Below are 55,087 nucleotides of genomic sequence, written 5' to 3' on the forward strand. Positions count from 1 at the left end.
GGTGTGTAGTTGGCCTGGATGAAGTCGCGTACGTCGATCCTCCCCCAGCCTTCGGCCGGGGGCACCCCCACGCGCCAGCGCCGGCCGGCGAATCCACGCCAGGCCTCGACGGGTGCGTCCACGTCCGGACGGGTTGCCACGGTCATCACTGCCTCCGCATCGTTCGCGACACCGCACACGGATGGTTCCGTGAGCGGCTCCGCCGACGATGCTCCTCGCGTGCCCCGGCCCGGGGCAGGGCCGGCGGGAACCCGTCGCCGCACCGTCCGGCCCCGCACCGTTGGGCCCTTCGGGCCAGGTCACGGCGCAGATCCCAGTGGTCAGGCGGAGAGGTGCAGGCCGTACATCGTGCGGCCTCCGACGAGTTCACGGCCGGTGACCAGTTCCGGCTCGATGCGCACGAAGACCTCCTCGGGCGAGGGAGCCCAGGAGCGCGGGCCGATCCGCTCCAGGCGTGCCACCTCGGCCGGATCCGTCACGATCTCGGCCCGGCCGGTGACGACGACGCTCCAGCCGGAGTGCGTCTCCACATCGGCCGCGTCCGCCTCGAACGCGACGACCGCGCCGTCGACGGCGCGGGCCAGCTCGGACGCCGCCGAGGTGCGCACCAGCACCGCTCCGTCGGCGTCCAGGCCGAAGTTGACCGGCACGACCGCGGGCAGCGCCTGGCGCGTGTAGACGATGCGGCCGATGGGAGCCGTCGCCAGGAGGCGCAGGCACTCGTGACGACCGAGTTCGCGGAAGCCATCGTTCGGGTACATGAGTCAGCCCGTCCTTCGCCCGGTGGGGGATCACACTCCATGCTGAGCCCGCCGGCAGGGGCTGGGGTGAGGGCCACGGGTCCCGCCTTGGCCGGAGAGCGGCCCGAGGAAACGTGGCGGCGAAGGGGGGCCGGACGGCCCTTCCGGCACGCCCATCGGCCCGGATTTCCTCTGACCATGGCCGAAACCCTCATCACGTTCGCACCCCGCCACACCGAGCGTGCCGTCCACGGGACGACCGTCCTGGAGCTGCGCGGTGAGATCGACATCCTCACGGCACCGCCCCTTGGAGCACGCCTGGACGATCTGACGGCCGTCGTTCTCCCCGACCTCGTCGTGGACCTCCGTGCCGTGTCCTTCATCAACTGTGCCGGGCTGCGGGTGCTGTGCCGGGCGCGGAACAGGGTCAGGGAACGGCACGGTCGGCTGCGTCTTGTCACTGGCAGCAACCAGTTCCTTCGAATTCTTCGTGGTGCGGGGCTGGATGGCGTGTTCGAAATGTACGACCACCTGCCCGAAGCCTTGGCTGCTGTGCCCGGCGGGGTCCTCACCGCCACAGCGGACTGATACTTCTGAGGGCAACCCGCAACCACAGGGGGCCTTCGCAGTGGCCACGGCTCCAGGATCACGGCTACTCAGGCGGCCCGGTCGTTGAACGTCACCACACCTGATCCGGTGCACGCCGCGGAGTGGCCGGGCCCTCCGGGCCGTACCCGAGGCGAATCAGCATCTGCGCGTGCCCGGTGAGGTCCGGTACGGCGCTCAGGTCGCGGCGCAGGTCTGGCCACTCCATCGGCTGGTGCAGCAGGGAGGCACGCACACCGTGCGCCGTGGCCACCAACAGGAGGTGCTGCAGCGCCTGTCCGGCGCGCAGCCAGTCGCTGCGCCGGTCGTGCTCGGTGGAAAGCAGGGCTACCACAGGATGGGACTCGAAGGGCTGGGCGGGGAGCCGCTCAGGGTGCCGTTGTGCGGTGAAGTCACGCAGGGGCAGCTGCTCGTGTGCGTCCTGCGGCCCCAGCGTCGTCTGCGGTATGCCGACTTCGCTGGAGTGGTCCGGGTCTCGGTGCACCCATCGGCGGCTCTCCGCTGCCCGGTCCGGGTCGGCGTGGTTGCGGTGTTCGGCCTCCGTGGCCACGCGCAGCAGCCGTGCCGTCTCGGCAGACCCGGAAAAGGTCAGTGAGGCCCCTTCCGTTTGGGCGGCTTCGGCGAGTTCGGCACGAACGTTCGGCGGAAGCGGCCTGCCGGAGAAGGGGAACCTGCTGCTGTGCCTGCGCCAGATCATCGGGTAGAGGTCGGGGCGGTGTCCCGCAGTGTGCCGCTGGCCCGTCCCGGACAGCCGAAGGGTGGCCAGCACACTCGGGTCTTCAGGATCCGGCAGCAGGCGTACGACGGCTCCCCAGCCGAAGTGCGCCATTGCGACCCGGAGGTTGAAGACGGCGGCCCCCACCGACAGATGCAGAGCCCGCCCGACAGGTTCGGCGTGGCGCAAGCCACGTTCTGGTACGGCGCGCACCTCCAGCGCGACGTTGTCCGGGTCGAGCCGGAAGCGCCACGGCTGGGTGTTGTAGATCGAGGGCGCGGCCCCGGCGGCCGAGATGCAGGCTTCCAGGGACGCGACGTCGACGGGCGCAGTTCGCATGAGGGGGCCTCCTCCCGTACGAAGTCGGACAGATACGGCTGCCCTACGAGGGTGAGAGCACCACAGCCGTACGGTGAGGGGCCGATGGTCCCCTTGGCAGGCCCGTTCAGGGCACACCGACCACTGCGCACGGGCACAGCACCACGGCGGGTCAACGAGCCGTACGGGTGCTGGGCCGAACGGCCCGCCGCCGGCCTGGGTTTGGCCCGATCGGCCCTCCGCTTCCACCTGACCGGCCCATGCCACCTCAAGGCCGCCGCTGTCACCTTCGTGTGTGTGACGACGAGGAGGTGCGGAGAGATGCGCGAGGACAGGCCCGCGAACAGGAAGCGCAAGCGAACGAGGATACCGCTGTGGCGATGGCGGAGTAACCCGATCCGGCGTCGCGACGACGTCCTCGAGGCATGGCTCATGCTGGCCATATGGGTGCTCATCGCGGTGGGTGGCACGGCGGTCGGTGTGGTGACGGCCCATGCAGCCGACCAGGTCTTCGCCCAGCAACGGGCCGATCGGACCCCCGTCAGCGCCCTTCTCCTCGATGACGTCCCGCGCACCGCGACCTCGGGGATGGGCAGAGACCTGGCATCGGCAAGGGTCCGCTGGACGAACTCGGACGGCTCCGCACACAGCGGCATGACGCTGGTGACCACCGGGAAGAAGGCCGGCTCCACGGTCAGGATCTGGATCGACGCCCATGGGAAGCTGAGTACACAGCCGCCCACGCCCGGCAAGGCGGCCGTCGAGGCGGGGCTGTTCGGAGCCTCCGCCGCCCTCGCCCTGAGCGGCGTGATGTTCGGGATCGGGAGCGTCGGCCGTGGGTACCTCGACCGTCGGCGCATCAAGGAGTGGGACAGGGAGTGGACCCTGGTCGGGCCGCAGTGGGGCCACAAGACCAGTTGACCGTCGGACCCCATGCACGAGCGACCTCGGTCATGCCGTCGGAGAGGGAAACCACCGCCGAGGTGGCGTCCCTCCGGGCCTTCATCACCTGCAGACTGTTGATGGTTTGCGACATCATGCTCGTGCCGAGCGGCCTCGGTGGGTAGCGGGCTTGATCCCGCCGGACAGCGACTGCGACTGCGCCGGAACCGCGGACATCCTTGCCCCCGGGAATGTCGTGGACCCAGCGGACGTCGGGCAGCCCGACATCTGCGACCGCTGTTACCGCGGGGCACTCGGAAAGTCTGCCGCCAGCGCCGGCGCGGTCGCCACGTCGAGGCCCGGGGAAGCGCCTTCCACTGCGCCTCCTGCACTCCACGGCCCTCCCGCCGATGCGAAGACTGCGGAGGCGAAGGACGTGAAGACGGCCCGGCCCCTCGACACCCTCTGCCGCACCTGCTACCAGCGCCGCCACCGCATCCCGACCATGTCTGCGCTGCGGCACCGACCAGGTCCGGTCGGTCGCACCGGGGACACGCCTCCCCTGGTCGCCGGCAGGCCGACGCGGAAGCACGCTTCCTCCTGCCAGGGGCGGCTGCCGAGCCGGCCCAGAAGCGCCGCAATTGGCGGAAGGACCCTTTGGGATGCGGAGAAGCGGCCGGCAGCCGTGCACCGCGCGATCCGGACCCGCGAGAAGCGGTGGCCCTTCCCGTCCAGCCTTGCCATGACCAGCGCGGGAGCAGCTGATCCAGCGCATGGGCCGAAGTACCCGAGCCGGGTCCGGGCGGCCCGTGGCGCGCGTACGCAAGGGCGCGCAGGCTGGGATCAGCAGCCCATGAAGGGAACCGATGCGATGACCTCCGCGACCACCATGACCACGGCTCTGGAGCCGGTGCACCGCGAACGGCTGATGGGCCTCGCCCATGAGGTCTCCTTCCCGGCCGGGACCCGCCTGTTCGAGGAGGGGCACCGGGCCGACCGCTTCTGGATCGTGCGCACCGGCACCGTCGCCCTCGACCTGCACGTGCCCGGTCGGCGCCCCGCCGTCATCGAGACGCTCGGACACGGCGAACTGGTGGGCTGGTCCTGGCACCTACCGCCGCACATCTGGCACCTCGGGGCCGAGGCGATGAGCCCGGTACGGGCCTGGGAGTTCGACGCGGAGACGGTGCGCTCGATGTGCGCCGCCGACGCCGAGTTCGGGCGGGCCGTAGCGGTGTGGGTGGGACGCGTGGTCGCTCAGCGGCTGCACGCCTCGCGTGTCCGACTGCTCGACCTCTACGCCCCGTACGGCAGCGGAGGCCTGACCTGACCGCCCGGGCGCGCGGCCCTGCCGTGGAATTCGAGGAGGAGAGCATGGACAGCAGCCCGCACCGGGTGGGCGACGTGATGACGCGCGCCGCCGTCGCGGTGGGCCGCAAGGCTGTGTTCAAGGACGTCGTCGAGCGCATGGAACAGTGGCAGGTCAGCGCCCTTCCGGTGCTGGAGGGCGACGGCCGGGTGATCGGGGTGGTCTCCGAGGCCGATCTGCTGCCCAAGGAGGAGTTCCGGGACAGCGACCTGGACCGGTCGACCCAGCTGCGCCGGCTGCCCGACCTCGCCAAGGCCGGGGCGGTCTGCGCGGAGGAGCTGATGAGCACGCCGGCCGTCACGGTCCACGCGGACGCGACACTCGCCGAGGCGCCCCGCATCATGGCGCTGCGGCACGTCAACGGCTGCCCGTGGTGAGCTCCGAGGGCGTAACCAGTCCCCCCGCGAACCGGCGCATCGACCTGGACCCTGCTGAGGCGCTGCGGTTGCTGGGCAGCGTATCGCTGGGGAGAATCGTCTTCACCCCGGCAGGCCTTGCCCACGGTCCGCCCCGTCAACCACGCCCTGGACAGTGGGGACATCGTCATCCGCACCCAGGAAGGCGCGGCCCTGACGTCCCGCGCCGAGGAGGCCGACGATCTGCTGCGGAACCAGTGTTCCGGCGCGAACGACGAGGGACGTGGGCTGGGCTCCGGCACGGTGCCGGAGTTTGAGGCGGCTCAGATCCTCGCTCTGAAATGATCGCCCGGCCACCTCCCGGTCACCGGCCCCGGCTGCGATCAGGCCAACTGCTGCGAGCCGGACTTGCTCGCGCCGAGCCCGTTCCGTGCCTGCGGATGCCGACAGCAGCCTGTACGGGGGCTCAGACGGGCTCGGGTACGACTACCACCGGGCAGGCCGCATGGTGCAGCACTCCGTGGGCGACTCGGCCGAGTTGGAGCCCGAAGTGGCCCTGGCGTCGTGGGGCACCGACGACGAGCAGGTCGGCCTCGCGGGACACCGCGATCAGGGCGTCCCTTGCGTAGCCCTCGACCGTGCGCCGCTGTACCCGCAAGTCGGCCGGGGCTTCCCGCAGCGCCTGCTGAACTGGTACTTCACCCCGCCGGTCCACACCTGGACGATCGCCGATCCGGAGAACATCGTCGCCATCGCGGTGTTCTTCGGCGTCGCCGTGTCCGTCGCCTCAGTGGTGGACCTGGCTGCCCGCCGTACCCACCAGGCGGCCCGGCTCCGGGCCGAGTCGGAGATCCTCTCCTTCCTCGCCGGCAACGTCCTGCGCGGCGAGACCACCCTGGAAGCACTCCTGGACCGGGTCCGTGAGACCTTCGGGATGGAGTCGGCGGCGCTGCTGGAACGCGAGAACGACGTCGCGCCGTGGACGTGCGCCGGCAGCGTCGGCCCCCGCCCTTGCACCACCCCCGACGCAGCCGACGTGGACGTCCCGGTTGGTGACCACCTGACTCTGGCCCTCTCCGGCCGTGTCCTGCCCGCCGAAGACCGCCGCGTCCTGGCAGCCTTCGCCGCCCAGGCGGCCGTCGTCCTGGACCGCCAGCGCCTGCAGCAGAAGGCCGACGAGGCGAAGGCCCTGGCCGAGGGCAACCGCATCCGCACCGCCCTGCTCGCCGCCGTCAGTCACGACCTGCGCACTCCGCTGGCCGGCATCAAGGCCGCCGTCACCTCCCTGCGCTCGGACGACGTGGAATGGTCCGAGGCCGATCAGGCGGAGTTCCTGGCGGCCATCGAGGAGGGCGCCGACCGCTTGGACCACCTCGTCGGCAACCTGCTCGACATGTCCCGCCTCCAGACCGGCACGGTCACCCCGATCATCCGAGAGACGGACCTGGACGAGGTGATCCCCATGGCGCTCGGCGGCGTACCCGAGGACAGCGTCGACCTCGACATCCCGGAAACCCTCCCCATGGTCGACGTCGACATGGGCCTTCTGGAACGCTCGGTCGCCAACGTCGTGGAGAACGCGGTCAAGTACAGCCCACCGGGTGAACCGGTCCTGGTCTCGGCCAGTGCCATCGCCGACCGCGTGGAGGTTCGTGTCGTGGACCGCGGCCCCGGTGTCCCGGACGAGGCCAAGTCCCGCATCTTCGAACCGTTCCAGCGATACGGCGACTCCCCCCGCGGGGCCGGCGTCGGCCTCGGTCTCGCGGTGGCCCGAGGCTTCGCGGAGGCCACGGGCGGCACCCTGAACGCCGAGGACACCCCAGGCGGCGGCCTCACTATGGTTCTCACTCTGCCGACAACACCGCAACCCCGCCCGGAGGAACCCGACCGGGCATCCGTGGTTGGGACCTGAACGGCTGAGCCCTCCGGGAACCTCAGGCGCCGGGCGGAACCGTGTCGAACTCCCTCCGCATCCGCCGTACGTCCAGCCGTAGCCCCAGGGCGTTACGGCGGTGTGCGGCCCTGAGTCCGGCCTCCAGCGGCGAGGGCGGCACCGCCAGGACCGGACAGGTGGCGTGGGCGAGGCAGTACCGGATCGCGCCGAACACCGTCTCCAGCGGGGCGGCGCCCCTGCGCCTCGGCTTGCCCGTTCCGGCGTCGAACCAGCCCTCGGCCGGCTCGCCCAAGTGCCGCTCGAACGCCGCGAGGATCACACCGAGCCCCGTCGCGGTGTTGCCGATCTTGTAGGCAGCCCGCGACGTCTCCAGCGCGTGACTTCCCCGTCTGGGCCACAGCCCAGATCCTCCTGGGCGCCGGAACCGCCCTGGTCCATCCCCCCCTGCTGGCCGCCATCGGCGACGTCGCCCACCCCGTCTGGCGCGCCCGCTCCGTCGGCGTCTACAGGCTGTGGCGCGACGGCGGCTTCGCCGTCGGCGCTCTGCTCGCCGGAGCCCTCGCCGACGCCCGCGGCCTGACCACCGCCATCTGGACCGTCGCCGCCCTCACGGCTGCTTCCGGCCTTGTGGCGGCCCGCATGTACAAGACCCACTCTCGTGCTCGAGTACCCCCGCTGACGCTAGCGGTGTTCGGGGTTCTCGTAGTCGCGCCGACAGCCGGCGTCCCAGGCGGTGCGCTGGTTGCCGTAGGCGGGGATGCCGCCGAGGTCCTTCAGGGCCCGGGCCAGGTGCAGCAGGTTCCAGGTCATGAAAGTGGTGTTGCGGTTGGTGAAGTCGTTCTCCGGGCCGCCCGAACCGGGGTCGAGATAGGAAGGCCCGGGGCCCGCCTCACCGATCCATCCGGCGTCCGCCTGGGGCGGGATGGTGTAGCCCAGGTGCTGGAGGCTGTAGAGGACGTTCATGGCGCAGTGCTTGACGCCGTCCTCGTTGCCGGTGATCAGGCAGCCTCCCACACGGCCGTAATAGGCGTACTGGCCGTACTCGTTGAGCAGGCTGGAGCAGGCGTACAGACGCTCGATCACCTGCTTCATCACCGAACTGTTGTCACCGAGCCAGATGGGCCCGGCCAGCACGAGGATGTCAGCGGCCATGACCTGCCGGTACAGGTCCGGCCACGCGTCCGTCTCCCAGCCGTGCTCCCGCATGTCCGGCCACACACCGGTCGCGATGTCATGGTCCACCGCCCGTACGACATCGACATGCACACCCTGTGCATCCATGATGTCGGTACTCCGGTCGATCAGTCCCTGGGTGTTGCTCGTCTCCGGGGAGCGTTTGAGGGTGCAGTTGATCACCAGGGCCCGCAGGTCGTCGTACCGGGCCGGCGGTGCGTCGGTGGCGGGTGACGAAGCGGTCACACGGTCCTCCCAAAGCCTTGCCGCTCCACGGTGTGCGACGACGCGTCAAGTTCCCGATCCAGCGTGCGGGCCGACCGCGACGGACGCCACTTGCCCGGACCCGTCCCATGGATCGTTTATCGCCGCAATGTCTGCACGGGGGCTGTCGTGCAGTCCCCTGTTCGGAGGCGTCCTGCCGTGGGCGCGCGTCCGGCGTCGATCGCGTTCATCCTGGATCCAGCAGGTGATGGGTGGGCGAGGAGCCGGCCCGGAATGACGACAAGACGGCGGCACGATGACGATCGAAGTGACAGTGCGGCGCGTGATCCCACTGCCGCCCGAACGGGTGGCGGCTTACGCCATGGACTGGCGGCACGACGCCGAGTGGACACAGGGCATCCGCGCGGCGGAACTGACCCGGCAGGCGGACGGCGGCGGTTTCGGGACTGGTGCCGAGGTCACCCGCACGGCGCACTTTCTGGGCCGCCGCATCCACTACGTCCTGCGCATGGCCGCTTATGAGCCCCCGCGACTACTGGACATGGTCGCCGTGGTCGCCCCGATGCCGATGCACGTCACCTACTCGTTCGACAGCCACCCGCGCGGCACCCTCGCGGAGATACGTGTTCGAGGAGGTCCGGGTGGCCTCTTCCGGCTGGCCGCTCCCCTGCTGTCCCGACAGGTCCGCTCCTCTCTGGCCAAGGACCTGCGCGACCTGGAACATCGGCTCACGGCATCCAAGGGGGATGTTTGATGGCGTACGACGAGGGCCTCGCAGAGCGGATCCGCGAGCGGTTCGAAACGGATCCCGACATCACCGAGAAACGCATGTTCGGCGGAATCGCCTTCCTGTGCCACGGCAACATGGCCGTCGGCGTGACCGGCGACGACCTCATGGTCCGCGTCGGCCCGGACGCTACCGACGCGGCCTTGACCCGGCCCGGCACGCGCGTCTTCGACATGACGGGCCGTCCGATGCGCGGCTGGATCGTGGTCGCGGGCGAGGCAGTCGCGGAGGACGCCGATTTGGCCAGGTGGATCGACGAAGGCCGTGCCTTCGCGGCGACTCTGCCGCCCAAGTGACGGCACTCGTCGATCCGGGCACCCAGTCTTTTTGATCGCAGCGACTGACCAAGAACCGCGCCAAGAGCCCCGCCGCAAAACACCCAACCGGCGGGATTCAAAGAACCGATGTGACGCCATCGCGACGATGCGAGACATCCTCGCCACGGCGCTCTACGGCCAGCCGAGCACCGGACTCGGGCTCGCCCTACGGCACACTTCTGCCTACCCTCCTGCGGTGTGCCACCACGGCGTTCGGGCGCCTCCGGTAGTCGAGGCATCGTCCAGTGGGACGAGCGGCCATCTGGTGCCGCCCAGCGGGAATCCGCCGTCGGCACGTCCGATGGCGTTGCCGGAACGCTCAGCCTTCGATGTGATATCTGCTCTGGGACACGACGGCTTGGCGGATCTTGGTGGTGAAGTCCGCGGTACGGGCGATCCGGTCCACTCCCCCAGCCTTGTTGCGGCGCAGAACGCTCTTGAAGTTCTGTTCCAGCGTTCCTGTCATGCGGAACATCAAGTCGTCGCTGAGATGGTCGAGATCGATGTTGAGAAGGTCCCGCGGCGACGGCTGCCGCAGCCGTGTGAGGGTGTAGGCGGACATGGCCGCCAGCGGGTAGAGCCAGTTCTCGAGCGAATCCCCCAGCAAGGGACGGTCTTCGGCGTACCGAGTGAGGAACATGCGCAGCCTGGTGTGCACGTCGAGGCACAGCCGGTAGATGTCCAGATCGTGCCGCGGCGAGAAAATCTGGGTGTAGTGCTGGTCGTCGAGCAGCAGCGCGTCGGACTGCCGCAGCGCGGTGTGCGGTTCGCGCAGCACGAAGGCGGTGAACTCGCGGGCGAGCCGGGCCATGCTGACGACCCGGTCCAGTGGGAACCCGAGGTTGCGGTAGTAGCTGGCCCGGCGCTCGTAGTAGTAGCCGCCCGCGTGCCCAAGGCTCTCCTCGATGTCCTTCTGGATGGACTCGGTAGCGCGCAATGCGCCGGCGGGCAGCTGGGTCTGGCTGTTGGTCGCCCGGATGATGCGGTCGCGAGCCGTGCCATTCTCAGGAGCGACCACGATCTTCAGCAGTAGGGACCGCTCGCGGTGCTGGCCGCCGTTCTGGAAGTAACTGTAGATCTCGTGGCTGGTCTGTAGCCCGTTGACGATCTGAGGCTCCCTGACCACGATCTTCTTGCCGGCGATCTGGGCGGCGTCCGCGACGACGGTGACACCGTTGTTGAACCCCCAGAAGTCCTCGCCGGTACCGGACCTCAGGGTCTCACCGATGGCGTTGTTCACGGCGGTGGATCCCGCGTAGTCGCGCACGTTCGACTCGAACAACTCCAGGCGCAACGCCTCGTTGTCGGACGTGATGAAGCGGTAGTACTCATCCAGTCGCGCCAGACATACGTATCCCTCGCCGAGCGACGTGCTCATCGGTGTTTCGGTGAACACCAGCTGCGCGACGGCTTTTGCTCCACGGGCAGTCCGCTCCCGCAAGTCAGCAGCGTTGAGGTACTCCAAGTCGGCCCGCGTATCGGACGTGATCTTCGAAAGTTCCCGCCTGAGCCGGTCACCCTTGGCTTTTACGTTGGGGTGCGGCGTCTCTGCCGACTTGTTCGCGTAGATCACCTTGATGTGAACCTGCGGGAAGGAAGACGCCAGTTCCTCGAGGATGTGCAGGAAGCGGCGTGTACGCTCCAGCAGTTTGGCGTTGGTGTGCGGAACCAGATCCTCCTCCTCCCGGCCCATATCCAGCAGAGTCGGCAGATGGAAGTGAAGCTTCTCGATCACGGACTCCTGGTAACCCGACGAGTTCTTCGCCTGCAGGACGACCAGCTCGATCTTGCCAGCACGTGACGGAAGGAACTGATGCGCGTCAGCGGTGATATAGCGCTCGTCCACGAACGTCCAGATACCGTCAATTCCGCAGTCGTGCGCACCGTCGACGATGCCGTCCATGATCTCGTCGTTGTCCAGGTCCCAGTCCTGCAGAGCCTTGTCCGCAGCGAAGAACGTGAAGAAGTCGTCCCGGCTCTTGTCCGGCGCGAGCTTACGAATGACGTGGGCCTTTAGTCAGCACCAAACCAGCACGGGAGTCAGCACCGCATCGTCAAATCATCCTGAACTACGCATCCCGGACGGTGCTGGTTTCGATCACTTGCGAGCCGCTGAACCGCTCTTCCCTGAGCCGGCATGGTGGTCACGCGCATAGCCGAGCCTCGAACTATGGCGGTCCACCACATGTGCGCCTGACCTGCATCTTCCTACCGTGTGCCGACACGTACCCGCCCCCACCGCACACGAGGAAGTGGCGCACATGGCATCCGAAGTATCATCCGCTCCCCCAACCCCCGCCAGCCTCCCCCGTATCGTCGCCGCCAGCCTCATCGGCACCACCATCGAGTGGTACGACTTCTTCCTCTACGGCTCCGCCGCCGCGCTGGTGTTCAACAAGCTGTTCTTCCCGGACTCCGACCCGCTCGTCGGAACTCTGCTGTCGTTCCTGACGTATGCCGTCGGCTTCGCGGCCCGCCCGCTGGGGGCGCTCGTGTTCGGGCACTACGGTGACCGGCTGGGACGGAAGAAGCTGCTGGTGCTGAGCCTGGTGCTGATGGGCGGAGCGACGTTCGCCATCGGGCTGTTGCCCACGCACGCCACCGTCGGGGCCGCCGCGCCCGTGCTGCTGACCACCCTGCGCCTCGTCCAGGGATTCGCGCTCGGCGGGGAGTGGGGCGGTGCCGTCCTGCTGGTGTCGGAGCACGGGGACGCGCGGCGGCGCGGTTTCTGGGCCTCGTGGCCGCAGACCGGCGCACCGGCGGGGCAGTTGCTCGCCACCGGTGTGCTCTCGCTGCTGACCGCCGTGCTCTCCGACAACGCCTTCGGGACCTGGGGCTGGCGGATTCCGTTCCTGCTCTCCGGGGTGCTCGTGCTCATCGGTCTGTGGATTCGGCTGTCCGTCGACGAATCACCGGTGTTCAAGGAGGCGTTGGCGCGCGCCGAGTCCCGGCGTGCGGAGGAGACCGAGAAGCTGCCGCTCGTCTCCGTGCTGCGGCACCACTGGCGGGAAGTGCTGGTGGCCATGGGCGCCCGCATGGCCGAGAACATCAGCTACTACGTCATCACCGCCTTCATCCTCGTGTACGCCACCACCTCGGCCGGCGTGTCCAAGCAGACCGCGCTCAACGCCGTGCTCATCGGCTCCGCCGTGCACTTCGCCGTCATCCCGGCCTGGGGCGCGCTGTCCGACCGGGTCGGGCGGCGGCCCGTGTACCTGCTCGGCGCGGCCGGTGTCGGCCTGTGGATGTTCCCGTTCTTCTCGCTCGTGGACACCGGGTCGTTCGGCTACCTGGTCCTGGCCGTGACCGTCGGGCTCGTGCTGCACGGCGCGATGTACGCGCCCCAGGCCGCCTTCTTCGCCGAGATGTTCGCAACGAGGATGCGGTACTCGGGTGCGTCCATCGGCGCCCAGTTCGCCTCCGTGGCGGCCGGCGCGGCGGCCCCGCTCATCGCCACCGCGCTGCTCGACGACTACGGCAGCTCCACTCCGATCGCCCTGTATGTGATCGCCGCCGCTGTACTGACCCTGGTCGCCGTGGGCGTGGCCCGGGAGACGCGGCACCGGGATCTCGCCCATGTCGAGGCCGAGGGCGGCGAGTCCGCCACCAGCGGTCAGGCCGCGCAGGCGCACACAGCCTGACCGACACAACTCCGCCCCACCGCACACAACTCCACCCGGCCGGCGCGGCCCCCACCGGCATGGCCCGCCGCCCGCGCATCCGCTGCCCAGCCCCCGTACGGCGCGCCCGTACGGGGGTCAGCGTCTGTCCGGGGCCGCCAACCGGTGTAGTCGCAGGGCCAGTTGGATCTCCAGGGCGCGGGCCGGGGTCTGCCAGTCCTCGCCCAGCAGCCGGCCCACCCGCTCCAGCCGTTGGGCGACCGTGTTCACGTGGACGTGCAGCGCGTCCTTGGTGCGGGCCGGGCTCATCCCGCAGGCGAAGTACGCGTCGAGGGTGCGCAGCAGTTCCGTACCGCGTCGCTCGTCGTAGGACACGACCGGGCCGATGGTGCGGTCGACGAAGCCGGCGACGTCACGTTCGCCCGCGAGGAGCAGGCCGAGGAAACCGAAGTCCTCGGCCGCCGCGCCGTCCCCGGCCCGGCCCAGCAGGTGCAGCGCGTCCAGGCAGCGGCGTCCCTCGGCGTAGGCGCCGACGACGGTCTCTGGGTGGGTGGTGAGCTCGGTGACGGGGGCGGAGGCGCCGACCGTGACCGGCTGGTGGACGGCCGTGCCCAGCTGGCGGGCGGTGCGCCGGGCCAGGTCTGTGGCGCTGTGGCCGACGGTGAGCGGCAGCAGCAGGACGGTGCCGCCGTCGCGTGCGGCGGCCAGGCCGTGCCGGGTCGCGGCGAGGTGGGAGGCGGCCGACCACAGCCGGCGGCGGGCCGCGGCCTCCTCGTCGGCGTCGGCCGTCGGGCCGTCGAGGCGTGCGGCGAGCACTACATGGGTGGCGTCCAGGTCGGCGTGCAGCCGGGCGGCGCGTTCGCGCAGCAGGCGCGGATCGCGGTCGCGTGCGTCCAGCAGGTCGTCCAGCAGCTCGCCCCGCACCCGCTGTTCGGCCTCGGCCGCCGAGCGGCGGGCGAGCAGGAGCAGCGAGGTGACCATCGCCGCGCGCTCCAGGGTGCGCTGGTCGACGGGGTCGAGGCCGGGATGCCCGCGCAGGACCAGCGCGCCGAGGAGTTCACCGCCCGCGGCGACCGCCGCGATCCAGTCGTTGCCGTGCCGTACGGCGTGTCCCTCGGCGCGGGAGGCCTCCAGCGCCTCGGCCGGTGCCGCGTCGGCCTCGCTGAACTCCACGGTGCCGTCGAGGACTTCCGAGACGGCACCGGCCACGTCGTGCACCCCGCCGCCGCGCAGGACGAGTTCGGCGAGCCGGTCGTGTACGTCCGAGGCGCGCTCGATGACCGCGCTGCGGTCCCGGATGATCTCGTTGGCGCGCTCCAGGCCGGCCAGGGCGGCACGGGTCTCGGTCAGCAGGTTCGCTGTGTCGATGGCGGCCGCGGCGAGCGCGGCGAAGGAGCCGAGCAGGGCGATCTGCGCGCGTTCGAAGACGCGTGCCCTGCGGTCGGCGGCGAAGAGGACGCCGATGACATGCGGGCCGAGCATGAGAGGGACGCCGAGGATGGCGACCAGGCCCTCGTCGCGGACGCCGTCGTCGATGGAGAGGGTGTGCTGGAAGCGGGCGTCCTTGAAGTAGTCGTCCGTGACGTACGGCCGTGTCGTCTGGGCGACCAGTCCGCCGAGGCCCTCGCCCATGCCCAGGCGCAGCTGCTGGAAGCGGGCGGAGACCGAGCCCTCCGTGACCCGCATGTAGGTGTCGCCGCGCGCCGGGTCGTTCAGGGTGAGGTAGGCGACGTCCGTGCCGAGCAGGGAGCGGGCGCGCTGCACGATGGCCTGCAGCACAGCGTCCAGATCACGCAGGCCCGCGAGGTCGTGGGCGGTCTCGAAGAGCGCGGACAGCTCCGCCTCGCGGCGCCGGCGGCCCTCCAGCTCGGCACGGACCCGCAGGGCGAGCAGTTTGGCCTGTTCCAGCGCGGCGATCCGGTCGGCCGGTCCGCCCTCGGCCCGGGCGAGCAGCAGCGGCTGCTCGTACGCCTCCGCGGAGGCGTCGCGGGCCAGCAGCTCGAGGTACGGGGCCTCGATGCTGCCGCTGGGTGCCGTCTGAACGTGATCGCGAGACATGGTCACAGGATTCCGCATCGGCCGCTCGGCCCGTCAGGCCTGTGGAAAACTTCCGGGCTGGGCGCTGCCGGGCGCTTCAGTGGGCCGTCCACCCGCCGTCGAGCACCAGCGAGGTGCCCGTGACGAAGGACGCCTGCGGGCTGCACAGGTAGGCCACGGCCTCGGCGACCTCCTCCGGTTCGATGAGCCGCTGGAGTGCGCTGTCCTTCAGCAGGACCTCGGACAGCACGCGTTCTTCGGGGATGCCGTGCGCCTGCGCCTGGTCGGCGATCTGCTTCTCCACCAGAGGCGTGCGCACATAGGCCGGGTTCACACAGTTCGAGGTCACCCCATGGGCCGCGCCTTCCAGAGCGGCCGTTTTCGACAGGCCCTCCAGACCATGTTTGGCGGCCACATAGGCGACCTTGTAGGCGGAGGCGCGCAGACCGTGGACGGAGGACACATTGACGATCCGGCCCCAGCCCCGCGCGTACATGTGCGGCAGGGCGCCGCGGATGAGACGGAACGGCGCCTCCAGCATCACGGTCAGCACGGTGTGGAAGACCTCGGGCGGGAACTCCTCGATGGGGCGCACCAGTTGCAGGCCCGCGTTGTTGACCAGCACATCGGCGCCGGCGGCGGCGCGTTCGGCGGCGTCGAGGTCGGTGAGGTCCACGGCGTGCGGTTCGACGGCTCCCGGCAGGTCACCGGCTCGTTCCACCTGCTGGGCCAGCTCGGCCAGGCCGGCCGTGTCCCGGTCGACGGCCCGCACCCGCGCACCGGCGGCCGCCAGCCGCAGCGCGCAGGCGCGGCCGATGCCGCTTGCGGCGCCGGTGACGAGGGCGGTGCGGCCGCCGAGATCCAGGGCGAGGGGCTGAGGGCGAAGGCAGGGCGAGAGGCTGGACGAGGTCATGTGCCGACCCTAGGTGGCACTCACCCGTCACCACATATGGCGACCACCCATACTTCAGCCGATAGTCGTAGGGGCAAACCATGTGGGTGCGCCAGATATGGCCTGCTTGATCCGGAAGTGGCCGAACTCGTTGAGCTCGGGCAGCGCGTCCACCGGGAACCAGCCCACTTCCAGGGACTCGTCGTCGTTGACCCGCGCCTCGCCGCCCACGGCCCGGCAGCGGATGGTGATGTCCATGTACTGGCACTGGTCACCATTGGGATAGGTGACCGGATCCAGGGCCTGGACGAGGACGACCCGCTCGGCCACGCAGTGCACCGCCGTCTCCTCGAAGACCTCCCGCACGGCGCAGGCCGCCGGCTGCTCACCGGGTTCCGGGATGCCCCCGATCACCGACCACTTGCGGGTGTCGGTCCGCCGGCCCAGGAGCACTCTGCCCTCGTCGTCGAAGACGATCGCGGTGACCCCGGGGAGCCAGAGCAGTTGCCGGCCGGCGGAGGCCCGGAGCGTGCGGATGAAGTCAGGAGTGGCCATGGGCCCGACCCTAACGGGCCGGACCCATGTCCTCCTGGCGGTTCAGTGGCCGCACGCACCATTTCAGGGGGCGTATGCCGGTCGTACGGCTATGCGCCACCGGCGCGCCGATGGCGCAGTCCGGACCCGATCGTCCAGCCGACACCGCCCGCGGCGACCAGCACCAGAGCGATCTCCGGGAGGATACCCAGCTCGGTGGCGGGCGTCTTGGACGTGCGCAGCGGCACCTTCTGGACGAGGTAGGCGGGCACGAACATGCCGGTCCGCTGGGTGATCTTCCCGTCCGGCATGATGACCGCACTGACGCCGCTGGTCACCGGCACGGTGACGGTGCGGCTGTGCTCGACGGCGCGGATCCGGGACATGGCGAGCTGCTGATAGGTCATCTCGCTGCGGTCGAAGGTCGCGTTGTTGCTCGGTACGGAGATCATCTCCGCGCCATGGGTGACCGTGTCCCGCACGTCCCAGTCGAAGGCGGCCTCGTAGCAGGTGGCCAGGCCCACCTTGGCGCCGTCGATGTCGAACACGCCCGGACTGCTGCCGCGGCTGAAGTCCTGGCGGACCATGCCGGTCCAGTTCTTGTTGATCGCGCCGACGAGCCCGCGCAGCGGAAGGTACTCGCCGAACGGCTGGATCTGCCGCTTGTCGTAGGTCTGCGTGGGTCCCTTGGCCGGGTCCCAGAGTATCTGCTCGTTGAGCAGTTCGCCGTCGCGCTCCACGACACCGCCGACCGATATGGGCGCACCGACGGCCTTGGCGGCGCCCTCGATGACGGCGGCCGCATCGGGGTTGGCGAAGGGGTCGATGTCGGAGGAGTTCTCCGGCCACAGCACGTAGTCGGGTTTCGGGGTCTTGCCCGCCTTGATGTCGGCGGCAAGCTTCAACGTCTCGCGGACGTGGTAGTCGAGCACGGCCCGCCGCTGGGCGCTGAACTCCAGCCCGGAGCGCGGCACATTGCCCTGGATGACCGCGACGGTCCGGGTGCCGGCGTCGGCCTTGTCGCTCACCATCGGCCGTGCGGCGACCGCGCCCGCCACCGGGACCGCCACGCTCAGGAGCGCGGCGGCGGCCGCGCCCCGCCGTACGACCTGGGTCCGGCGCCGCTCGGCGATCAGCCGGCCGGCCTCGTACAGACCGAATCCGCACAGGACGACCGCGAAGCCCAGCACCGGCGTGCCGCCCACAGCGGCCAGCGGCAGGAAGACGCCGTCCGCCTGCCCGAACGCGAGCTTGCCCCAGGGGAAGCCCCGGAAGGGCACGCGCGCGCGTACCGCCTCGCCCGCGATCCAGAGGGCGGCCGCCCACACCGGCCAGGCCGGCAGTCGGGAGACGGCGGAGACACCGACGCCGACGAGGGCGATGAAGATCGCCTCGATGGCGACGAGGGCCAGCCAGGGACCAGGACCGACCTCCACACCGGTCCACACCAGCAACGGCAGCAAAAAGCCGAGCCCGAAGAGGTAGCCCAGGCCGAGGGCCGACTTCCAGCCACGACCGCGGAGCACCCAGCCGAACCCGGCGAAGGCGGGCAGCGCCAGCCACCACAGGGTGCGCGGCGGGAAACTGACGTAGAGCAGCACTCCACAGAGCGCGGAGGCGACGGCCGGGACCAGGCGGAGCAGGCGGCCGCGGAACGCGCTGGGCGCGGGGGACGGCTGGAGCTGGTCCGGCTGGTCCACGGAAGTTGCGGTGACGGTCACCCGGGTGAGTGTACGGCGGCTGCCCTCGCCGCCGACAGCACGGTTCGCGGGCCGGGACCGACGCCACCGGCCATGGTTGTGCCTGGTCGCCGCCCTCGCCGGTCGGCCGACGCGCCTGTGTGGTGCTCGGCAAACGGTCCGGCGCCGAGTCCCGGCACCGACTCCCGGCGGCCGCACGAAGGGCACCGTCCCCCTGGCGCGCGACCGCACCGGCGGCACGGAAGGCCCCACCGCTTCGCCCCCTTCACGCCGTTCCGCCCGCCCCACCGCCACTTTCCGTCGCATCTCGTGCCCAAACCGGTCATCAGCCGCTACGGTGAGCCCAGCCTCGGCAGTGCGGCCGGATCCGGCGCGTGCCCGGCCGTGGCCTGGGGCAACGGGGACGAGGGGCAGCGGTGGGGTCGACGGGGACAAGATCCGCGGCCGGTGTGGACGCGGGCGCGGTCGACGTCAGACGAAACGTTTCTGACGGGGCAGGCATGATCCTGCTGGGCGCCTGCGCCGGCTGGTCGCTGATCACCGCCGCGGCGCATGACGGACGACCCGAGGGCATGCTGCTCGCGGTCCTCGCCGTGGCCGCCGGTCATGCCGTCGGCCGGGTGTCCGGGGCACTGCTGCCGGTGGCCGCGCCATGCGCCGGCGCGGCGGCCGGACTCGCGCTGGCCGTGGCCCTGCCCGCGCTCTCCGCGGGTCCCCGGTACACCGCCCCGCTCGGCCACGCCGGTGGCACGGCCGCCCTGCTGGCACTGGCCACGGGTGCCGCGGGCTGTGCCGCCTGGGCGACGGCCGTAGCGGAGCTGAGGCTGGTGCTGCGGCTGCTGGCCGTCGGGATCGTGCTGACCGGGGGTGTGCTGGGCTCTGCTGCCGGGTGCGTGGCGAGTACGGCCGTACTGCTGTGTTCGCTCGCAGCGGGCTCGGTGTCCCGCCGGGGCGGCTGTCTGCTGGGCCTGGCGGTGGCGGCAGCACTGGTGGCCGGAACGGCCTGGGCTCTCGCCGCCGATGTGCTGCCGGGTGGACTCGCCCGGGTGCTCGAAGGCCGGCTGACCGAGCACCGGGTCGCGCTGTGGCGGGACGCCCTGCACCTGGCGGCCCGGAACCGGGGGCTCGGCATCGGTCCGGGACGGTTCGGCGAGCTGGGCGGCACGGCCCCGCGGACGCTGTCCGCCGACGGCAAGCCGCACTCGGCCCTCCTCCAGCTGGCGGCAGAGCAGGGCGTCGTCGGGGCGCTGCTGTTCGTGGCCGCGTTCTGCTGGGTGCTGCACGCGCTGTGGCGCTCTCCGCGCTCCACCCCGGTCGCCCTGACCGCCGGTGCGGCCCTGACGGCGCTCGCGGTGTTCGCCACGGTGAGCGACGCGCTCAGCTTCACCACGGTGACCGTGGGCGCCGGGCTGCTGGCCGGATGGGCGTCGGCGCGGCCGTGGGCGCGCGAGCCCCGCCTCTGAGCGGTGTCATGCCCTGCGCGGCATGCGCGGCGCGTGGCCTCAGCGGGCCGAACCCGGAGTGATCGTCCGCAGCCGGGCCCTGATGACCCGTACCGCCGACTCCGCGTTGTCCACGGTGATCGTGAAGGTGTGGCCGTCCCACAGGCGCAGCACGATGCCCTCGCCGCGGCGTACGACCACGGCCGTGCCCTTCTCAGGGCGCCACCGGTAACCCCAGCCGCCCCAGTTCCGGGGTGTGACAAGGGCGGTGAAGTCGGCGCCGGCCACATGGGAGAGCGGGATGCGGCGGCGCGGCAGCCCCATGTGGCCGCAGCGGATCTCGAGGCACTCCTTGTCGAGCCTGAGGTCGACGTGCACGAAGGCGAGGGTGCCGAAGAGGACCAGGAGACCGGCGGCGATGCAGCCCACGACGGACATCGCCAGCGGGGCGATGCCCGAGGTCCATGCCGAGTCCACGGCCAGCTTGATACCGAGGGCCATGCAGGCGGCGCCCACCAGCGCCAGCAGCCACTGGACCCGGTTCGTGGCGCGCCCGGTCCAGACCTCGGGGTTCGGGCCGTCGTCGGCGTGGCGGTCGTCCCTCATATTCATGAGGTTACTCAGGTTTCCCTGCGCGGGTAGGGCGTGGCAGACGGTGACTGACCCAGGTGGGCCAGGGCGGCCCGCCTGTGGTGCGAGGTCAGCGGACGGGGCTGACCGCCTCCAGGAAACGGCCTTCCGCATAGGACAGCGCCGTCTCCGGGAGCGTGGCCTCGCGACCGCTGAGGAGCACCGTGAGGGTGGTGTCGGCGACGGCGGCCGGGGCCGCATCCGCGCCGATCCGGCGCAGGGCCTGCGCGGCCACCGCCCCGGCGGAGCCGTGCAGGGCGAGCGGCGGTCGGCCGGGCCGCTGGACGGCTGCCCGGATGCGCTCGCCGACCAGCTCGTAGTTGGTGCAGCCCAGGACGACGGTGGTCACGTCCTCGGGGGTGCGGCCGGCGGCCGAGGCGATCGCGGCGTCGATCCCGCTCTCGTCCGCGTGATGCACCGCGTCCGCGAGACCGGGGCAGGCCACCTCGGTGACGGTCACACCGGCGGCGAACTGGTCGATCAGATTCCGCTGGTACGCGCTTCCGGTGGTGGCGGGTGTCGCCCAGATCGCGACGTGCCCGCCGCCCGCGGCGGCCGGCTTGATCGCGGGGACGGTGCCGATGATCGGCAGGTCCGGTTCGAAGCGGCCCCGCAGCACCGGCAGGGAGTGCACGGACGCGGTGTTGCAGGCGACGATCAGAACGTCGGGCTCATGGGCGGCGGCGGCCTCGGCCACGGCGAGGGCCCGTTCGGTGATGTCCTCGGGAGTGCGCGGCCCCCAGGGCATCCCGTCGGGGTCCCAGGAGAGCACGAGATCCGCGTCGGGCCGCAGCCGCCGTACCGCGGCGGCGGCGGGGAGCAGGCCGATTCCGGAGTCCATGAGCGCGATCTTCACCCGGCCACGATAGACGATCGGGCCTTGCGGCCCCCTCCGGTGGGGCAGACTGCGGGCGTGAGCGCCCTGCTGTGGATCACCGTCGTATCGCTGGCCGCATGGTGCTGGCTGCTGCTCGGCCAGGGCTTCTTCTGGCGCACGGACGTCCGGCTGCCGCCGCGCCGGGAGCCGGACGCGTGGCCGTCCGTCTGTCTGGTCGTACCGGCTCGTGACGAGGCCGCCGTGCTGCCCGCGAGCCTGCCGTCGCTGCTGGCGCAGGACTATCCGGGGCGGGCCGAGGTGGTCCTGGTGGACGACGGGAGCACCGACGGCACCGGGGAGCTGGCCCGCGAGCTGTCCCGGCGGCACGGCGGACTGCCGCTGACCGTGGGGTCTCCGGGCGAGCCGCCGGCGGGCTGGACGGGCAAGCTGTGGGCGGTGCGGCACGGCATCGGCCTGGCACGCGCGCGTGACCCCGAGTACCTGCTGCTGACGGACGCGGACATCGCGCACGCGCCGGACAGCCTGCGCGCGCTGGTGGCGGCGGCCCGGGCCGGGGGCTTCGACGTGGTGTCGCAGATGGCGCGGCTGCGGGTGGCGAGCGCGTGGGAGCGGCTGGTGGTTCCCGCGTTCGTCTACTTCTTCGCGCAGCTGTATCCCTTCCGCCGGATCGGGCGGAAGGGCTCACGTACGGCCGCGGCGGCGGGCGGCTGTGTCCTGCTGCGCGCGGACATGGCGGAGCGGGCTCGCATCCCGGACGCGATCCGGCACGCCGTCATCGACGACGTGGCGCTGGCACGCGCGGTGAAGGGCGCCGGTGGGCACGTCTGGCTGGGGCTGGCCGACCGGGTGGACAGCGTGCGGCCGTATCCGCGGCTGCACGACCTGTGGCGGATGGTCGCGCGCAGCGCCTACGCCCAGCTGCGGCACAACCCGCTGCTGCTCCTCGGTACGGTCGCCGGGCTGGCGCTGGTGTACCTGGTGCCGCCCGCCGCGGTGATCGTCGGAGCGGCGAGCGGTAGTACGCCAACGGCGGTCGTCGGCGCTCTGGCGTGGGCGGTGATGGCGGGGACGTACGCGCCGATGCTGCGCTACTACCGGCAGCCGCTGTGGCTCGCTCCCCTGCTGCCGTTCACCGCGTCGCTGTATCTGCTGATGACGGTGGACTCGGCCGTGCAGCACTACCGGGGGCGCGGGGCCGCCTGGAAGGGCCGCACGTACGCGCGTCCGGATGCCGTGGCCGACGAGGGCTGAGCCCGGTCACTTGCGGCCGGGCGTCCAGTTCATCCCCCAGCCGTAGGCGCGGTCTATGGTCCGCTGCGGGCTCACTCCACGCTCCGGAACCAGATACCGCGCCTCGCGCTGCACCAGGAGGTCGCCGCCCGTGTTGGTGATCAGGGCGAGCGCGCACACCGTGGACGGCACGGCGCACTCGTCGAGCGAGAAGTCGATCGGGGCGCCGTGCTGCGGCTGGAGGGTGACGGTGGCGTGCAGGTCGGCGAAGGAGTCGGCGCCTTCGTAGATGGTGACGAAGACGAGGATGCGCCGGAAGTCCTGCCTGTGGTCGAGATTGACGGTGAGGTTCTCACCGCTCGCCACGGCACCGGTGCGGTCGTCGCCGTCGAGGTGGATGTACGGCGGCCGGTGCAGCGAACCGAAGGCGTTGCCCAGGGCCTGTACCACCCCTTTGCGGCCGTCGGCGAGCTCGTACAGGGCGCACAGGTCGAGGTCGATCTCTCCTCGCCCGCCTCCCCACCGGCCGCCCCGGCCGCCCCGGCCGCCCCGGCCGAAAAACTGCTCACGCATCTGCCAGTTGAGGTTCACCCGCATGGCACCGGAGGTTCCGCCCTGCTTGGCGAGCGAGACGGAGGGCGCCGCCTTGGTGAGGGTGACCTTGGACAGACGGACGGGCTGGGGTGCCGGAGGGGGCGCGGGCGCGGCCGGCATGGTCGGGGGCGACGCGGGCGCGGGCGGCAGCGTGGAGGGGAGTGGCGGTAGGGGGGCCGGAGGCAGGGGCGGAGCCACCGGACGCGCCGCGGCGGGCGGTGCGGCGTGCTGGGGTTTGTCCACGGTGATGCCGAAGTCCGTGGCGAGGCCCTCCAGCCCGCTGCTGTAGCCCTGGCCGACAGCGCGGAACTTCCAGCCGCCCTGACGGCGGTAGAACTCCCCGAGCACGAAGGCCGTCTCCACGGTCGCGCCCGGGCTGTCGAAGCGGGCGACCGCCTGGCCGCTCACGGCATCGGTCACCTCGATGTAGAGGCCGGGGACCTGCCCGAAGGTCCCGCCGTCGGCGGAGGCGGCGAGGACGATCCGCTCGATCGCGCCCTCCACGCGCGCGAGGTCCACGGACAGGGTGTCGGTGACGCCCGCGGCGGCCGTCCGCTTGCCCTCGTGGCGCACCGCCCCGGAGGGATGGGCAGGCTGGTTGTAGAAGACGAAGTCGTCGTCGGAGCGGACCCTCCCGGTGGCGAGCAGCAGCGCGGAGGCGTCCGCGTCGGGTACGCCGGGTCCGGAGCGCCAGCCCAGTTCGACGCGCAGCGCCGTGGTCGGCACCGGCGCGTTCGCCCCTTTCAGCATGGACATGCCCGCCCCCATTCCGTGTCGGCTTCCGTACACCCTCGGCCGTCCAGTCATCCCTACCAGCACAACCTATTCGCCGGTGCGGCGAACACCCACGACCGGCACCGAAAGATCGCCGGTCAACTCCCGGTAACCCCGCATGAACTCGCCCTTTACACGATTAAAGCGCGGATTGACGTCCCTTTTTGCCAAGTTCGCTCGGATTGGGGATCCCAGGTCACTGCCGACTCGGAAAACAACCCTCTTATCGGTCTCCCCAACGAGCACATCGTGGGCTTAACTTATGTGCCATGACCTCCCCCCGCTCCACTTATGGTGGCGGCTACTACTCCGCCTCCTTCCCGGACACCCCGATCTACGACTCGCTCGTCGCCGAGCGCGGTACCCCGCAGATCGCCCCGATCCGGGTCCCCGCCGCCTACGACTCGGGCAGCAGCCTGCCCGCTCTGCCGCCGGCCCTGCCCGCCCTCCCGGCGGCACCCTCCCCGCAGGCTCCGGCCTACGGCTACCCGCACACGCCGCAGCCCGCGCCCCTGCAGCAGGCGCCCACTGCGTACATCCCGCAGCAGGCCGCCGCGCCGCGGGGTTACCCCGGCCCGCAGGCCCCCCAGCAGCAGCGCCCGATGGGGATGGGCACGGGTTACGAGGCGATGCGCCCGGCCGCGCCGCGGCCCGCGCCGGCTCCCTACCAGGACCCGTACAACAACCAGCAGTACCGCGGCTACTGACCGGCGCGCCGGCCGCTGTCGGTGCCTGCTGGCACGATGGCGGCATGGAAAACGCCGTAGTGCAGTCGATCCACGTTCATCCGGTCAAGGCGTTCCGGGGGCACGCACCCCGGGAGGCTGTCGTGGAGCCCTGGGGCCTGGCCGGTGACCGGCGCTGGACGCTGATCGACGACGGGGGAAAGGTCGTCACACAGCGCGAGCAGCCGCGCCTCGCGCTGGCCGCCGCCGAGCCCGAGGCCGGCGGCGGCGTTCGTCTGTCCGCACCCGGCCAGGCACCCTTGACGGTGTCCGTGCCCGAGCCGGCCGGGACCGTGCCGGTGAACATCTTCGGGACCAAGGTCGAGGCGGTCCCGGCGGCCGCGGCCGCGCACGCCTGGTGCAGCGCCTTTCTACGGGCGGACGTCCGCCTGGTCCACATGGACGACCCGGCCACCCGCCGCCCCGTCGATCCCGAGTACGCCCTGCCCGGCGAGACGGTGAGCTTCGCGGACGGCTATCCTTTGCTGGTCGCCACGGCGGCCTCCCTCGACGCGCTGAACTCCCTGATCGCCGAGTGTGCGCACGCCGCCGAGGGCCCGCTGCCGATGAACCGCTTCCGGCCGAACGTCGTCGTCGCCGGCACCGAGGCCTGGGCCGAGGACCGCTGGTCCCGGATCTCCATGGGCGAGGTCGTCTTCCGCGTCGCGAAGGCGAGCGGACGCTGCGTCGTCACCACCGTCGACCAGGACACCGCCGTACGCGGCCGGGAGCCCCTGCGCACCCTGGCACGTCACCGCAAGGTCGGATCGAGGCTGCTCTTCGGCCAGAACCTCGTGCCCCTCTCGCGCGGCACGATCAGGGTCGGGGACCCGGTGCGGGTGCTGGGATAGCGCGCGACGGCGGCGCCACGGCCGGGGAACCGAGGGCGGGTCCCGGTCGTTGGGAGACATGAGACCTTCGTGAGAAGCCGCGTGCGTGACCGTCCGCGGTGGACGTGATGTCGCTCTCTCTTGCTCCGGGCCGCGGATGCGCTCCCGCGCCGGGGGTTATGACGGGGCGTAAGGGGGTGGGGAGATGCGGGCGATCAGTGGCCTGTGGCGCTGGCGGCACAATCCGCTGCGCCGTGTGACCGACCTGGCCGAGGCATGGGTGGCCCTCGTGGCGCTGGTGCTGGTCGCCGCGGCCGCGCCCGTGGTCGGTTGTCTGGTCGGCGCCGCCGCCCAGGACTCGCTGCAGCGGTCCGTGCGCGAGCAGCGGCACACGCGCCACCTCGTCATGGCCACGGTGGTGCGCGACCTGCACGAGGCCCCGCTGGAGACCGACCCCGACACCACGGCGGCGCGCGAGTCCCGCAGCCGTGTCCTCGCGAACTGGACCGCGCCGGACGGCACCCGCCGGCACGGCCCCGCCCTGGCCGGGCTCAAGTCCCCGCAGGCGGGCGACCACTTCGGACTCTGGACGGATCCGCACGGCCGAATAACGACCCGCCCGCTGGACTCCCCCACCGCCACGACACACGCGGTGCTCGCCGGGATCGGCGCGGCTCTGCTGGTCGCGGGCCTGGTCGAAGGCGGCAGACGGCTGACGGTGTGGCGCATGGTCCGCGGACGGTACGCACGCTGGGACCAGGCCTGGGACCGGGCGGGCCCGGACTGGGGCAAGGCGGGCACCGGCTGCTGACGGCCTTCCGGCTCTGGTCAACCCACCATGGACGCACGCGCTACGGTGGACCGGCCGAAGCGCTTTCGGCGACAACCCGCGGGTGAGCGAACCGCAGGGGCATGCGCAGGTTTTCGGTAGCGCGAACGCGCATCGGCCCCAGGGGCTGAGCACGGTCGCGGTCCCGGCACCGGCGGCAAGGCCCCTACGGGAGCAGGCCATCAGTACGACTAGGTGGGGGCACAGCAACGCCATGGCACAGGGCACGGTCCAGGTGACGCACACCGGTACGTCGCGGTGGCGGCGCCGCACAGGCGAGTACGCATCACTGGCCGCCGCCCTGGAGGCCGCCGCCGACGGCGACGTCCTCACCATCGCCCCGGGCACCTACCGGGAAAACCTCGTGCTCCAGCGGGCGGTGACGCTCCGTGGCCCGGAGGGCTCCCCCGGTTCGGTGCGGATCGCGCCCGTGGACGGGGTGCCGCTCACCGTGCGTGCCTCCGCCGTGGTGCAGGACCTGCATGTGGAGGGCCAGGACGCGGCGGCGCCCGCGCTGTTGGTCGAGGAGGGCACGCCCGAGCTGATGGACATGCGGATCGTGACCCGGTCCGCCGCGGGCATCGAGGTGCGCGGCGGCGCCCGCCCGACCGTGCGCCGCTGCACCGTCGACAACCCGGCCGGCATCGGCATCGCCGTACTCGACGGTGGGAGCGGGGTGTTCGAGGAGTGCGAGGTCGTCGCGGCCGGGCAGGCGGGCGTGGCCGTCCGCGGCGGTGCGCATCCACGTCTGGAGCGCTGCCGTGTGCACCACGCCTCCGGCACCGGGATGACCGCCACGGGCGAGAACTCCGCGCTGGAGGCGGTGGGTTGTGAGATCTACGAGGTCCGCGGCTCGGGCGTACAGGTCACCCAGCGGGCGACGGCGCATCTGACCGACTGCGATGTGCACCGCACGACGGCCGACGGCGTCACCCTGGACACGGACGCGGTGCTCACGCTCGCCGACTGCCACATCCACGACATCCCGGAGAACGCGGTCGACCTGCGTTCCCGTTCGGTGCTCACACTGACCCGCACGACGGTCCGTCAGTTCGGGCGCAACGGCCTGTCGGTGTGGGACCCGGGGACCCGCGTGGACGCCCACCAGTGCGAGATCTTCGACAGCACCGGCGACTATCCGGCGGTGTGGGTCAGCGACGGCGCCACGGCCGTCCTCGACTCCTGCCGGGTGCACGACGTGCCGGACGCCCTGTTCGTGCTGGACCGCGGTTCGCGCGCGGACGTCGTGGACAGCGATCTGTCGCAGGTGCGCAACACGGCGGTGTCGGTGAGCGACGGGGCGACCGCTCAGCTCGACGACTGCCGCATCAGGGAGGCGGCGACCGGCGCGTGGTTCCGCGACCACGGCAGCGGCGGCACGCTCAACAACTGCACCCTGGACGGCACCCAGACCGGCGTCATCGTCACCAAGGGTGCCGACCCGACCATCGAGCGCTGCACGGTCGCCTCCCCCGCCGAGGCGGGCTTCTACGTCTCCGCGGGCGGCCGCGGCAGCTTCCTGAACTGCCGGGTCAGCGGCAGCGGCGGTTACGGCTTCCATGTGATCGACGGCTGCCGGGCGACGCTGCGCAAGTGCCGTACGGAACGCTGCGCGCGCGGCGGTTACGAGTTCGCCGACGCGGGCCCGGACGCCACGTCCGGGACGGGCCCGGTCGTGGAGGACTGCACCAGCGACGAGAGCGGCGGACTGCGGCCGCCCACGGCCCGGGAGACCGCCGTGGAGACCGTGTCGCACTCCCCCGGGCTGCTCGGTTCGATCCCGGGGCAGCGCAGTACGGAGCAGGAGCCGCTGGTCGCCGCCGCCGAGCCGGCCCAGCCGGTGCGGACGTCGAAGGACGTGCTCGGGGAACTCGACGGGCTGGTGGGCCTGGAGAGCGTCAAGCGCGAGGTGCGGGCGCTGACCGACATGATCGAGGTCGGGCGGCGCCGCCGGCAGGCGGGCCTGAAGGCAGCCTCGGTCAAGCGGCATCTGGTCTTCACCGGCTCGCCCGGCACCGGCAAGACGACGGTCGCCCGCCTCTACGGCGAGATCCTCGCCTCGCTCGGTGTGCTGGAGAAGGGACACCTGGTGGAGGTGTCCCGGGTGGACCTGGTCGGCGAGCACATCGGTTCCACGGCGATCCGCACCCAGGAGGCGTTCGAGAGGGCGCGCGGGGGTGTGCTGTTCATCGACGAGGCGTACGCGCTGTCGCCGGAGGACGCCGGGCGCGACTTCGGCAAGGAGGCCATCGACACGCTGGTGAAGCTGATGGAGGACCACCGGGACGCGGTGGTGGTGATCGTCGCCGGCTACACCGCGGAGATGGAGCGCTTCCTCTCCGTCAACCCCGGTGTCGCCTCCCGCTTCTCGCGCACCATCACCTTCGGCGACTACGGCCCCGAGGAATTGCTGCGGATCGTGGAACAGCAGGCCGACGAGCACGAGTACCGGCTGACGCCGGGCGCGTCCGAGGCGCTGCTGAAGTACTTCACGGCCATCCCGAAGGGCCCGGCGTTCGGCAACGGCCGCACGGCCCGGCAGACCTTCGAGGCAATGGTGGAACGGCACGCGAGCCGCGTCGCACAGCTGGCGGACCCCAGCACCGACGATCTGACCCTGCTGTACGCGGAGGACCTTCCGGAACTGCCCTGAGCACCCCGGGCGGACGGCGGGAGTTCGACGACAGGACCTAGCCGGCGTCGGCCCGGTGTTGCGTGGGTTCCGGCCGTGGCCCCGGCAGCTCGGGGCGCAGCCGGTCCAGCAGATGTGCGCGTTCCCGGGAAAAGACGGGGTCCGCCTGGTAGTCGGAGTGGCCGAGGATGGGCGCGGGCAGAGGGTGCGCGGGCGTGCGGCCGTAGGCGAGCGGGTCCTGCAGGGGGCCGTGGTCGACCTCGGGCGTGTCGTCGTCGGGGACGCGGACGGGCCCGCCGATGGGGTCGGTACCGCGGAAGAGGTTGCCCCAGCAGGCGACGTCGCGGTGCAGGGCGGCGAGCGCCGGCGGTCCGAAGTGGGCCGGGAACCAGCGGCCGTAGAGGCGTTCCAGCGGGGAGCCGTAGGTCAGCAGCGCGATCCGGCCGCGGACCGACGGGGGCAGTTGCCAGGCGGCGGCCGCGGCCAGGACGCTGCCCTGGGAGTGGCCGGAGAGGACCAGGCAGCCCCCGGTGTGCTGGGTCCAGGTGGCCATGCGCCAGGTCAGGTCCGGCACCGCGCGCTCCGCGTAGCACGGTGGCGCGAAGGGATGCGCGGCGCGCGGCCAGAAGGTGCCGACGTCCCAGAGGATGCCGATCGTGCGCCGCGCCGAGGCGCCCCGGTAGGCGCGCCTGCCCCAGGTCACGAAGAGGACGAAGCCGAGGCCGACCAGCCAGGAGCCCAGCGCCTGCGAGGTCTCGGCGACGGACTGCAGGGCGTCGTAGGTGCGGCGGGCGGCTCCGTCGGGGGTCTTCCGGGTGGCCAGCGCGCCGGCCAGCGCCACGGCGCCGAGCAGCAGGGTGGTGGCGGTGAGCACGGCGACGACGAGGGGCGCCCGGTCGGTGAGGGTGGCCATGGCGCGGACGTGGGCGATGGTCCGGGTACGGCCCGGATCCTCGGGTTCGCCGGAATGCTCGTGGCGGACCCGGTCGCGTTCGGCGCGGGCCAGCCGGGTGGTGCCGAGCCCGAGCCGGACGGCCAGGAGCAGCAGGACCACGAGGGCCGGCGGGATGGTGGACGCCTGCCAGGTGAGCAGGACCGGCGGCCCGGGGAGCGCGGCGTGCGTGCCGTCGAGCCAGTCCGCGACGCGCTGTGCGACCCCGCCGGACATCACACCGCCCAGCGCGCAGGCGAGCAGCGCGACGGCCGGTCCGCCGAGGCCCCGCATGCCGGAGCGCGGATCGGGGCCGCGGCGGTGGAGGTTCCCGGCCACGACGGCGAGGGCGACGACCAGCAGGCCCTGGGCCAGCATGAGGGCGCCGAAGGCCGTGTCGCCGGGCAGCCGCCCGGTGGACCGCCAGCCGGGCCGGGCCCAGCCGGCGTAGACCACGGTGAGCAGCAGCAGGGCGAGCGCGCCGAGCGGCAGGAGCCGTACGAGGTGCCGGTCGAGCCGCTGGTCGAGGCGGTTCTCGCTGCGGCCCCGGCGGCAGACGACACCCACGGCCGTCGCCGCCCAGGCCAGCAGGGCCCCGGTGAGCAGCCGGCCGAGGATGTCCAGGGTGGCGGGACCGCCGGGCCGGTGGTCGAAGCGGACCGCGGGGGCCGCGACGGCGGCGGCGACGGTCAGCAGGGCCGCCGCGGTGTGCGCTGCGCGCAGCCGGGCCACGAGACGGCGCCCGTACCAGAAGCCGGGCCTGGTCAGCGCGCTGCCGTCGGTGTCCGGCTCGGGGTCGTGGGTCATCGGCCGGTGGGACTCGTACGCGCGCCAGGTCCGGCGGGAGAGGTACCAGAGCAGGACCGTCAGCGCGGTCGGCACCAGCGCGGCGAGCGCCAGCCGGCGGCCGGGCAGGCTCCACCAGGGGTCGTGCCCGCCGGGGCCCGTGGACGCCGGGGGTGCGAGGAAGGCCAGCCAGGAGTTGCGGTGGGCGCAGGACCGGACGCCGGCGCACTGCCAGGCAGCCAGGTCCAGGGCCACCTCGCAGGCGGCGGCCACCAGCAGCACGGTCAGGGTGAGGGCGGCCAGCCGTACCAGGAGGCCGTACAGGCGGACCGTGCGGTGCCGGCCGGCCGCGGCGGGGCGCATCCAGTGGGTGAGGTTGACCACCATGAACGGCAGCAGCAACAGCCACAGGGCGCGGCTGCTGTCGCCGGAGGTGAGGTTGCACCAGACGTACGCCTCCTGGACGGGCCCGTCGCGTGGTTCTCTCCTGGTCCCGGTGTCCTCGGCGCGCCGGAAGATCGCGGCTGTGTCGTCGCCGGTGACCCGGACCGTGTGCGGGTCACCGAGCATCTTCTCCGGGGTGGTTCCGCCCACTCCGTGCACGAGCAGCTCCAGCTCGGCCTCCGTCCGCCGCTCGCCGTGGCCTTCCTGTGCGCCGTCCACTGTTGTCGCACCCCCGTGACGCGCCCGAAGCACTGTGCCGATGCGCGTTTCAGGATCTCCGGTCCGGGGGTGTCGTACACCGCTCGTCACGGAATCTCCCCGATCCGTGTGACGGTGGTCCGGGGCGTCGGGGCGGAGCTGGCATGTGCGCGTCGTGACAGGTGGTGGCGCAACCGGTGCCGACCCGTGAAAAGATGGGACGCCCGCGCATCTCCGGCCGGCCGGAATCTCCTGGTCGGGGGCGGTGCGCCGGGCGTGTCGGACGGATGGCGGCGAAAGGACCGGAGCGTACGTGAGTGAGAATCAGAACCTCCTCGCGGAGCAGCGCCGCGCCCTGATCCTGGACGAGGTCCGGCGCCGGGGCGGTGTGCGGGTCAACGAACTGACCCGCAAGCTCGGCGTGTCGGACATGACCGTACGCCGTGATCTGGACGCCCTCGCCCGCCAGGGCGTGCTGGAGAAGGTGCACGGCGGTGCGGTTCCGGTGGTCGAGGCCAGCACGCACGAGCCCGGGTTCGAGGCGAAGTCGGGTCTGGAGCTGACGGCCAAGGAGGACATCGCACGCGCCGCCGCCAAGCTGGTCACCCCGGGCACGGCGATCGCCCTGTCCGGTGGTACGACGACGTACGCGCTCGCCCAGCAACTGCTGGAGGTGCCCGATCTGACCGTCGTGACGAACTCGGTGCGGGTCGCCGATGTCTTCCACGCGGCGCAGCGGACCTCGGGCCAGCGGCAGGGCGCGGCCACGGTGGTGCTGACCGGCGGCGTGCGCACCCCGTCGGACTCGCTGGTGGGACCGGTGGCCGACCAGGCGATCGCCGCCCTCCATTTCGATCTGCTGTTCCTCGGTGTGCACGGCATATCGCTCGAGGCCGGACTGTCCACGCCGAACCTCGCCGAGGCGGAGACGAACCGGCGGCTGGTGCACTCCGCGCGCCGGGTCGTGGTGGTCGCCGACCACACCAAGTGGGGCACGGTGGGCCTGAGTTCGTTCGCCGCGCTGGAGCAGGTGGACACGCTGGTGACCGATGCGGGCCTGCCCGCCGAGGCGCGTGCGGAGATCTCCGAGCACCTGCGGGTGGTGGTGGCGGGCGAGCCCGGGGAAGACGACGCAGACATCTGAGGGTCTGTCAGCTATGGTTGGCCGCCCGGTCGACCGCCCTGCGGGAGTGGCACAAGGGGGTTATGTCCATGGCTCGTCGTCTGCGCCCGGTGGACCTCGATTTCGTCGGGACCGCGCCCGTGCGTCTGGTCTTCGCGCGGGAGGTCTCCGCGTCCCCCGAGCAGGTCTTCCGCGCGCTCGCGGAGGACGTGCCCGGCTGGACGCAGTGGTTCTCGGCGGTGACGCTCGCCCGGGCCACCGACGGCGGCGCCGGGCGTGAGATCCGGCTCGGGGGCGGGATCCGGTTCGAGGAGACGGTGCTCGCGGCCAAGGCGCCCGAGGTGTACGCCTACCGTGTCGACGCCACCAACGCGCCGGGCGTCCGTGCCCTGGTCGAGGAGTGGCGCCTGACTCCTCTGGGCACGGGCACCCGGATGCGGTGGACCTTCGCCGCCGACGGGACGGCGCCGTTGCGGCTCGTCCTCGGGCTGGCCCGGCCCGGTCTCGGGCGCGCCTTCCGCGACGCGGTGACGTCCCTGGACCGCCGCCTGGCGCGCCGCTGATCAGCCGGCGCCGCGGGCGAGCTGTGACTCGGTCACGACCGCTGCCATCAGTTCCGCGTCCAGCGCGGAGACATCGGCCAGCCGCGAGGCCGCTGACAGCGAGTTGAGCAGGGTCTTCGTGACGCGCAGGGCCGCCTGGGGGCGGCGGACGATGGGCCTGGCCCAGTCGGCGACGGCCGTGTCCAGCTCGTGAGCGGGGACGACCTTCTGCAGGATGGACAGGGACTGGGCCTCCGCCGCGGAGATGGCCCGGCCGGTGAGGACGATCTCGCGCACGCGGGCGGCGCCGACCTCGTTGATGAGGCGGGGCAGCAGGCCGCCCCACGCGGTGGGCAGCCCGAGCGCGAGTTCGGGCAGCCGGAAGGACGCGTCCTCGGATCCGACCCGCAGATCGCAGGCGAGCGCGAGGGCGAAGCCCGCCCCGATGGCCTTGCCGTGGACGCGCGCGATGGTGACGGCCGGGTTCGCGGTCAGCGCCTCGCAGACGCGCCGCGCCTTGGTCCCCGACATACGGATGCCGCTGCCCGTGGGGTCGTGGGCGACATGCCGGGCGGACTCGCCGCGGTCCCCGCCGAGGCAGAAGTCGTCGCCGCTCGCGGTGAGCACGAGCACCCGGACCGCCGGGTCCTGGTCCTGGAGGACCGCCATCAGGTCGTCCAGCAGGGCGTCGGTGACTGTGTTGCCCTGCTCGGGGTTGTTCAGCTCGACGGTGAGGACGGGACCCTCCCGGTGGGTCCGCAGGGTCCGCCGTACGGCGGCGGCCGGGAGGGTCGTGAGGGGGAGGGCGGTCATGTGGTCACTTTCAGGGAGGTGATGCGCCGGAAGACCATCCGGTTCGCATACGTCGGTCCTGCGGTCGGCCGCAGGGTGGGGAATCGTTCCAGCAGCTGGGCGAGCAGGAGACGGGCCTCCAGGCGGGCCAGGCCCGAGCCGAGGCAGTAGTGGACGCCGCCGCCGAAGGTGAGATGCGCGCCCCTGCGACGGATGTCGAAGAGGTGGGGGTCCGGGTTGCGGCGCGGGTCGTGGTTGGCGGCGCCGTACAGGACGTGGACGGTGGTGTCCTTGGCGATGGGGACACCGGCGAGAATCGTGTCGTCGGCGGCGAAGCGCGAGTTGAGGTGGATCGGCGGGTCGTAGCGCAGCACCTCCTCGATCGCGTCGTCGAGGTCCTCCGGGTGTCCGCGCAGCCAGTCGGCCCGGGCGGGGTCCTGGGTCAGGAACCACACCGCGTTGGTCAGCAGGGTCGCGGTGGTTTCCAGGGAGGCGATGGTGATGAACATCGTCAGGTCGTACAGCATCTGGTCGGCGGCCGCCCGGTCGCCGGGGTACTGCCCGTCCCAGTAGCGGATCCAGTCGCTGAGGACGTCGTCGCCGAGGTGGGCCCTCCGGTCTGCGATGAGACCGGTGAAATAGGCCCGCATCTCCAGGGTGGCCTGGCCCGAGACGGCCAGTTCGCTCTTGGTGGGGATCAGTTCCTGGGCGTGGACCTGCCGATGGGTGAAGTCCAGGATGTGCGGGTAGTGCCCGGCCGGGATGGCGAGCCAGTCGCCGACGGTGCGGACGGGCAGCCGGTCGCCGACCGTGGTGACGAAGTCGGCCTCGCCGTGGGCGCGCAGCTGTAAATCGAGGCGGTCCAGGAGCTCGGTGACATGGGCGGCGATCCGGGGCCGCATGGCGTCGAGGGTGCCGCGGTCGAAGAGGTTGCCCAGGGCGCGGCGCCGCAGGGTGTGCTCGGGCGGGTTGAGGCGGGACAGCGTCCGCGTCATCTCCTGGGTCGCCGGTTCCTGCCAGCGTGCCATGTCGGGCCGGCGTTGCTGCCAGGCGAAGTCCGGGACCAGCCAGTTCCTGCCGCGCAGGATCTGGTTGCAGGCGTCGAATCCGGTCACGAAGTACCCGCCCCAGGGAGCGGGCACCACTTCACCCAGTGCGCGCAGTTCATCCCAGATGGGGAGGGGGTTGGCCTGTCCTTCGTCGGAACGGAGCCGGCGAAGGAGAGGGATGACGGCTCGGCGGTCGGTGGTGGTACCGCGTATGACGCCAACGGCGGTCACGCGAAGCTCCTTTGTGGCTGGGCGCTACCGTTACCGCCGGAACCTACCCTTCCCCTCTCCCCCATCATGCTCCTGACAGTGTTGCTCCTGTCACATGCCTCCCGCCAAACCTCCGCATGCCGCACATCAGACTCGGAAGATGTCCAGGAAGGTGCTCCAGAAGCCCTTCTTCCTGGCCGGCTCCTGACGGGCGGCGGCGACCGGAGCCGTGGGGAGCGGCTGCTCGCCCGCGGCGGGGACGGTCCGGCCCTGCAGCGCGGCGGCGATATGGGTGGCCGGGCTCGGGCTGAAGGCCACGGGCAGCGCGACCAGCGCCCGGTGGAACGGGCCCGGCCGCCACTCCAGTTCCTTCTCGTGGACGGCCAGCGTCAGGTCGGGCAGGGCGTTGAGGATCTTCTCGATCGCGGTGACGGCGATGACCTGCGCCGGGTCCTTGGCCGGGCAGGCGTGCGGACCGGCTCCCCAGGCCAGGTGCGCGCCCCTGCTGTTCCTCCGGCGGGCCTCGGCCAGCGCGGGATCGGTGTTGGCCGCGGCGAAGCTGATGACGACCGGCGTGCCCGCCTCGGCCACCACTCCCCCGAGATCCACGTCCTGGACCGGGTAGTGGGTGGCGTAGTTGGCGATGGGCGCCTGGTTCCACAGCACGTGATCGATCGCCTCCTCGACCAGCAGCCCGGAGTCGCGTCCGCTGGTGTCGGGTGACAGCAGCAGGAGCAGGGCGTTGCCGATCAGGTTGCGCTCGGGTTCCACGCCGGCGCCCATCAGCATGACCAGCTGGTCCTTGAGCTCCTCGTCGGTCAGCCCGGCGGGGTGCTGGATCAGCCAGGAGGTGACGTCGTCGCCGGGCCGGCGGCGCTTGAGGGCGATCAGCTCCATCAGGCAGGCGGTGAGCTCCTCATTGGCGCGCAGCGCGTCCTTGCCGTCGAAGATCGCCGACATGGCGCTGGTGAGGGTGTCACCGATGTCCGCGGGGCAGCCGAACAGCTTGTTGAACAGCAGCAGCGGCAGCAGCTTGGCGTAGTCGTTGAGGAGGTCGGCCCGGCCGCGCTCGCAGAACTGGTCGATCAGGTAGTCGGCGATCGGCTCGACGTCGCGGCGGATCCGGGTGATGTTGAGCCGGGCGAGGCTGTCCGTGACGGCCTTGCGCAGCCGCAGGTGCACGGCGCCGTCGGTGAACAGGCAGTTGGGCCGGTACGCCATCATCGGCAGCACCGGGTGGTCCAGCGGTATGTGCCCTTCGGTCAGCGCCTTCCAGCGGCGGGAGTCCCGGGCGAAGAGTGTGGTGTTCTGCAGCACGCGCAGGGCCGTTTCGTGCCCGACGACCAGGGTGGCGTCGATACCGGGCGCGAGTTCGACCGGTCCGGCCGGACCGTGGGCACGCAACCGGTCGTAGACCTGGTGGGGGGCGGCGGCGAACGTGGCGTCGTGCATGGGGCATCTGGCGCCGGCGGGGGCGGGGACTGACTGGCGGTCCATGGGGTTCCTTCTGCTGGCTCCGGGCCGATGGTCCGGGGGGATGGGCAGGTCAGGCGGCTCGGGTGAGCAGGTGACGGACGAGCGCGATCAGCGCATGGGCGGAGGACTGCCGATCACGGGCGTCGCAGTAGACGACGGGGGTGTCCGGGAGCAGGTCGAGGGCCTCGCGCACCTCCGCCTCCTCGTACACCGCGCCCGGATCGAAGCCGTTGACCGCGATGGCGTACTCGAGGCCGTACCGCTCGACGAGGTCGATGACGGGGAAGGTCTCCTCCAGCCGGGCCGGGTCGACCAGGAGCAGTGCGCCCAGCGCGCCGCGGGCCATGTCCTCCCACAGCTGCATGAACCGCTGCTGTCCCGGGGTGCCGAAGAGGTACAGCACCAGGTCGTCGCTGAGCGTCAGACGCCCGAAGTCCAGGGCGACGGTCGTGGTGGTCTTGCCCGCCACGCCCCTGAGGTCGTCCACGTGGAGGGACGCCTGCGTCATCTTCTCCTCGGTGCGCAGCGGGGTGATCTCCGACAGCGAGCCGATGAAGGTCGTCTTGCCCACGGCGAAATGCCCGACGACCAGGATCTTGGCAGCGTTGGTCACCGCGCTGGAGACGTAGATGGATCCAGGGGCCGTCTCAGCCGATGAGGGATTGGAGTCCATTCAGAACCTTCTCGAGGGTCGCTCTGTCAACGTTCTGAGCCCGGGGCGGCTCGGCGCGGCGCAGGAGGTGGCCCTGCTCGAATAAATCGGTCAGCAGCAGCCGGGCCACCCCCACTGGCAGTCCCACATGGCCCGCGACCTCGGCGACCGAGAGGTAGCCGCCCGCGCACAGCTGCCAGATCGCCATCACCTCGGGGCCGGCTCCCAGCGGAGGGGTCCGCTCGGGAGCCAGGGTGACCAGGGTGTGCAGCGCCAGGTCGTCCGCGGCCGGCAGGGTCCGGCCGCCGGTGATGACGTAGGAGCGGACGAACTCACTGGTGACGGAGGCCTCTTCGCCGGGCGTGGTCATACCCCGGCACCGTTCTCCGACCGCGGTGCCACACTCATCGCCTTGCTGAGGGCGGCCACCGTCTTCTGCATGCGGAAGGACATGGCCTCCATGTCGACGTCCAGCGCGGCCGAGACGGCGAGGTACGAGCCCTGGCCGGCGGCGATCAGGAAGATCCAGCCGCCGTCGTACTCCAGCAGCGTCTGCTTCCAGATTCCGTGTCCCGCTCCCACGAACCCCGCGACGGCTCGGCTCAGCGACTGCATCGAGCTCATCGCGGCGGCGTTCGTCTCGGCGTCGTCGCGTGCGATGTCGTCCGAGCGCTGCAGCAGCAGGCCGTCTCCCGAGACGAGGATCGCGTGCCGGGCTCCGCGTACTTCGAGCACGTCGTTCAGCACCCAGGACAGGTCGATCTTCACTGGTTGTCAGGTCCTTCCGTGGTGTTCGTGGTCCGCCCGAGCTGGGTTCCGCGCGCGAACGCCCCGAGCCGTGAGGCCGTCACCTCGCTGACCGGCTCGGGAGTCTCCTCCTGACCGGCGCTGTCGAGGGAGGGGACGACCGTGACGGGGCTGCTGCGCCGCCGGCGTTTGGGCAGACCTCCCGAGGTCGTTCCCACCACGTGCGAGGGACCCACGACCGGGACCGGGGCCAGGCGCTGCGGGGCGGCCTCGGGGACCGCGGTGTCCTGGGCGTCGGCCGCCGGGGAAGGGGTGTCGGCCGAGAGGAGACTTTCGGGCACACGAATCACTGCACGCACTCCGCCGTAGGGGGACACGGAGCCGACGGAGACGGCGAAGCCGTAGCGAGCGGCGAGCATGCCGCACACGGCGAAGCCGAACCGCGGCGGATCGCCGAGACCGGTGATGTCGACGGGACCGTCGACGGAGAGCAGGGCCGCCGCCCGGTCCTTGGTCTCCTGGTCCATGCCGAGTCCGGCGTCGTCCACGATGAAGCAGACGCCGGTCGGCACGGTCTGGATGTTGACCTCGACGGGCGTTCCGGGCGCGCTGTAGTTCGTCGCGTTGTCCAGCAGTTCGGCCAGTACGACGGCCACCGGCTCGACGGCCTTGCCGACGAGGGAGACGCTGACCTGCGAGTGGACGCTGACCCGGTCGAAGTCCTTGATCCTGCCCTGGGCGCTGCGGGCGACGTCGTAGACGGTCGCCGCGCCGTCACGCCGGCCCAGCCATCCGCCGCAGAGCACGGAGATGCCCTTGGCCCGGCGGCCGAACTGGCTGCCGGTGTGGTCGACCGTCATCAGGTCGGCCAGCACCTCCGTGGTGTCGCCGTACTTCTTCAGCAGGCTGTCCAGGAGGACCTGCTGTTCCTCGGCGAGCGACTGGAGCGTGCCCATGGCGGACTTCAGCACCGCCTTGGTCGACGCCTCCGCATCCGCTCGTACGTCCGCGAGGTCACGCTGATGCTGTGCGGTCAGCGCGGCGATGTGCGTGTGGAGCTGCCCGACGTCGCCGCGGGCCTGTCCCAGTCCTGCCTCGAGGTCCTTTCTCGTTCTTCGGAGCGCCATGTTGGTTCTCCGGGCCCGCATCACTGCGACGACCGCAGCGACGAGCACCACCAGCAAGATCCACAGCAGTGGATCCGTGGTCAATGACGTCATGAGACTCTCTTCAAGTCGCATCGCGCTGGAATGGTGCGAGCGCGATGGTGCCTTTGAGACTGTCCCCCCGTACGCGTTCATGACACGCCGTCAGCCCACCGAAAAGTGGGATGATCTTATCAGTCACACAGGCACAACCGACTTGCCCAGAAGCACAATTGAGACGTCACCGAACTCTCACCACCCCGTCACCCGCCCGTTGGACACCGGCCGCCGAAGGGACGGGGATTGGCTCAGTCCGGCCACACCCCCGTGGCCAGCAGGGTCTCGATCGCCGCGGTGTACGGCGCGATGTCCAGGCCCTGCCCGGCGAGCCAGGCGTCCGAGTAGTACTTGTCGAGGTAGCGGTCGCCCGGATCGCACAGCAGGGTGACGACGCTGCCCTGGCGGCCGTCGGCCACCATCTCGGAGACGATCTTCAGCGCGCTCCACAGCCCGGTCCCCGTGGAGCCGCCCGCCTTGCGGCCGATGGCCCGCTCCAGGGCCCGTACGGCGGCGATGCTGGCCGCGTCCGGGACCTTCATCATCCGGTCGATCGCCCCGGGCACGAAGCTCGGCTCCATGCGCGGCCGGCCGATGCCCTCGATCCGGGAGCCGCAGTCGCAGGTGACGTCCGGATCGCCGGTGGTCCAGCCCTCGAAGAAGCAGGAGTTGTCCGGGTCGGCGACGCAGACACGGGTGTCGTACTGCATGTAGTGGACGTAGCGGGCGAGGGTCGCTGAGGTGCCGCCGGTGCCGGCCGTGGCGACGATCCAGGCGGGCTCCGGGAAGCGCTCCAACTCCAGCTGGCGGAAGATCGATTCGGCGATGTTGTTGTTGCCGCGCCAGTCGGTGGCCCGCTCGGCGTAGGTGAACTGGTCCATGTAGTGGCCGCCGGTCTCCACCGCGAGGCGGGCGGACTCCTCGTACATCTTCCGGGAGTCGTCCACGAAGTGGCACTGCCCGCCGTGGAACTCGATGAGGCGGCACTTCTCGGCGCTGGTCGTGCGCGGCATGACCGCGATGAAGGGCACGCCGATCAGCTTGGCGAAGTAGGCCTCGGAGACGGCCGTGGAGCCGCTGGAGGCCTCGATGACCGGGCGACCGGGGCGGATCCAGCCATTGCAGAGGCCATAGAGGAAGAGGGAGCGCGCGAGGCGGTGCTTGAGGCTTCCGGTGGGGTGCGTCGACTCGTCCTTGAGGTAGAGGTCGATGCCCCACTGCTCGGGGAGGGGAAAGCGCAGCAGGTGCGTGTCCGCCGACCGGTTGGCGTCGGCCTGGACCTTGCGCACGGCCTCTTTCAGCCAGTCGCGGTAGGCGGCGTCGCTGCGGTCGACGTCGAGGGTGGCGCCGGTCCGGGTCTGGTGGGTGGTGCTCACGGCGGTGCTCCTTAGGCTGGGCGCCGACGACACCTCGCGCGGCCGGCATTTCGAGCATAGGCATCTTTCGCACCGCTTCCCACCTGCATAAACGCATCTTTGAGCCACCCAAAGCCGCCCTGGGGCACAGGCGTACGAGGCATCCGGGGGCGCATTGGCGGGAGTGCTCCGGGCGGCTTTCGCGAGCGCCTCGCGCGTACTGGTGCTCCCGGCCGCATCGGGGCAGACTGCACGCGACGGGACGATCGTCCCGAACGCAGGCGCACGCCGCCGTCGGGCGCGGGCGCACGCCGGACGGGACGCGGACGCACACTGGATCGGACGCGAGCGCACACTGGATCGCGGAAGCACACGGCAAGGGGGCGGCGAAGGATGGCGGAGCCGGAGTTCACAGCCACGGGCGTGCGGATCGGCAAGCGGCTGCGTTCGCTCACCCGGGCCGGCCAGGTCCGGATCAACGACGGCAGGCTGGAGTTGCTCACCAGCTACGGCAGCGAGATCGACAGTGCCCCGGTGCAGGCGGTGCGCGCGTCCAGGCCGTGGTTCCGGCCGGACGACAAGGCGTTGGCCGACCTCAACGGCAAGCGGTACCTGCTGACGCTGGGCGAGCACGACCCCGCCCCGGGCGAGCCGGGTCCGCCCGCGGCACGGCGGTTCATCGAGGCGGTGCGCCGGGCCGCCGGACGCGGCGGCTGACAGCCGTACGACCGCCGGCCGGGAGCAGACCGGTCGCGTTACTCCGAGCAGCGGTCCGTCGCGGCGAGTTGCGGGACCGCATCCGCTGCGTCACGCTGGTCTCACGTCACTCTGGGTTTACCGGCGATAACGCTGCGAACCAGCCCGCCGGCCATGACAGCAGGCGGACGTTTGGACGCAAGCACCCTGCTGGATCCGTTGTTCTCCGTGTTCTTCCGGTTCTTTCGAACCTCTACATCGGGGAGTCGCAGCCGTGATCAGTCATCCGAGCAGGCACTGCACGGTGGAGCTCCAAGCCCTGCCGTCGCGGATCGGCCAGGTCCGCAGAATCGTATCTGCGCAGTTGCGCTACTGGCACATGGACGCGTTGATAGACCGGGCCGCGCTCGGTGTGACGGAGCTGCTCAGCAACGTCCACCGGCATGCCAGGCCCGACAAGTCGTGCACGGTGGAGCTGGAGCTGGCGCCGGACCGGCTCACGGTCTCGGTGCGCGACAACGACCCACGGCTCCCGGTGCCGGCCGACGTCGCGGAACTGTCGGACGGCGGTCCGCTGGCCACCTGCGGGCGGGGGCTGGCGATGGTGGCGGCGGTGAGCGAGAGCTGGGGCGCTCGGCCGGACGGCGAGAACGGCAAGGTCGTCTGGTTCACGCTGTCCGCCCCGACGGTGGTACGGCCCTATCCGGCCCATGCCCCGCGCCGTGCCGCCGAGGTACGGCAGGCGCCGGTCCGGGTCGGCACGGCGGCGGCCAAGGCTCCCGCGGGGAGTCCGGTGGGCGCCGGGGTCGCCCTCAGCGCCGCGGCGCCCGTGACGACGGCACCGGTGGCAAACGCGACCATGTGACGACCGCGTCCCCTGCTCCCGCCCGCACCGGCTTCCAGGCTCCCGCCCGGTCAACCGTTCCCGGTTGACCGGGCGGTGACGGGGCCTGCGGCGTCGCAGCAGGACGCCCACCCGTTGGGTGCGGTTCGGACCGCGGGCTGCGGGGGCGTGGGGGCTGGTCGCGCAGTTCCCCGCGCCCCTGGGGGAGCTGCGGTTGCCGCGCGCTTGAGGCGCGCCTCAGCTGAGGGCAGTCGTCGCTTCCCCGGTGCTTCAGGGCCCTGGGCGGCAACTCCCCGGGGCGCGGGGAACTGCGCGACCGGCCACAACCTACCCGCGCCCGCGCACGGTCCGAACCGACCCACCGGGTGGGCGCCCCGGCCGAAGCGACGCAGTCACTCCGTCGCGATGGCCCGCAGCACGTCCAGCCGGGCCGCCCTCCGCGCCGGGCGGAGCCCTGCCAGCGCGCCGGCCAGCAGGCCGACCAGGGCCACCACCGCGAGCCGCGCGAGCGGCAGGGCGAAGGCGAACGCGGTGTCGCTCGCGCCGTCGGAGGCCTTCACCAGCACCCAGCCCAGGAAGCCGCCGAGTCCGAGACCGCCCACCGTGCCGAACGCGGCGACCAGGACCGACTCCCAGCGGACCATGGCCCGCAACTGGGCGCGGGTCTGGCCGACGGCCCGCAGCAGACCGAGTTCCCGGGTGCGTTCGTGCAGCGCGAGGGTCAGCGTGTTGGCGATGCCGAGCAAGGCGATGACCACAGCGAGGGCGAGCAGCGCGTAGACGAGGGTGAGCATCATGTCGATGCCGCCCGCCGACGACTGTGCGTACTCGTCCCGGGTCTGCACGGACGGGTTGCCGTACTGTGCGGCGACCTTCTGCACCGCCGCCTTGCCCGCGTCGGCGCCGACCCCGTGCTTGAAGGTCACGGAGATCAGGGTGTCGGAGTCCTGGGTGCGGTGCGGGGCCCAGGCGGCGCGGGTGATGACGTAGTCGCCGGCCAGTTCGGACTGGCCGTACACGGCCCGGACGGTGAAGTTCTCGCTCCTGCCGTCCGTGAAGGTCAGCCTGGTCGTGTCGCCGGTGCGCAGATGCTGCCGGTCGGCCGCCTTCCGGGTGATTGCGATGCCGTCGCTGCCGAGGCCCCGCAGGGAGCCGGTGACCGTGCCGAGGTCGAAGGTGCGGGCGAGCGCGGCCGGATCGGTGACGGTCAACGCCCTTCCCTTGCCGTTGACTTCGGCGACCCCGCGGCCGAGGCCCACGGCCGTGTCCACCTGGGGCAGCCGCTGGAGCGCGGGGGCGAGCCGCGGGCTGAGTCCGCTGCCGCCCGCGCCGAAGGACGGGCTGCTGACGGCGATGTCACCGGCGAAGGACCGGGACACCGTCTGGTCCATCGTGGCCTTCAGCGAGGCCCCGAAGACGGTGAACAGAGACACGACGGCCACCCCGATCATCAGCGCGCTCGCGGTGGCCGCCGTCCGCTTCGGGTTGCGCAGGGCGTTGCGCCGGGCCAGGGAGCCGGTGACCCCGCGCAGCCGGTCCAGGGGGCCGCCGAGCAGCCGTACGGCCGTGGTGGCGGCGACCGGGCCGAGGACGACGAAGGCCGCCAGGGCGAACAGTGCGCCGACTCCCGCCAGCCACACGGACGGGGAGACCAGGACGCCGGTCAGGGGCGTGGCGAGGGCCAGCGCGCCGAGGACGACCCCGGTGACCGCCCGGACGCGGGAGGCACCGGAGCTGTCGACGGCCGTCTCGCGCAGGGCGGCGAGCGGCGCCGTCCGTCCGGCGCGCCGGGCCGGCAGGAGCGCGGAGCCCAGGCAGACCACGATCCCCACCGCGAGCGGCAGCACCATCGACAGGGTCTTGATCACCAGGTCGCCGTCGGGGAACGGGAATCCGATCGCCGGGAACAGCGCCTGGAGGCCCGCGGCGATGCCGATGCCGCCCGCGAGTCCGGTGAGGGACGCGGTGAGCGCGACCAGGCAGGCCTCGGCGAGGGCGGCGGCGGTCACCTGGCGGCGGGCCGCGCCGAGGGCACGCAACAGGGCGTTCTCACGGGTGCGTTGGGCGACCACGATCGCGAACGTGTTGTGGATGGAGAAGGTGGCCACGAGCAGGGCGACGCCGGAGAAGACCAGCAGAAAGGTGGTGAAGATGGTCAGGAACTGGCTGGAGATCATGTCGGTGTTCTCCTGCGCCGACTGCTGACCGGTGATGGCCTCGACTCCCTTGGGCAGCACGGGAGTCAGCCGCCGGACCAGTTCCCGCTGGCTCACCCCGGGTGCGGCCCGCACCGCGATGGACGCCGCCTGGCCGGGCCGCGCGGTGAGGTACTTCTCGGCGTCGGCCCGGGTCATGCCGGTGAACGTCACCTGGGCCATGCCGTCCTGGCCGCCGAAGGTGGCGAGCCCGACGACGGTGACCTTCACCGGGTCCGGGGTGCGCAGGGTGGTGGTGTCACCGATCTTCAGACCGCCCTTCTTCGCGGCACCCCGGTTCACCACGACCTCGCCCGGCCTGGCGGGAACACGGCCCTCGGCGAGCCGGTAGGGGTTGAGCCGCGGGTCGGTGATCCAGTTGCCGGCGATCGTGGGCGGCCCCTGACCGCCGACCGGCTTCCCGTCGGAGCCGACGAGCTGCCCGGCGCCCTGGATGTCCGGGGCCGCGGCGGCCACGCCGGGGACCCGCTCGACGGTCTTCACCAGCGAGGTGTCCACGGGCCGCCGTACGCCCTGGGCCTCGCCGGGTGTGGTGATGGCGTCGGCGCCGCGTACGACGGCGTCCGTACCGCTGGTCGCCTCGCCGAACATGCTGTCGAAGCTGGCGCGCAGCGTGTCGCCCATGACGAGGGTGCCGGTCAGGAAGGCGACGCCGAGGAACACGGCGAGGAAGGTGCCGGCGAACCGGCGCCGGTGCGCCCGCAGGGACGTGAGGCTGAGCCGGAACGACGGGTTCATGACCGCACCTCGAAAGCCTTCATGCGGTCCAGCACCTTGTCGGGAGTCGGCGACTCCATCCGGTCGACCAGACGCCCGTCGGCGAGGAAGAGCACCTCGTCGGCGTGCGCGGCGGCCACCGGGTCGTGCGTGACCATGACGACCGTACGGTCCATCTCCCGCACGGCGGAGCCGAGGAGGCCGAGGACCTCCGCGCCGGAGCGGGAGTCGAGGTTTCCGGTCGGCTCGTCGGCGAAGACCACATCGGGCCGCCCGGCGAACGCCCGTGCCACCGCGACACGTTGCTGCTGGCCGCCGGAAAGCTCCGAGGGCCGGTGGTGCAACCGGTCGCGCAGCCCGACGACGTCGACGAGCGCGTCGATCCAATCCGGGTCGCCGCGCCGCCCTGCCAGGTCCAGGGGCAGGGTGATGTTCTCCGCGACGGTCAGCGTGGACACCAGGTTGAAGGCCTGGAACACGAAGCCGACCCGGTCGCGGCGCAGCAGGGTCAGGCGACGGTCGTCCAGCGTGCCGAGTTCGGTGTCCCCGATGTAGGCGGCCCCGGAGCTGAGCGTGTCGAGGCCGGCCGCGCAGTGCATGAGGGTGGACTTGCCGGAGCCCGAGGGGCCCATGATCGCGGTGAAGCGTCCGGCGGGGAAGGAGACGTCGACGCCGTCGAGGGCGCGTACGGCGGTGTCGCCACCGCCGTACACCTTCACCGCGCCGACCACACGGGCCGCGGCCCGCAGTGCGGTCGTGGTCATGCCGCGCCGCCCTTGCCGGCACGGCCGAACTGCTCCTCCAGGACGGACAGGCGGCGCCAGTACTCGTCCTCGTCGATCTCGCCGGAGGCGAAGCGGCGGCCGAGGACCGCGAGGGGTGAGTCACCCGCGGGGCGTCCGCCGTCCATGGCCCGCCAGGGGCCGCCGCGTCCGCGCCAACCGGTGCGGCGCAGGAAGGTGACGGCGCCGATCACGACGGCCGCCCAGATCAGCGGGAAGAACAGGATCCAGGGGCCGGGTCCGCCGCCGCCCCAGTCGGCCAGGGTCTGCATCTCGGGTCATCTCCCTTGTCGGTCGCGTGATCCCCGGTCCTCGGGGATGCCACGAGACTCCCTCCCGGAGGGGGTCCGGGTCGTCGTGCGCCCGGCGGCAGTGCGGGTACCTCCGGGGGAGTACGGCGGGGGTGGCGGACTGCTCCCCCCGGGACTCGCCCAGGGAGTCCGTGGCGGCTTGCTGGGGACTGGCGGATCACGGGGGGGCTGGCGGGCTGTAACTACTAGTATGTACAGTGAGCGCATGAGCACCTCGGAACGACTGATCGAGTCCACCCGTGAGCTGCTGTGGGAGCGCGGGTACGTGGGCACGAGCCCCAAGGCGATCCTGGAGCGCGCGGGGGCCGGCCAGGGCAGCATGTACCACCACTTCAAGGGCAAGCCGGACCTCGCCCTGGCGGCGATCCGGCGGACCGCGGAGGAACTGCGCACCGCAGCCGAGCGGGTCCTGGGCGGCCCGGGCACGCCGTACGAGCGCATCGAGGCGTATCTGCTGCGCGAGCGCGACGTGCTGCGCGGTTGCCCGGTCGGGCGGCTGACCATGGACCCGGACATCGTCGCCAGCGACGAGCTGCGCGCACCGGTGGACGAGACGATCGCGTGGGTCCGGGAGCGGATCGCCGGGATCGTCGAAGAGGGCAAGCGGCAGGGGCAGTTCGCGCCCTGGCTGGACGGCGAGGAGATCGGCGCGGCCGTCCTCGCGACCGTACAGGGCGGCTACGTACTAGCCCGCGCCTCCGGCTCCCCCGCCGCCTTCGACGCGGGGGTGCGCGGGCTGCTCTCCCTGCTCGCACCGCGAACCCCCGGACAGGAGAACTGAGTCGCATGCACATCACCAGACGGCGTTCCGACACCCTGCAGGGCCCGGCGGAGAACTTCACCGGCACGGTCTGGCTGGACGAGATGGCCGCCCCGGCCGCTCCCTCGCGGCTGCGCATGTTCAACGTCCACTTCGCTCCGGGCGCCCACACGGCCTGGCACCGGCACCCGAACGGGCAGTTGCTGCACGTGCTGGAGGGCGAGGGCCTGGTGCAGCGCGAAGGCGGTGCGGTGGAGGCGATCCGCGCGGGCGACACGGTGTGGATCGAGCCGGGGGAACGGCACTGGCACGGCGCCGCGCCCCGCACCTTCATGACCCATCTCGCGGTCGTGGAGGCCGCCGAGGACGGCACGACGACCGAGTGGCACACGCACGTGGCCGACTACCCCGCCTGAGAAAGGGGATGCGCGAGATGCACGCCATGCAGTACGAGTTCACCCTTCCCGCCGACTACGACATGGGCGTCATCCGCTCCCGCGTCGCCCGTGTCGCGCATCTGCTGGACGGCTGGCACGGCCTCGGCATCAAGACGTACGTGCTGCGCGAGCTCGGGGTGCACGGCTCGCCGGTGAACCAGTACGGGCCGTTCTACCTCTGGAACACCATGGAGGGCATGAACAGCTTCCTGTGGGGAGGAGCCTTCCAGGGGCCGGTCGACGACTTCGGGCGGCCGGCGATCCGGCAGTGGACGGGGCTGGCGTTCGAGGAGGGCACCGCGACCGGGGCCGCGACCGCGTTCGCCCTGCGGCGGCGGCAACCGGTGTCGGAGGGCGTCGAGTTGGCCGCGTTCATGACGGACGCGGTGGCCGAGACCGGGCGGCTGGCGGCGCAGGACGGCGCGGTTCTCGCCGCAGCGGCCGTGGACACGCGCGCGTGGGAGCTGGTCCACTTCTCGCTCTGGGAGCACGACACGCCGAAGGCCGACGGAGACCTCTACCAGGTGCTGCACCTGTCCGCGCCCGGCCGTGACCGGCTCCCGCGCGGGCGGCAGTGGTGAGCCATGTCCGTACGGTCCTCGGTAACGTACGGCCCGCGGAGCTGGGCGTGTGCGACGCGCACGACCATCTCTTCCTGCGCAGCCCGCGGTTGCCGGGCCAGGAGCTGACCGACCTGTCGGCCGCGCGGGCCGAGCTGGCCGCGTTCCGGGCGGCGGGCGGAGCGGCCGTCGTGCAGTGGACGCCGTACGGCATGGGGCGGCGGGCGGCGGACCTGCCGGAGCTGTCCCGGGCCACGGGTGTGCGGCTGCTCTGCGCCACGGGCCTGCACCAAGCCGCGCACTACGACTCCGAGGTGCTCGACAGGCTGCGCGGCGACGGCCTCACCGAGTTGTTCGTGTCCGAGCTGACCGACGGCATCGGCACGAGCGGGGTGCGGGCCGGGCTGATCAAGGTGGCGGGCGGTTTCCACGCGCTGGACGCGCACGCCCGCTGGACCGTGCGGGCGGCGGCCGAGGCGCACCACGCCACCGGTGCGCCCATCGCCGTGCACCTGGAGCTGGGCACCGGCGCGCCGGACGTACTCGACCTGCTGTGCGGTGAGTTGGGGGTGCCCGGTGAACGGGTGATCCTGGGCCATCTGAACCGCTTCCCCGACCCGGTGGTGCACCGGCAGGCCGCCGAGTCCGGCTGCTGGCTGGCCTTCGACGGGCCGTCCCGCGCCCATCACGCCACCGACTGGCGGATGCCGGAGGCGGTACGGGCCCTGGCGGACGCCGGCTTCGGCGACCGGCTGCTGCTCGGCGGCGACACGGTGGTCGCCGGAGCCCGCTCGGTCGACGGCGGGCCCGGGATGCCGTACCTGCTGCGCCGGCTGCGGCCGCGGCTGGCCGCCGCGCTGGGTGCCGGCCTGGTGGATCGCATCCTCACCGAGCACCCCGGACGGGCGTTCGCGGCCGACTGGACGTGAGCGGAACGGGCGTGGCCCGATCGCATCGATCCCTGTCCCGCCGGACGGTTCCCGCTCCGTCGGCCGTCCGCAGAATGGGTGGGCGGAAAACCACCGGTCCCACCCGCCCCGAGGAGACGACAAGGCCATGGCCCTGGAGATGCGCGAACGCTGCGAGCGCTGTTCGAGCACCGCCCTGCCTGCCGACGGCCCGGCTCGCATCTGCTCCTACGAGTGCACGTTCTGCGAGGCGTGCGGCGAGGCTCTGGGACAGATCTGCCCCAACTGCGGCGGCGAACTGGTCGCGAGACCACGCAGACCGGCCGGTTGTCCCACAAGGCCCTGATCGACGGGGAGTTCCGGCTTCTCCGGCCGCCCTCACGTGTCCGGCCGGAATATCGACTCCGGCGCCCGGGCGGCACGTGCGTGGCGGCAGGCGGGCTTCGCCTTCCCGGCCTCATCGCCTCTGGCCTCCGGGATGCCGGCCTGGTCCGCCGTCCTGCTGATCCTGCTCGGGGGTGGGCGAGCACGCCCTTGGGCGAACTCCGCCATGCCGCCGGATCCTTCGAGCTGCGCTATGCCCTCGCTCCGGCGCACGCCCAGGGCCGGTACTCCAGCTCGGGTGCGCGGGGCTCCTGGCGCCGTCGGCGCTGCGCTGGGCGCAGCGGTCCCGCCCGGCCGAGGTGACAAGTGCCGCCACCGGCTGACGGCGAGGTCCCACCGAGGTGACCGGGACCGCCGTCAGCGCAGTGCCCCCAGCGGGTCGTCCAGGACCGGCTGCCAGGCCAGTTCCGCCGCGCCGACCAGGCTGTTGTGGTCCAGGGTGCAGGGCAGGATCGGTACTCCACCGCTCTGGCCCCACAGGCTGCGGTCGGCGACGACCGCCCGGAGCCGGCCGGGGTCGGCGTCCAGGAGGGTGCGGTGCAGGCCGCCGAGGATGATGCGGTCGGGGTTGAGGATGTTGACCAGTCCGGCCAGGCCCAGGCCCAGACGGTCGATCAGGGCCTCGGCGGCCGTGCGGACGGCCGGGTCGTCGTACTGGGTGCGCAGCAGGTCGTTAGCCTGCTGGAGCAACGACACCTCGGGACCCGGCTCGCGGCCGGCCTCGGCCAGCAGGGCCAGCGGGTCGGCCTCCACGTCCAGACAGCCGCGGCTGCCGCAGTGGCAGGGCCGGCCTTCCGGGTTGACGGTGAGGTGGCCGACCTCCAGGGCGAGCCCCGAGCTGCCGGTGTGCAGACGGCCGTCGAGGACGAGCGCGCCGCCGACGCCGCGGTGTCCGGTGGCCACGCACAGCAGGTCCCGGGCGCCCCGGCCGGCGCCGTGCCGGTGTTCGGCGAGCGCGGCGAGGTTGACGTCGTTGCCGCAGAAGGCGGGACCGGTGATGGCCGCCGCGCTCACGCGCTCCGCGAAGATCCGCCGGACAGGAGCGCCGACCGGCCAGGCCAGGTGCAGGGGGTTGAGGGCGAGCCCGTCGGGTTCGGCCACGGCGGACGGCACGGCGAGTCCGGCGCCGACGCAGCGGCGGCCGGTCGTGCGCAGCAGTTCCGCGCCCGCCTCGACGACCGAGCCGAGCACCTTCGCCGGGTCGGCGTCGACGGTCTCGCAGCCGGGCGCGGTCGCCACGATCCGCCCGCCGAGGCCGACCAGCGCGGCCCGGAAGCCGTCGGCGTGGACCTGCGCGGCGAGCGCCACCGGGCCGTCCTCGGCGACCTCCAGCCGGTGCGAGGGGCGGCCCTGCGAGCCGGCCGCGGCGCCCGGCCGGGCGTCCACCCGGATCAGCCCGAGCGCCTCCAGCTCGGCGGCCACCGCACCGGCGGTCGCCCGGGTGACCCCGAGTTCCGCGGTGAGCACGGCCCGGGTCGGCGCCCGCCCGGTGTGCACCAGCTCCAGCGCGGGTCCGAGCGCTCCGCGCCCTCGGTCCAGCCGCGCTCTCGAGGTGGTCCTCTCCCCCGCCGTCCGGGGATCCGCCTTGCCGCTCATGAGGGCGAGTCTCCCATGATCCGCAGGTGCGGCGGCCTACAGGCCGCTGACCCGAAGCGTGATGTTCAGACGTCCGGACAGACCCAACTCGCTCGGCGCGGTGCCGCCGTACACCCGCGGAACCCCGTGGTGGGCGAGCCGGGAGGGTCCGCCGAAGACGAACAGGTCACCGCTGCGCAGTTCCACGTCCGTGTACGGCTTCGCGCGCGTCTCGGTGTTGCCGAAGCGGAACACGCACGTGTCGCCCAGGCTCAGCGACACCACCGGCGCGTCCGCCTTCTCGTCGCTGTCGCGGTGCATGCCCATGCGGGCCTCGCTGTCGTAGAAGTTGATCAGTGCGATGTCGTACGCGTACGGCTCCTGGGGGCCCAGCGCGGCGACGGCGGCGCGGCGGCCCAGCTCGCCGAGCCAGGCCGGGAACGGCTTCACGGGGGCGCCGTCGCCGTCGACGGCCGTAGCGTCGTAGGCGTACGGGTACGAGTGCCAACCGGGGCAGTCCGGGTTGTCCCGTACGGCCCGCCCGCAGTTCGGGCACCTGCGCACGACACCCCAGTGCCGGCCGAGGCAGACCTGCCGTGCGGTCATCGTGCCGCCGCCAGGAGTGCGGACGGTGCGCAGTCCGGCCGGCGGCCGCGCCCAGACCCGGCAGGCGGCGAGCAGCTCGCGCTGCCGGCCCGCGTCCAGCCAGTCCGGGACGTGCACGGCGCCCGGCGCGACCTCCGCGCGCTCCCGGGGAAACAGCTCCACGTCCACACGCTCCATCTTGCCGCAGGCCCGCCCCACCAGCTCTGAGCTGCGGCTCCGCTAGCCTGGGAGGCACGATGAGCGACCGAATGACGACACCGTGGGGCGAGGTCGAGCTGTCCCGCTTCCCCGAGGACCCGCGCGACCGGCTGCGCGCCTGGGACGCCTCCGACGCGTACCTGCTGCGCCACCTGGCCGAGGAGGGGGTGCCGCTCACCGGCTCGGTCGTGGTGGTCGGGGACCGCTGGGGCGCGCTGGCCACGGCGCTCGCGCGGCACCGGCCGACGCAGATCACCGACTCCTTCCTGAGCCAGGAGGCGAGCCGGGCGAATCTGGCGCGGGCCGGTGTCGAGCCCGGTGCCGTCCGGTTGCTGACCACCCAGGATCCGCCGCCGCAGCGGGTGGACGCGCTGCTGGTGCGGGTACCGAAGAGCCTGGCGCTGCTGGAGGACCAGCTGCTGCGGCTGGCGCCCGCCGTGCACGCAGGCACGGTGGTCGTGGGCACCGGGATGGTGAAGGAGATCCACACCTCCACGCTGCAGCTGTTCGAGCGGATCCTCGGCCCGACCCGGACCTCGCCGGCACAGCAGAAGGCCCGGCTGATCTTCTGCACCCCGGACCCGGCCCTGGAGCGGCCGGCGAACCCATGGCCGTACGGCTACACACTCCCGGACGGCGTCGGGGCGGTCTCCGGGCGCCCGGTGGTCAACCACGCCGGCGTCTTCTGCGCCGACCATCTCGACATCGGCACCCGCTTCTTCCTCCAGCACCTGCCCGGCCCGGGCGCGGGCCGGGTGGTGGACCTCGGCTGCGGCAACGGCGTGGTCGGTACGGCGGTGGCGCTCGCCGATCCGTCGGCCGAGGTGCTGTTCGTGGACGAGTCCTTCCAGGCGGTGGCCTCGGCCGAGGCCACCTACAAGGCCAACGGGGTGCCGGGACACGCGGAGTTCCGTGTCGGCGACGGGCTGGCCGGGGTCGCGCCCGGCAGCGTGGACCTGGTCCTGAACAACCCGCCCTTCCACTCCCATCAGGCCACGACCGATGCGACGGCGTGGCGGATGTTCACGGGGGCGCGGCGCGCGCTGCGGCCGGGGGGTGAGCTGTGGGTGATCGGGAACCGGCATCTCGGGTATCACGTGAAGCTGAGGCGGTTGTTCGGGAACAGCGAACTGGTGGCCTCCGACCCGAAGTTCGTGGTGCTGAGGGCCGTCAAGAAGGGCCAGGTCCTGGCGTCCGGGAGAGGACGCCGATGATCCGGCGCACCTCGTCGGCCATCGCTTCCCGTCCCACGCTGAGGTACTTGCGCGAGTCGACGGCCTCCGGGTGAGCCGCGAGAAAGTCCCGGATCGCGCCGGTCATGGCCACGTTGAGCGCCGTGCCGACGTTGACCTTGGCGATGCCGCCGGTAACCGCCGCGATCAGGCCGTCGTCCGGGACCCCGGAGGAGCCGTGCAGGACGAGCGGGACGGACAGCGCAGTGGAGAGCCGTTTGAGAAGGCCGTGGTCGAGGGTGGCGGTGCGGGTGGTCATCGCGTGCACGCTGCCGACGGCGACGGCGAGCGCGTCCACCCCGGTACCCGCCACGAAGTCACGGGCCTGGTCCGGATCGGTGCGGGCGCCGGGCGCGTGGGCGTCCAGCGGGAGCCTGCCGTCCTTGCCGCCGATCTGGCCCAACTCGGCCTCGATCCACAGCCCTTGGGAATGGGCCCAGTCGGCGGCGGCCCGGGTGGCGGACAGGTTGTCGGCGTACGGCAGCCGGGCCGCGTCGTACATCACCGAGCTGAACCCGGCGTCGGGCGCCTGGCGCAGCAGGTGGTCGCTCTGCACATGGTCCAGGTGCAACGCGACGGGAACGGCGGCGCGTTCCGCGGCGGCGACGGCGGCCCTGGCCAGCGGCAGCAGCCGCCCGTAGCGGAACTTGACGGCGTTCTCGCTGACCTGGAGCACGACGGGCGCGCCGGCCGACTCGGCGCCGGCGATGACGGCCTCGACGTGCTCCAGGGTGATGACGTTGAAAGCGGCGACGGCGGATCTGGTTTCGGCGGCTGCGGTGACCAGCTCGCCGGTGGACGCGAGGGGCACGTGAGGTGTCCTTCCGGGCGCGGGTCTTGGCTCAGGGGGCGAGGATCACCGAGCGGGTGAGGTGGCGCGGCCGGTCGGGGTCGAGGCCGCGGGCGGCGGCGACGGCGACCGCGAGCCGCTGGACGCGGACGAGCTCGGCGAGCGGGTCCAGCCCGCCGGCGATCCACCGGCCGCCGGTGGTGCGGACCTGTTCGGCGAGCCCGTCGGGCGCCTCGCCGAGCATCCAGGTGGCCGTGCCCTCGGTGGTGACGCTGATCGGACCGTGCCGGTACTCCATCGCCGGATACGCCTCGGTCCAGGACAGCGAGGCCTCGCGCATCTTCAGCCCGGCCTCGCTGGCGAGTCCGACCGTCCAGCCGCGCCCGAGGAAGGTGAACTGGGTGCAGGCGACCAGGCCTTCGGGAAGAGGGGTGGAGAGGGCCGTGCGCGCGTCGGCGACGACGGAGTCGGTGTGCAGGCCGAGGTGGGCGCGCAGGAGGGTGAGGGCGGTGGTGGCGAACCGGGTCTGGACGACGGAGCGTTCGTCGGCGAAGTCCAGGACGACCAGGTCGTCGGCGGCCGAGGCCACCGGGGTGTCCGGATCGCCGATGACGGCCGTGGTCCGGGTCCTGCCCCTCAACTCGCCCAGCAGTTCCAGTACTTCCGTGGTGGTGCCGGAGCGGGTCAGGGCCACCACCCGGTCGTACGAGCGCCCGTACGGGAACTCGGAGGCCGCGAACGCGTCGGTCTCGCCCCGGCCCGCGCCCTCCCGCAGGGCGGCCACCGCCTGCGCCATGAAGTACGAGGTCCCGCACCCCACGATCGCGACCCGCTCCCCCGGCCCCGGCAGTGCGTCCCGGTACCGCCCCGCCTCCTCGGCCGCCCGTATCCAGCACTCCGGCTGGCTGTTCAGCTCGTTCTCGACATGGCTCATGGCCACACCCTCCCCTTGCTGATTGTTCCTGCAAGATAGAGCGAGTTTTCGAGCAAAATCAAGCATCCGAGCGCAGAACGAGGTGCGCTAGGGTCGCCGGGAACACTTGGGAACGGAGGCTGCGGATGTCCCGGGACGCCCGCTGGAAGGCGCTGCTGGAGCTGCTCGTCGAGCGCGGCCGGCTGGAGGTGGAGGAGGCGGCGGCCGAGCTGGAGGTGTCGGCGGCGACGATCCGCCGGGACTTCGACCAGCTCGCCGAGCAGCAGATGCTGGTGCGCACCCGGGGCGGGGCGGTGGTGCACGGGGTGTCGTACGAGCTCCCGTTGCGCTACAAGACGGCCCGCCGGGCCTCGGAGAAGCAGCGCATCGCCAAAGCCGTGGCCGAACTCGTCGCGCCCGGCGAGGCGGTGGGGCTGACCGGCGGCACGACGACCACGGAGGTGGCCCGCGCCCTCGCCGTACGCGGCGATCTGGCCACCGGATCACCCGCGCTGACCGTCGTCACCAACGCGCTCAACATCGCCAACGAGCTCGCCGTACGACCCCAGTTCAAGATCGTGGTGACGGGCGGTGTGGCGCGCCCGCAGTCCTACGAGCTCATCGGACCCCTCGCGGACGGGGTGCTCGGTCAGATCACGCTCGACGTGGCGGTGCTCGGGGTCGTCGCCTTCGACGTCACGCACGGCGCGGCGGCCCATGACGAGGCGGAGGCCGCGATCAACCGGCTGCTGTGCGAGCGCGCCGAGCGGGTGGTGGTCGCGGCGGACTCCAGCAAGCTGGGCCAGCGGGCGTTCGCCCGGATCTGCGGGGCGGAACTGGTGGACACGCTCGTGACGGACACGGCGGCGGGGCCGGAGACGGTACGCCGCTTCGAGGAGGCGGGCGTACGGGTCGTCGCGGTGTGACGGGGGGCGCGAAGGCGGGCATCCGGAACCTCACGG

52 protein-coding genes and 4 pseudogenes (1 of these 56 running past the window's edge) are annotated in these 55,087 nt (G+C 72.0%); 26 read left to right on the plus strand and 30 right to left on the minus strand.

The features are described from left to right. Positions 1 to 146, minus strand: the 5' end (the start) of a protein-coding gene (gene pflB, locus ACFYOH_RS24095) for a formate C-acetyltransferase (protein WP_388628853.1). It extends 2,143 nt beyond the left edge of the window; 146 of the gene's 2,289 nt are visible here — the first part of the coding sequence; its start codon is at positions 144 to 146; the stop codon falls past the left edge of the window. A gap of 174 nt (positions 147 to 320) precedes the next feature. Continuing rightward, complete coding sequence (locus ACFYOH_RS24100) at positions 321 to 761, minus strand: pyridoxamine 5'-phosphate oxidase family protein (RefSeq protein WP_388628855.1); 441 nt, start codon at positions 759 to 761, stop codon at positions 321 to 323. Positions 762 to 938: 177 nt separating this feature from the next. Here ACFYOH_RS24100 and ACFYOH_RS24105 point away from each other — a divergent pair, with 177 nt between their 5' ends. Next, positions 939 to 1,328: an STAS domain-containing protein gene (locus ACFYOH_RS24105; RefSeq protein WP_388628857.1), complete on the plus strand. Its 390-nt coding sequence runs from the start codon at positions 939 to 941 to the stop codon at positions 1,326 to 1,328. 91 nt (positions 1,329 to 1,419) lie between these two features. Here the strand turns inward: ACFYOH_RS24105 and ACFYOH_RS24110 are convergent, their stop codons facing one another. Then, a complete protein-coding gene (locus tag ACFYOH_RS24110) occupies positions 1,420 to 2,400 on the minus strand; it encodes an Acg family FMN-binding oxidoreductase (RefSeq protein ID WP_388628859.1) in 981 nt (326 codons plus the stop codon). 411 nt (positions 2,401 to 2,811) lie between these two features. Here ACFYOH_RS24110 and ACFYOH_RS24115 point away from each other — a divergent pair, with 411 nt between their 5' ends. The 4 genes and pseudogenes from ACFYOH_RS24115 to ACFYOH_RS24130 form a co-directional block, all read left to right on the plus strand. Further along, positions 2,812 to 3,300: a hypothetical protein gene (locus ACFYOH_RS24115; protein WP_388628861.1), complete on the plus strand. Its 489-nt coding sequence runs from the start codon at positions 2,812 to 2,814 to the stop codon at positions 3,298 to 3,300. Positions 3,301 to 4,132: 832 nt separating this feature from the next. After that, positions 4,133 to 4,591 (plus strand): cyclic nucleotide-binding domain-containing protein, encoded by a 459-nt coding sequence (locus ACFYOH_RS24120; protein WP_388629263.1) that lies wholly within the window; start codon positions 4,133 to 4,135, stop codon positions 4,589 to 4,591. A 44-nt stretch (positions 4,592 to 4,635) separates the two neighbouring features. Beyond that, a pseudogene (locus tag ACFYOH_RS24125) lies at positions 4,636 to 5,054 on the plus strand (CBS domain-containing protein); the annotation flags it as partial. Next, positions 5,046 to 5,226 (plus strand): annotated as a pseudogene (locus ACFYOH_RS24130) (pyridoxamine 5'-phosphate oxidase family protein); the annotation flags it as partial. The pseudogenes ACFYOH_RS24125 and ACFYOH_RS24130, both read left to right, overlap by 9 nt. A gap of 226 nt (positions 5,227 to 5,452) precedes the next feature. On the opposite strand, the pseudogene ACFYOH_RS24135 reads toward ACFYOH_RS24130, so the two are convergent. Further along, a pseudogene (locus tag ACFYOH_RS24135) lies at positions 5,453 to 5,677 on the minus strand (universal stress protein); the annotation flags it as partial. On the opposite strand from ACFYOH_RS24135, the pseudogene ACFYOH_RS24140 reads away from it, so the two are divergent. Further along, positions 5,669 to 6,898 (plus strand): annotated as a pseudogene (locus tag ACFYOH_RS24140) (ATP-binding protein); the annotation flags it as partial. The pseudogenes ACFYOH_RS24135 and ACFYOH_RS24140 overlap by 9 nt on opposite strands. Positions 6,899 to 6,920: 22 nt before the next feature. Here ACFYOH_RS24140 and ACFYOH_RS24145 read toward each other — a convergent pair. Then, positions 6,921 to 7,199, minus strand: a complete 279-nt coding sequence (locus tag ACFYOH_RS24145) for a hypothetical protein (RefSeq protein ID WP_388628863.1) — start codon at positions 7,197 to 7,199, stop codon at positions 6,921 to 6,923. 362 nt (positions 7,200 to 7,561) lie between these two features. Further along, positions 7,562 to 8,299 carry a flavodoxin family protein gene (locus ACFYOH_RS24150; RefSeq protein WP_388628866.1) on the minus strand — a complete coding sequence of 246 codons (738 nt, stop codon included), beginning with the start codon at positions 8,297 to 8,299 and terminating at the stop codon, positions 7,562 to 7,564. 274 nt (positions 8,300 to 8,573) lie between these two features. Here ACFYOH_RS24150 and ACFYOH_RS24155 point away from each other — a divergent pair, with 274 nt between their 5' ends. Continuing rightward, the gene (locus ACFYOH_RS24155) at positions 8,574 to 9,032 is read left to right on the plus strand and encodes an SRPBCC family protein (protein WP_388628869.1); all 459 of its coding nucleotides are present in this window, start codon (positions 8,574 to 8,576) and stop codon (positions 9,030 to 9,032) included. After that, on the plus strand, positions 9,032 to 9,361 hold the full coding sequence (locus tag ACFYOH_RS24160) for a TfoX/Sxy family protein (protein ID WP_388628872.1): 330 nt from the start codon (positions 9,032 to 9,034) through the stop codon (positions 9,359 to 9,361). Before ACFYOH_RS24155 ends, ACFYOH_RS24160 begins: the two co-directional genes overlap by 1 nt. A gap of 340 nt (positions 9,362 to 9,701) precedes the next feature. On the opposite strand, the gene ACFYOH_RS24165 is transcribed toward ACFYOH_RS24160, so the two are convergent. Further along, a complete protein-coding gene (locus ACFYOH_RS24165; RefSeq protein ID WP_388628875.1) occupies positions 9,702 to 11,285 on the minus strand; it encodes an AIPR family protein in 1,584 nt (527 codons plus the stop codon). A gap of 358 nt (positions 11,286 to 11,643) precedes the next feature. Here ACFYOH_RS24165 and ACFYOH_RS24170 point away from each other — a divergent pair, with 358 nt between their 5' ends. Next, positions 11,644 to 13,023 carry an MFS transporter gene (locus ACFYOH_RS24170; protein ID WP_388628878.1) on the plus strand — a complete coding sequence of 460 codons (1,380 nt, stop codon included), beginning with the start codon at positions 11,644 to 11,646 and terminating at the stop codon, positions 13,021 to 13,023. A gap of 117 nt (positions 13,024 to 13,140) precedes the next feature. Here the strand turns inward: ACFYOH_RS24170 and ACFYOH_RS24175 are convergent, their stop codons facing one another. From ACFYOH_RS24175 to lnt, 4 genes are all read right to left on the minus strand, one after another. Further along, entirely contained in the window at positions 13,141 to 15,060 is a 1,920-nt protein-coding gene (locus ACFYOH_RS24175; RefSeq protein WP_388628881.1) for a helix-turn-helix domain-containing protein, read from the minus strand. A gap of 76 nt (positions 15,061 to 15,136) precedes the next feature. Beyond that, complete coding sequence (locus ACFYOH_RS24180) at positions 15,137 to 15,952, minus strand: 3-hydroxybutyrate dehydrogenase (RefSeq protein WP_388628884.1); 816 nt, start codon at positions 15,950 to 15,952, stop codon at positions 15,137 to 15,139. 54 nt (positions 15,953 to 16,006) lie between these two features. Then, the gene (locus ACFYOH_RS24185) at positions 16,007 to 16,486 is read right to left on the minus strand and encodes an NUDIX domain-containing protein (RefSeq protein WP_388628887.1); all 480 of its coding nucleotides are present in this window, start codon (positions 16,484 to 16,486) and stop codon (positions 16,007 to 16,009) included. An 89-nt stretch (positions 16,487 to 16,575) separates the two neighbouring features. Continuing rightward, positions 16,576 to 18,186 (minus strand): apolipoprotein N-acyltransferase, encoded by a 1,611-nt coding sequence (gene lnt, locus ACFYOH_RS24190; RefSeq protein ID WP_388628890.1) that lies wholly within the window; start codon positions 18,184 to 18,186, stop codon positions 16,576 to 16,578. 479 nt (positions 18,187 to 18,665) lie between these two features. Between lnt and ACFYOH_RS24195 the strand changes: the two genes are divergently transcribed. Further along, on the plus strand, positions 18,666 to 19,628 hold the full coding sequence (locus ACFYOH_RS24195; RefSeq protein ID WP_388628893.1) for an O-antigen ligase family protein: 963 nt from the start codon (positions 18,666 to 18,668) through the stop codon (positions 19,626 to 19,628). A gap of 39 nt (positions 19,629 to 19,667) precedes the next feature. On the opposite strand, the gene ACFYOH_RS24200 is transcribed toward ACFYOH_RS24195, so the two are convergent. Both ACFYOH_RS24200 and ACFYOH_RS24205 read right to left on the minus strand, forming a co-directional pair. After that, on the minus strand, positions 19,668 to 20,213 hold the full coding sequence (locus ACFYOH_RS24200) for a hypothetical protein (RefSeq protein ID WP_388628895.1): 546 nt from the start codon (positions 20,211 to 20,213) through the stop codon (positions 19,668 to 19,670). Between the two features lie 94 nt (positions 20,214 to 20,307). Next, the gene (locus ACFYOH_RS24205; RefSeq protein ID WP_388628898.1) at positions 20,308 to 21,093 is read right to left on the minus strand and encodes a glutamate racemase; all 786 of its coding nucleotides are present in this window, start codon (positions 21,091 to 21,093) and stop codon (positions 20,308 to 20,310) included. Positions 21,094 to 21,132: 39 nt separating this feature from the next. On the opposite strand from ACFYOH_RS24205, the gene ACFYOH_RS24210 reads away from it, so the two are divergent. After that, entirely contained in the window at positions 21,133 to 22,326 is a 1,194-nt protein-coding gene (locus tag ACFYOH_RS24210) for a glycosyltransferase (protein WP_388629266.1), read from the plus strand. A gap of 6 nt (positions 22,327 to 22,332) precedes the next feature. Here ACFYOH_RS24210 and ACFYOH_RS24215 read toward each other — a convergent pair whose 3' ends face one another. After that, entirely contained in the window at positions 22,333 to 23,655 is a 1,323-nt protein-coding gene (locus ACFYOH_RS24215; protein WP_388628900.1) for a TerD family protein, read from the minus strand. 287 nt (positions 23,656 to 23,942) lie between these two features. Between ACFYOH_RS24215 and ACFYOH_RS24220 the strand changes: the two genes are divergently transcribed. The 4 genes from ACFYOH_RS24220 (at position 23,943) to ACFYOH_RS24235 (ending at position 28,710) form a co-directional block, all read left to right on the plus strand. After that, positions 23,943 to 24,380 (plus strand): DUF6643 family protein, encoded by a 438-nt coding sequence (locus ACFYOH_RS24220; RefSeq protein WP_388628903.1) that lies wholly within the window; start codon positions 23,943 to 23,945, stop codon positions 24,378 to 24,380. 44 nt (positions 24,381 to 24,424) lie between these two features. Next, entirely contained in the window at positions 24,425 to 25,249 is an 825-nt protein-coding gene (locus tag ACFYOH_RS24225; protein WP_388628906.1) for an MOSC domain-containing protein, read from the plus strand. A 184-nt stretch (positions 25,250 to 25,433) separates the two neighbouring features. Continuing rightward, positions 25,434 to 26,039: a hypothetical protein gene (locus ACFYOH_RS24230; RefSeq protein WP_388628908.1), complete on the plus strand. Its 606-nt coding sequence runs from the start codon at positions 25,434 to 25,436 to the stop codon at positions 26,037 to 26,039. Between the two features lie 232 nt (positions 26,040 to 26,271). Continuing rightward, positions 26,272 to 28,710, plus strand: coding sequence for a right-handed parallel beta-helix repeat-containing protein (locus tag ACFYOH_RS24235; protein WP_388628911.1), 2,439 nt, complete (start codon positions 26,272 to 26,274; stop codon positions 28,708 to 28,710). Positions 28,711 to 28,747: 37 nt separating this feature from the next. Here ACFYOH_RS24235 and ACFYOH_RS24240 read toward each other — a convergent pair whose 3' ends face one another. Then, entirely contained in the window at positions 28,748 to 31,069 is a 2,322-nt protein-coding gene (locus ACFYOH_RS24240; RefSeq protein WP_388628914.1) for a hypothetical protein, read from the minus strand. Between the two features lie 292 nt (positions 31,070 to 31,361). On the opposite strand from ACFYOH_RS24240, the gene ACFYOH_RS24245 reads away from it, so the two are divergent. Both ACFYOH_RS24245 and ACFYOH_RS24250 read left to right on the plus strand, forming a co-directional pair. After that, a complete protein-coding gene (locus ACFYOH_RS24245) occupies positions 31,362 to 32,192 on the plus strand; it encodes a DeoR/GlpR family DNA-binding transcription regulator (RefSeq protein ID WP_228617447.1) in 831 nt (276 codons plus the stop codon). A 68-nt stretch (positions 32,193 to 32,260) separates the two neighbouring features. Next, entirely contained in the window at positions 32,261 to 32,734 is a 474-nt protein-coding gene (locus ACFYOH_RS24250) for an SRPBCC family protein (protein ID WP_388628917.1), read from the plus strand. Here ACFYOH_RS24250 and ACFYOH_RS24255 read toward each other — a convergent pair whose 3' ends face one another. The 8 genes from ACFYOH_RS24255 to ACFYOH_RS24290 all read right to left on the minus strand — a co-directional run bounded on the left by ACFYOH_RS24255 (position 32,735) and on the right by ACFYOH_RS24290 (position 40,217). Further along, positions 32,735 to 33,526 carry an enoyl-CoA hydratase/isomerase family protein gene (locus ACFYOH_RS24255; protein ID WP_388628920.1) on the minus strand — a complete coding sequence of 264 codons (792 nt, stop codon included), beginning with the start codon at positions 33,524 to 33,526 and terminating at the stop codon, positions 32,735 to 32,737. Then, positions 33,523 to 34,785, minus strand: coding sequence for a cytochrome P450 (locus tag ACFYOH_RS24260; RefSeq protein WP_388628923.1), 1,263 nt, complete (start codon positions 34,783 to 34,785; stop codon positions 33,523 to 33,525). Before ACFYOH_RS24260 ends, ACFYOH_RS24255 begins: the two co-directional genes overlap by 4 nt. A gap of 126 nt (positions 34,786 to 34,911) precedes the next feature. After that, the gene (locus ACFYOH_RS24265; protein ID WP_388629269.1) at positions 34,912 to 36,216 is read right to left on the minus strand and encodes a cytochrome P450; all 1,305 of its coding nucleotides are present in this window, start codon (positions 36,214 to 36,216) and stop codon (positions 34,912 to 34,914) included. Between the two features lie 94 nt (positions 36,217 to 36,310). Beyond that, positions 36,311 to 36,913 carry an ATP/GTP-binding protein gene (locus tag ACFYOH_RS24270; protein ID WP_388628925.1) on the minus strand — a complete coding sequence of 201 codons (603 nt, stop codon included), beginning with the start codon at positions 36,911 to 36,913 and terminating at the stop codon, positions 36,311 to 36,313. Next, positions 36,888 to 37,262 (minus strand): DUF742 domain-containing protein, encoded by a 375-nt coding sequence (locus tag ACFYOH_RS24275; protein ID WP_351205475.1) that lies wholly within the window; start codon positions 37,260 to 37,262, stop codon positions 36,888 to 36,890. Before ACFYOH_RS24275 ends, ACFYOH_RS24270 begins: the two co-directional genes overlap by 26 nt. Continuing rightward, entirely contained in the window at positions 37,259 to 37,660 is a 402-nt protein-coding gene (locus tag ACFYOH_RS24280; protein WP_323376296.1) for a roadblock/LC7 domain-containing protein, read from the minus strand. Before ACFYOH_RS24280 ends, ACFYOH_RS24275 begins: the two co-directional genes overlap by 4 nt. Beyond that, a complete protein-coding gene (locus ACFYOH_RS24285; protein ID WP_388628929.1) occupies positions 37,657 to 38,859 on the minus strand; it encodes an ATP-binding protein in 1,203 nt (400 codons plus the stop codon). Before ACFYOH_RS24285 ends, ACFYOH_RS24280 begins: the two co-directional genes overlap by 4 nt. Before the next feature lie 233 nt (positions 38,860 to 39,092). Beyond that, entirely contained in the window at positions 39,093 to 40,217 is a 1,125-nt protein-coding gene (locus tag ACFYOH_RS24290) for a PLP-dependent cysteine synthase family protein (RefSeq protein ID WP_388628932.1), read from the minus strand. A 372-nt stretch (positions 40,218 to 40,589) separates the two neighbouring features. Here ACFYOH_RS24290 and ACFYOH_RS24295 point away from each other — a divergent pair, with 372 nt between their 5' ends. Both ACFYOH_RS24295 and ACFYOH_RS24300 read left to right on the plus strand, forming a co-directional pair. Then, positions 40,590 to 40,913, plus strand: a complete 324-nt coding sequence (locus ACFYOH_RS24295; RefSeq protein ID WP_153542731.1) for a hypothetical protein — start codon at positions 40,590 to 40,592, stop codon at positions 40,911 to 40,913. Positions 40,914 to 41,166: 253 nt separating this feature from the next. Beyond that, complete coding sequence (locus ACFYOH_RS24300) at positions 41,167 to 41,757, plus strand: ATP-binding protein (protein WP_388628935.1); 591 nt, start codon at positions 41,167 to 41,169, stop codon at positions 41,755 to 41,757. Positions 41,758 to 42,128: 371 nt separating this feature from the next. Here ACFYOH_RS24300 and ACFYOH_RS24305 read toward each other — a convergent pair whose 3' ends face one another. Genes ACFYOH_RS24305 through ACFYOH_RS24315 form a run of 3 tightly spaced genes read right to left on the minus strand, consistent with a single transcriptional unit; the run spans position 42,129 to position 45,723 of the window. Beyond that, positions 42,129 to 44,690 carry an ABC transporter permease gene (locus tag ACFYOH_RS24305; protein ID WP_388628938.1) on the minus strand — a complete coding sequence of 854 codons (2,562 nt, stop codon included), beginning with the start codon at positions 44,688 to 44,690 and terminating at the stop codon, positions 42,129 to 42,131. Then, positions 44,687 to 45,433, minus strand: a complete 747-nt coding sequence (locus tag ACFYOH_RS24310; protein ID WP_388628941.1) for an ABC transporter ATP-binding protein — start codon at positions 45,431 to 45,433, stop codon at positions 44,687 to 44,689. The genes ACFYOH_RS24305 and ACFYOH_RS24310 overlap by 4 nt, the downstream gene beginning before the upstream one ends. Further along, positions 45,430 to 45,723 carry an SHOCT domain-containing protein gene (locus ACFYOH_RS24315; RefSeq protein WP_388628944.1) on the minus strand — a complete coding sequence of 98 codons (294 nt, stop codon included), beginning with the start codon at positions 45,721 to 45,723 and terminating at the stop codon, positions 45,430 to 45,432. Before ACFYOH_RS24315 ends, ACFYOH_RS24310 begins: the two co-directional genes overlap by 4 nt. A 229-nt stretch (positions 45,724 to 45,952) precedes the next feature. On the opposite strand from ACFYOH_RS24315, the gene ACFYOH_RS24320 reads away from it, so the two are divergent. The 5 genes from ACFYOH_RS24320 to ACFYOH_RS24340 all read left to right on the plus strand — a co-directional run bounded on the left by ACFYOH_RS24320 (position 45,953) and on the right by ACFYOH_RS24340 (position 48,773). After that, positions 45,953 to 46,543: a TetR/AcrR family transcriptional regulator gene (locus tag ACFYOH_RS24320; RefSeq protein ID WP_388628946.1), complete on the plus strand. Its 591-nt coding sequence runs from the start codon at positions 45,953 to 45,955 to the stop codon at positions 46,541 to 46,543. Positions 46,544 to 46,548: 5 nt separating this feature from the next. After that, positions 46,549 to 46,938: a cupin domain-containing protein gene (locus ACFYOH_RS24325; RefSeq protein WP_388628949.1), complete on the plus strand. Its 390-nt coding sequence runs from the start codon at positions 46,549 to 46,551 to the stop codon at positions 46,936 to 46,938. A 17-nt stretch (positions 46,939 to 46,955) separates the two neighbouring features. Continuing rightward, positions 46,956 to 47,540: a DUF4865 family protein gene (locus ACFYOH_RS24330; RefSeq protein WP_388629271.1), complete on the plus strand. Its 585-nt coding sequence runs from the start codon at positions 46,956 to 46,958 to the stop codon at positions 47,538 to 47,540. Next, on the plus strand, positions 47,537 to 48,448 hold the full coding sequence (locus tag ACFYOH_RS24335) for a phosphotriesterase (RefSeq protein ID WP_388628952.1): 912 nt from the start codon (positions 47,537 to 47,539) through the stop codon (positions 48,446 to 48,448). The genes ACFYOH_RS24330 and ACFYOH_RS24335 overlap by 4 nt, the downstream gene beginning before the upstream one ends. Before the next feature lie 127 nt (positions 48,449 to 48,575). Next, positions 48,576 to 48,773, plus strand: coding sequence for a DUF1272 domain-containing protein (locus ACFYOH_RS24340; protein ID WP_388628955.1), 198 nt, complete (start codon positions 48,576 to 48,578; stop codon positions 48,771 to 48,773). A 395-nt stretch (positions 48,774 to 49,168) separates the two neighbouring features. On the opposite strand, the gene ACFYOH_RS24345 is transcribed toward ACFYOH_RS24340, so the two are convergent. Beyond that, positions 49,169 to 50,407, minus strand: a complete 1,239-nt coding sequence (locus ACFYOH_RS24345; protein ID WP_388628958.1) for an ROK family protein — start codon at positions 50,405 to 50,407, stop codon at positions 49,169 to 49,171. A 36-nt stretch (positions 50,408 to 50,443) separates the two neighbouring features. After that, positions 50,444 to 51,160, minus strand: coding sequence for an alpha-ketoglutarate-dependent dioxygenase AlkB family protein (locus ACFYOH_RS24350; RefSeq protein WP_388628960.1), 717 nt, complete (start codon positions 51,158 to 51,160; stop codon positions 50,444 to 50,446). An 80-nt stretch (positions 51,161 to 51,240) separates the two neighbouring features. On the opposite strand from ACFYOH_RS24350, the gene ACFYOH_RS24355 reads away from it, so the two are divergent. After that, complete coding sequence (locus ACFYOH_RS24355) at positions 51,241 to 52,404, plus strand: methyltransferase (RefSeq protein WP_388629274.1); 1,164 nt, start codon at positions 51,241 to 51,243, stop codon at positions 52,402 to 52,404. Here ACFYOH_RS24355 and ACFYOH_RS24360 read toward each other — a convergent pair. Beyond that, positions 52,361 to 53,233 (minus strand): ketose-bisphosphate aldolase, encoded by an 873-nt coding sequence (locus ACFYOH_RS24360; RefSeq protein ID WP_388628963.1) that lies wholly within the window; start codon positions 53,231 to 53,233, stop codon positions 52,361 to 52,363. The two genes, ACFYOH_RS24355 and ACFYOH_RS24360, sit on opposite strands and share 44 nt — an antisense overlap. 31 nt (positions 53,234 to 53,264) lie before the next feature. After that, on the minus strand, positions 53,265 to 54,146 hold the full coding sequence (locus ACFYOH_RS24365; protein WP_388628965.1) for an SIS domain-containing protein: 882 nt from the start codon (positions 54,144 to 54,146) through the stop codon (positions 53,265 to 53,267). Positions 54,147 to 54,271: 125 nt separating this feature from the next. Here ACFYOH_RS24365 and ACFYOH_RS24370 point away from each other — a divergent pair, with 125 nt between their 5' ends. Next, positions 54,272 to 55,051 (plus strand): DeoR/GlpR family DNA-binding transcription regulator, encoded by a 780-nt coding sequence (locus ACFYOH_RS24370; protein WP_388628968.1) that lies wholly within the window; start codon positions 54,272 to 54,274, stop codon positions 55,049 to 55,051. Positions 55,052 to 55,087: the final 36 nt, after the last annotated feature.

It is taken from the genome of Streptomyces sp. NPDC007856, assembly GCF_042868225.1.
Classification (GTDB): Bacteria; Actinomycetota; Actinomycetes; order Streptomycetales; family Streptomycetaceae; genus Streptomyces.

Bases quoted from the DNA above. Each gene is read 5' to 3' on its own strand.
- ACFYOH_RS24200 (WP_388628895.1), bottom strand. From the start codon at position 20,213: ATGAGGGACGACCGCCACGCCGACGACGGCCCGAACCCCGAGGTCTGG.
- ACFYOH_RS24370 (WP_388628968.1), top strand. From the start codon at position 54,272: ATGTCCCGGGACGCCCGCTGGAAGGCGCTGCTGGAGCTGCTCGTCGAG.
- ACFYOH_RS24120 (WP_388629263.1), top strand. From the start codon at position 4,133: ATGACCTCCGCGACCACCATGACCACGGCTCTGGAGCCGGTGCACCGC.
- ACFYOH_RS24340 (WP_388628955.1), top strand. From the start codon at position 48,576: ATGGCCCTGGAGATGCGCGAACGCTGCGAGCGCTGTTCGAGCACCGCC.
- ACFYOH_RS24195 (WP_388628893.1), top strand. From the start codon at position 18,666: ATGATCCTGCTGGGCGCCTGCGCCGGCTGGTCGCTGATCACCGCCGCG.
- ACFYOH_RS24345 (WP_388628958.1), bottom strand. From the start codon at position 50,407: ATGAGCGGCAAGGCGGATCCCCGGACGGCGGGGGAGAGGACCACCTCG.
- ACFYOH_RS24230 (WP_388628908.1), top strand. From the start codon at position 25,434: ATGCGGGCGATCAGTGGCCTGTGGCGCTGGCGGCACAATCCGCTGCGC.
- ACFYOH_RS24325 (WP_388628949.1), top strand. From the start codon at position 46,549: ATGCACATCACCAGACGGCGTTCCGACACCCTGCAGGGCCCGGCGGAG.
- ACFYOH_RS24310 (WP_388628941.1), bottom strand. From the start codon at position 45,433: ATGACCACGACCGCACTGCGGGCCGCGGCCCGTGTGGTCGGCGCGGTG.
- ACFYOH_RS24115 (WP_388628861.1), top strand. From the start codon at position 2,812: ATGCTGGCCATATGGGTGCTCATCGCGGTGGGTGGCACGGCGGTCGGT.
- ACFYOH_RS24365 (WP_388628965.1), bottom strand. From the start codon at position 54,146: ATGAGCCATGTCGAGAACGAGCTGAACAGCCAGCCGGAGTGCTGGATA.
- ACFYOH_RS24315 (WP_388628944.1), bottom strand. From the start codon at position 45,723: ATGCAGACCCTGGCCGACTGGGGCGGCGGCGGACCCGGCCCCTGGATC.
- ACFYOH_RS24225 (WP_388628906.1), top strand. From the start codon at position 24,425: ATGGAAAACGCCGTAGTGCAGTCGATCCACGTTCATCCGGTCAAGGCG.
- ACFYOH_RS24320 (WP_388628946.1), top strand. From the start codon at position 45,953: ATGTACAGTGAGCGCATGAGCACCTCGGAACGACTGATCGAGTCCACC.
- ACFYOH_RS24105 (WP_388628857.1), top strand. From the start codon at position 939: ATGGCCGAAACCCTCATCACGTTCGCACCCCGCCACACCGAGCGTGCC.
- ACFYOH_RS24265 (WP_388629269.1), bottom strand. From the start codon at position 36,216: ATGCACGACGCCACGTTCGCCGCCGCCCCCCACCAGGTCTACGACCGG.
- ACFYOH_RS24255 (WP_388628920.1), bottom strand. From the start codon at position 33,526: ATGACCGCCCTCCCCCTCACGACCCTCCCGGCCGCCGCCGTACGGCGG.
- ACFYOH_RS24165 (WP_388628875.1), bottom strand. From the start codon at position 11,285: ATGGACGGCATCGTCGACGGTGCGCACGACTGCGGAATTGACGGTATC.
- ACFYOH_RS24180 (WP_388628884.1), bottom strand. From the start codon at position 15,952: ATGACCTCGTCCAGCCTCTCGCCCTGCCTTCGCCCTCAGCCCCTCGCC.
- ACFYOH_RS24185 (WP_388628887.1), bottom strand. From the start codon at position 16,486: ATGGCCACTCCTGACTTCATCCGCACGCTCCGGGCCTCCGCCGGCCGG.
- ACFYOH_RS24100 (WP_388628855.1), bottom strand. From the start codon at position 761: ATGTACCCGAACGATGGCTTCCGCGAACTCGGTCGTCACGAGTGCCTG.
- ACFYOH_RS24215 (WP_388628900.1), bottom strand. From the start codon at position 23,655: ATGTCCATGCTGAAAGGGGCGAACGCGCCGGTGCCGACCACGGCGCTG.
- ACFYOH_RS24355 (WP_388629274.1), top strand. From the start codon at position 51,241: ATGACGACACCGTGGGGCGAGGTCGAGCTGTCCCGCTTCCCCGAGGAC.
- ACFYOH_RS24170 (WP_388628878.1), top strand. From the start codon at position 11,644: ATGGCATCCGAAGTATCATCCGCTCCCCCAACCCCCGCCAGCCTCCCC.
- ACFYOH_RS24235 (WP_388628911.1), top strand. From the start codon at position 26,272: ATGGCACAGGGCACGGTCCAGGTGACGCACACCGGTACGTCGCGGTGG.
- ACFYOH_RS24110 (WP_388628859.1), bottom strand. From the start codon at position 2,400: ATGCGAACTGCGCCCGTCGACGTCGCGTCCCTGGAAGCCTGCATCTCG.
- ACFYOH_RS24275 (WP_351205475.1), bottom strand. From the start codon at position 37,262: ATGACCACGCCCGGCGAAGAGGCCTCCGTCACCAGTGAGTTCGTCCGC.
- ACFYOH_RS24220 (WP_388628903.1), top strand. From the start codon at position 23,943: ATGACCTCCCCCCGCTCCACTTATGGTGGCGGCTACTACTCCGCCTCC.
- ACFYOH_RS24175 (WP_388628881.1), bottom strand. From the start codon at position 15,060: ATGTCTCGCGATCACGTTCAGACGGCACCCAGCGGCAGCATCGAGGCC.
- ACFYOH_RS24160 (WP_388628872.1), top strand. From the start codon at position 9,032: ATGGCGTACGACGAGGGCCTCGCAGAGCGGATCCGCGAGCGGTTCGAA.
- ACFYOH_RS24285 (WP_388628929.1), bottom strand. From the start codon at position 38,859: ATGACGTCATTGACCACGGATCCACTGCTGTGGATCTTGCTGGTGGTG.
- ACFYOH_RS24270 (WP_388628925.1), bottom strand. From the start codon at position 36,913: ATGGACTCCAATCCCTCATCGGCTGAGACGGCCCCTGGATCCATCTAC.
- ACFYOH_RS24330 (WP_388629271.1), top strand. From the start codon at position 46,956: ATGCACGCCATGCAGTACGAGTTCACCCTTCCCGCCGACTACGACATG.
- ACFYOH_RS24295 (WP_153542731.1), top strand. From the start codon at position 40,590: ATGGCGGAGCCGGAGTTCACAGCCACGGGCGTGCGGATCGGCAAGCGG.
- ACFYOH_RS24155 (WP_388628869.1), top strand. From the start codon at position 8,574: ATGACGATCGAAGTGACAGTGCGGCGCGTGATCCCACTGCCGCCCGAA.
- ACFYOH_RS24305 (WP_388628938.1), bottom strand. From the start codon at position 44,690: ATGAACCCGTCGTTCCGGCTCAGCCTCACGTCCCTGCGGGCGCACCGG.
- ACFYOH_RS24250 (WP_388628917.1), top strand. From the start codon at position 32,261: ATGGCTCGTCGTCTGCGCCCGGTGGACCTCGATTTCGTCGGGACCGCG.